This window comes from Paraburkholderia tropica, from assembly GCF_900109265.1.
Classification (GTDB): Bacteria; Pseudomonadota; Gammaproteobacteria; order Burkholderiales; family Burkholderiaceae; genus Paraburkholderia; species Paraburkholderia tropica.
Genome location: NZ_FNZM01000012.1, coordinates 57,672 through 114,355, shown reverse-complemented (window position 1 = coordinate 114,355; position 56,684 = coordinate 57,672). Strand labels below are relative to the sequence as shown.

General features: G+C 66.2%; 52 protein-coding genes and 1 pseudogene (1 of these 53 only partly in view). 30 read left to right on the top strand and 23 right to left on the bottom strand.

The genetic code is table 11. From position 1 onward, the window contains the following. Window positions 1-112: 112 nt before the first annotated feature. Window positions 113-754, bottom strand: coding sequence for a LysE family translocator (locus tag BMY06_RS20985; RefSeq protein WP_074984960.1), 642 nt, complete (start codon window positions 752-754; stop codon window positions 113-115). A gap of 441 nt (window positions 755-1,195) precedes the next feature. Here BMY06_RS20985 and BMY06_RS20980 point away from each other — a divergent pair, with 441 nt between their 5' ends. Continuing rightward, window positions 1,196-1,411, top strand: a complete 216-nt coding sequence (locus BMY06_RS20980; protein ID WP_065059118.1) for a hypothetical protein — start codon at window positions 1,196-1,198, stop codon at window positions 1,409-1,411. Between the two features lie 166 nt (window positions 1,412-1,577). Here BMY06_RS20980 and BMY06_RS20975 read toward each other — a convergent pair whose 3' ends face one another. Continuing rightward, on the bottom strand, window positions 1,578-1,985 hold the full coding sequence (locus tag BMY06_RS20975) for a hypothetical protein (RefSeq protein ID WP_074984959.1): 408 nt from the start codon (window positions 1,983-1,985) through the stop codon (window positions 1,578-1,580). A gap of 153 nt (window positions 1,986-2,138) precedes the next feature. Further along, the gene (locus BMY06_RS20970; RefSeq protein ID WP_074984957.1) at window positions 2,139-3,041 is read right to left on the bottom strand and encodes an aldo/keto reductase family oxidoreductase; all 903 of its coding nucleotides are present in this window, start codon (window positions 3,039-3,041) and stop codon (window positions 2,139-2,141) included. Between the two features lie 177 nt (window positions 3,042-3,218). Between BMY06_RS20970 and BMY06_RS20965 the strand changes: the two genes are divergently transcribed. Then, on the top strand, window positions 3,219-4,175 hold the full coding sequence (locus BMY06_RS20965) for a LysR family transcriptional regulator (protein ID WP_074984956.1): 957 nt from the start codon (window positions 3,219-3,221) through the stop codon (window positions 4,173-4,175). Between the two features lie 55 nt (window positions 4,176-4,230). Here the strand turns inward: BMY06_RS20965 and BMY06_RS20960 are convergent, their stop codons facing one another. Continuing rightward, window positions 4,231-4,734: a GAF domain-containing protein gene (locus tag BMY06_RS20960; protein WP_065059121.1), complete on the bottom strand. Its 504-nt coding sequence runs from the start codon at window positions 4,732-4,734 to the stop codon at window positions 4,231-4,233. Window positions 4,735-4,837: 103 nt separating this feature from the next. Between BMY06_RS20960 and BMY06_RS39945 the strand changes: the two genes are divergently transcribed. Beyond that, entirely contained in the window at window positions 4,838-5,326 is a 489-nt protein-coding gene (locus BMY06_RS39945; RefSeq protein ID WP_176087197.1) for a serine hydrolase, read from the top strand. A 257-nt stretch (window positions 5,327-5,583) separates the two neighbouring features. Here the strand turns inward: BMY06_RS39945 and BMY06_RS20950 are convergent, their stop codons facing one another. Next, the gene (locus tag BMY06_RS20950) at window positions 5,584-5,883 is read right to left on the bottom strand and encodes a hypothetical protein (protein WP_074984952.1); all 300 of its coding nucleotides are present in this window, start codon (window positions 5,881-5,883) and stop codon (window positions 5,584-5,586) included. 182 nt (window positions 5,884-6,065) lie between these two features. Here BMY06_RS20950 and BMY06_RS20945 point away from each other — a divergent pair, with 182 nt between their 5' ends. From BMY06_RS20945 to BMY06_RS20935, 3 genes are all read left to right on the top strand, one after another. After that, a complete protein-coding gene (locus tag BMY06_RS20945) occupies window positions 6,066-6,722 on the top strand; it encodes an HAD family hydrolase (RefSeq protein ID WP_074984951.1) in 657 nt (218 codons plus the stop codon). Window positions 6,723-6,844: 122 nt separating this feature from the next. Then, window positions 6,845-7,771: a LysR family transcriptional regulator gene (locus BMY06_RS20940; protein WP_080180474.1), complete on the top strand. Its 927-nt coding sequence runs from the start codon at window positions 6,845-6,847 to the stop codon at window positions 7,769-7,771. Window positions 7,772-7,847: 76 nt separating this feature from the next. Next, complete coding sequence (locus BMY06_RS20935) at window positions 7,848-8,570, top strand: DUF4410 domain-containing protein (RefSeq protein WP_080180475.1); 723 nt, start codon at window positions 7,848-7,850, stop codon at window positions 8,568-8,570. Between the two features lie 32 nt (window positions 8,571-8,602). On the opposite strand, the gene BMY06_RS20930 is transcribed toward BMY06_RS20935, so the two are convergent. The 4 genes from BMY06_RS20930 to BMY06_RS20915 all read right to left on the bottom strand — a co-directional run bounded on the left by BMY06_RS20930 (window position 8,603) and on the right by BMY06_RS20915 (window position 11,622). Next, a complete protein-coding gene (locus BMY06_RS20930) occupies window positions 8,603-9,307 on the bottom strand; it encodes a glutathione S-transferase N-terminal domain-containing protein (RefSeq protein ID WP_074984947.1) in 705 nt (234 codons plus the stop codon). A gap of 137 nt (window positions 9,308-9,444) precedes the next feature. Next, window positions 9,445-9,768 carry a cupin domain-containing protein gene (locus BMY06_RS20925; protein ID WP_065059127.1) on the bottom strand — a complete coding sequence of 108 codons (324 nt, stop codon included), beginning with the start codon at window positions 9,766-9,768 and terminating at the stop codon, window positions 9,445-9,447. A 56-nt stretch (window positions 9,769-9,824) separates the two neighbouring features. Beyond that, window positions 9,825-10,595 (bottom strand): bestrophin-like domain, encoded by a 771-nt coding sequence (locus BMY06_RS20920; protein ID WP_074984946.1) that lies wholly within the window; start codon window positions 10,593-10,595, stop codon window positions 9,825-9,827. 79 nt (window positions 10,596-10,674) lie between these two features. Beyond that, window positions 10,675-11,622 carry a LysR family transcriptional regulator gene (locus tag BMY06_RS20915; protein ID WP_074984944.1) on the bottom strand — a complete coding sequence of 316 codons (948 nt, stop codon included), beginning with the start codon at window positions 11,620-11,622 and terminating at the stop codon, window positions 10,675-10,677. Between the two features lie 138 nt (window positions 11,623-11,760). Between BMY06_RS20915 and speB the strand changes: the two genes are divergently transcribed. The 11 genes from speB (at window position 11,761) to BMY06_RS20865 (ending at window position 22,891) form a co-directional block, all read left to right on the top strand. Further along, complete coding sequence (speB, locus tag BMY06_RS20910) at window positions 11,761-12,726, top strand: agmatinase (protein WP_065059130.1); 966 nt, start codon at window positions 11,761-11,763, stop codon at window positions 12,724-12,726. A gap of 65 nt (window positions 12,727-12,791) precedes the next feature. After that, window positions 12,792-13,247 carry a nuclear transport factor 2 family protein gene (locus tag BMY06_RS20905; protein WP_065059131.1) on the top strand — a complete coding sequence of 152 codons (456 nt, stop codon included), beginning with the start codon at window positions 12,792-12,794 and terminating at the stop codon, window positions 13,245-13,247. Beyond that, window positions 13,244-14,734, top strand: coding sequence for an aldehyde dehydrogenase family protein (locus BMY06_RS20900; RefSeq protein WP_074984942.1), 1,491 nt, complete (start codon window positions 13,244-13,246; stop codon window positions 14,732-14,734). The genes BMY06_RS20905 and BMY06_RS20900 overlap by 4 nt, the downstream gene beginning before the upstream one ends. Window positions 14,735-14,866: 132 nt before the next feature. Continuing rightward, entirely contained in the window at window positions 14,867-16,330 is a 1,464-nt protein-coding gene (locus BMY06_RS20895; protein ID WP_065059168.1) for a purine-cytosine permease family protein, read from the top strand. Between the two features lie 381 nt (window positions 16,331-16,711). Next, complete coding sequence (locus BMY06_RS20890) at window positions 16,712-17,857, top strand: filamentous hemagglutinin N-terminal domain-containing protein (protein WP_074984941.1); 1,146 nt, start codon at window positions 16,712-16,714, stop codon at window positions 17,855-17,857. A gap of 49 nt (window positions 17,858-17,906) precedes the next feature. Next, on the top strand, window positions 17,907-18,746 hold the full coding sequence (locus BMY06_RS20885; RefSeq protein ID WP_124263190.1) for a hypothetical protein: 840 nt from the start codon (window positions 17,907-17,909) through the stop codon (window positions 18,744-18,746). Further along, the gene (locus tag BMY06_RS40655; RefSeq protein WP_390971074.1) at window positions 18,685-18,993 is read left to right on the top strand and encodes an endonuclease toxin domain-containing protein; all 309 of its coding nucleotides are present in this window, start codon (window positions 18,685-18,687) and stop codon (window positions 18,991-18,993) included. Before BMY06_RS20885 ends, BMY06_RS40655 begins: the two co-directional genes overlap by 62 nt. An 18-nt stretch (window positions 18,994-19,011) precedes the next feature. Then, on the top strand, window positions 19,012-19,443 hold the full coding sequence (locus BMY06_RS38825) for a hypothetical protein (RefSeq protein ID WP_074984938.1): 432 nt from the start codon (window positions 19,012-19,014) through the stop codon (window positions 19,441-19,443). 3 nt (window positions 19,444-19,446) lie between these two features. After that, the gene (locus tag BMY06_RS20875; RefSeq protein ID WP_313903838.1) at window positions 19,447-20,004 is read left to right on the top strand and encodes a hypothetical protein; all 558 of its coding nucleotides are present in this window, start codon (window positions 19,447-19,449) and stop codon (window positions 20,002-20,004) included. Between the two features lie 98 nt (window positions 20,005-20,102). Continuing rightward, complete coding sequence (locus tag BMY06_RS20870; RefSeq protein WP_080180488.1) at window positions 20,103-22,202, top strand: two-partner secretion domain-containing protein; 2,100 nt, start codon at window positions 20,103-20,105, stop codon at window positions 22,200-22,202. Beyond that, window positions 22,199-22,891, top strand: a complete 693-nt coding sequence (locus BMY06_RS20865; protein ID WP_074984934.1) for a foldase protein PrsA — start codon at window positions 22,199-22,201, stop codon at window positions 22,889-22,891. Before BMY06_RS20870 ends, BMY06_RS20865 begins: the two co-directional genes overlap by 4 nt. A gap of 112 nt (window positions 22,892-23,003) precedes the next feature. Here the strand turns inward: BMY06_RS20865 and BMY06_RS20860 are convergent, their stop codons facing one another. Next, entirely contained in the window at window positions 23,004-23,717 is a 714-nt protein-coding gene (locus BMY06_RS20860; protein ID WP_074984932.1) for a dienelactone hydrolase family protein, read from the bottom strand. A 208-nt stretch (window positions 23,718-23,925) separates the two neighbouring features. After that, complete coding sequence (locus BMY06_RS20855) at window positions 23,926-24,345, bottom strand: secondary thiamine-phosphate synthase enzyme YjbQ (protein WP_065063463.1); 420 nt, start codon at window positions 24,343-24,345, stop codon at window positions 23,926-23,928. A gap of 192 nt (window positions 24,346-24,537) precedes the next feature. On the opposite strand from BMY06_RS20855, the gene nfsB reads away from it, so the two are divergent. Both nfsB and BMY06_RS20845 read left to right on the top strand, forming a co-directional pair. Then, window positions 24,538-25,191, top strand: a complete 654-nt coding sequence (gene nfsB / locus BMY06_RS20850) for an oxygen-insensitive NAD(P)H nitroreductase (RefSeq protein WP_065063464.1) — start codon at window positions 24,538-24,540, stop codon at window positions 25,189-25,191. A gap of 115 nt (window positions 25,192-25,306) precedes the next feature. Then, window positions 25,307-25,762 carry a PACE efflux transporter gene (locus BMY06_RS20845; protein WP_065063466.1) on the top strand — a complete coding sequence of 152 codons (456 nt, stop codon included), beginning with the start codon at window positions 25,307-25,309 and terminating at the stop codon, window positions 25,760-25,762. Window positions 25,763-25,787: 25 nt separating this feature from the next. Here the strand turns inward: BMY06_RS20845 and BMY06_RS20840 are convergent, their stop codons facing one another. From BMY06_RS20840 to BMY06_RS20820, 5 genes are all read right to left on the bottom strand, one after another. Further along, window positions 25,788-26,990: a BamA/TamA family outer membrane protein gene (locus BMY06_RS20840; RefSeq protein WP_074984930.1), complete on the bottom strand. Its 1,203-nt coding sequence runs from the start codon at window positions 26,988-26,990 to the stop codon at window positions 25,788-25,790. A gap of 301 nt (window positions 26,991-27,291) precedes the next feature. Next, entirely contained in the window at window positions 27,292-28,854 is a 1,563-nt protein-coding gene (locus BMY06_RS20835) for an efflux transporter outer membrane subunit (protein WP_074984928.1), read from the bottom strand. Then, window positions 28,851-32,165, bottom strand: a complete 3,315-nt coding sequence (locus tag BMY06_RS20830; protein ID WP_065063472.1) for an efflux RND transporter permease subunit — start codon at window positions 32,163-32,165, stop codon at window positions 28,851-28,853. The genes BMY06_RS20835 and BMY06_RS20830 overlap by 4 nt, the downstream gene beginning before the upstream one ends. Continuing rightward, window positions 32,162-35,365, bottom strand: coding sequence for an efflux RND transporter permease subunit (locus BMY06_RS20825; RefSeq protein WP_074984927.1), 3,204 nt, complete (start codon window positions 35,363-35,365; stop codon window positions 32,162-32,164). Before BMY06_RS20825 ends, BMY06_RS20830 begins: the two co-directional genes overlap by 4 nt. Window positions 35,366-35,383: 18 nt before the next feature. Then, complete coding sequence (locus tag BMY06_RS20820) at window positions 35,384-36,712, bottom strand: efflux RND transporter periplasmic adaptor subunit (protein WP_080180477.1); 1,329 nt, start codon at window positions 36,710-36,712, stop codon at window positions 35,384-35,386. A 642-nt stretch (window positions 36,713-37,354) separates the two neighbouring features. On the opposite strand from BMY06_RS20820, the gene BMY06_RS20815 reads away from it, so the two are divergent. From BMY06_RS20815 to BMY06_RS20805, 3 genes and pseudogenes are all read left to right on the top strand, one after another. Then, complete coding sequence (locus BMY06_RS20815) at window positions 37,355-37,732, top strand: DUF4148 domain-containing protein (RefSeq protein WP_074984926.1); 378 nt, start codon at window positions 37,355-37,357, stop codon at window positions 37,730-37,732. Window positions 37,733-37,884: 152 nt separating this feature from the next. Further along, entirely contained in the window at window positions 37,885-39,048 is a 1,164-nt protein-coding gene (locus BMY06_RS20810) for an MFS transporter (RefSeq protein ID WP_065063477.1), read from the top strand. A 90-nt stretch (window positions 39,049-39,138) separates the two neighbouring features. Next, window positions 39,139-40,539 (top strand): annotated as a pseudogene (locus BMY06_RS20805) (amidase family protein). A gap of 39 nt (window positions 40,540-40,578) precedes the next feature. Here BMY06_RS20805 and BMY06_RS20800 read toward each other — a convergent pair. From BMY06_RS20800 to bdcA, 4 genes are all read right to left on the bottom strand, one after another. Then, window positions 40,579-41,421, bottom strand: coding sequence for an AraC family transcriptional regulator (locus BMY06_RS20800; RefSeq protein ID WP_065063481.1), 843 nt, complete (start codon window positions 41,419-41,421; stop codon window positions 40,579-40,581). A 237-nt stretch (window positions 41,422-41,658) separates the two neighbouring features. Beyond that, a complete protein-coding gene (locus tag BMY06_RS20795; protein WP_173816847.1) occupies window positions 41,659-42,066 on the bottom strand; it encodes a VOC family protein in 408 nt (135 codons plus the stop codon). Between the two features lie 179 nt (window positions 42,067-42,245). Then, window positions 42,246-43,382 carry a serine hydrolase domain-containing protein gene (locus tag BMY06_RS20790; RefSeq protein WP_074984918.1) on the bottom strand — a complete coding sequence of 379 codons (1,137 nt, stop codon included), beginning with the start codon at window positions 43,380-43,382 and terminating at the stop codon, window positions 42,246-42,248. 90 nt (window positions 43,383-43,472) lie between these two features. Then, entirely contained in the window at window positions 43,473-44,186 is a 714-nt protein-coding gene (bdcA, locus tag BMY06_RS20785) for an SDR family oxidoreductase (protein WP_065063484.1), read from the bottom strand. Window positions 44,187-44,350: 164 nt separating this feature from the next. Here bdcA and BMY06_RS20780 point away from each other — a divergent pair, with 164 nt between their 5' ends. From BMY06_RS20780 to BMY06_RS20760, 5 genes are all read left to right on the top strand, one after another. After that, window positions 44,351-44,860, top strand: a complete 510-nt coding sequence (locus tag BMY06_RS20780) for a TetR/AcrR family transcriptional regulator (protein WP_080180478.1) — start codon at window positions 44,351-44,353, stop codon at window positions 44,858-44,860. A gap of 515 nt (window positions 44,861-45,375) precedes the next feature. Next, window positions 45,376-46,473 carry an aromatic ring-hydroxylating oxygenase subunit alpha gene (locus BMY06_RS20775; protein WP_065063488.1) on the top strand — a complete coding sequence of 366 codons (1,098 nt, stop codon included), beginning with the start codon at window positions 45,376-45,378 and terminating at the stop codon, window positions 46,471-46,473. Between the two features lie 99 nt (window positions 46,474-46,572). Further along, the gene (locus BMY06_RS20770) at window positions 46,573-47,841 is read left to right on the top strand and encodes an AAA family ATPase (protein ID WP_074985155.1); all 1,269 of its coding nucleotides are present in this window, start codon (window positions 46,573-46,575) and stop codon (window positions 47,839-47,841) included. A 12-nt stretch (window positions 47,842-47,853) separates the two neighbouring features. Then, a complete protein-coding gene (locus BMY06_RS20765; RefSeq protein WP_074984915.1) occupies window positions 47,854-49,647 on the top strand; it encodes a cobaltochelatase CobT-related protein in 1,794 nt (597 codons plus the stop codon). Between the two features lie 160 nt (window positions 49,648-49,807). Then, a complete protein-coding gene (locus tag BMY06_RS20760) occupies window positions 49,808-51,073 on the top strand; it encodes a J domain-containing protein (protein ID WP_074984913.1) in 1,266 nt (421 codons plus the stop codon). A gap of 14 nt (window positions 51,074-51,087) precedes the next feature. On the opposite strand, the gene BMY06_RS20755 is transcribed toward BMY06_RS20760, so the two are convergent. Then, window positions 51,088-51,507 carry a MarR family transcriptional regulator gene (locus tag BMY06_RS20755; protein WP_080180489.1) on the bottom strand — a complete coding sequence of 140 codons (420 nt, stop codon included), beginning with the start codon at window positions 51,505-51,507 and terminating at the stop codon, window positions 51,088-51,090. A 252-nt stretch (window positions 51,508-51,759) separates the two neighbouring features. On the opposite strand from BMY06_RS20755, the gene badH reads away from it, so the two are divergent. Genes badH through aliB form a run of 3 tightly spaced genes read left to right on the top strand, consistent with a single transcriptional unit; the run spans window position 51,760 to window position 54,568 of the window. After that, complete coding sequence (gene badH, locus BMY06_RS20750) at window positions 51,760-52,527, top strand: 2-hydroxycyclohexanecarboxyl-CoA dehydrogenase (protein WP_074984910.1); 768 nt, start codon at window positions 51,760-51,762, stop codon at window positions 52,525-52,527. A gap of 51 nt (window positions 52,528-52,578) precedes the next feature. Next, window positions 52,579-53,361, top strand: coding sequence for a 2-ketocyclohexanecarboxyl-CoA hydrolase (gene badI, locus BMY06_RS20745; protein WP_074984908.1), 783 nt, complete (start codon window positions 52,579-52,581; stop codon window positions 53,359-53,361). A gap of 55 nt (window positions 53,362-53,416) precedes the next feature. Beyond that, window positions 53,417-54,568, top strand: a complete 1,152-nt coding sequence (gene aliB, locus BMY06_RS20740) for a cyclohexanecarboxyl-CoA dehydrogenase (RefSeq protein ID WP_074984906.1) — start codon at window positions 53,417-53,419, stop codon at window positions 54,566-54,568. Between the two features lie 12 nt (window positions 54,569-54,580). Here the strand turns inward: aliB and BMY06_RS20735 are convergent, their stop codons facing one another. Continuing rightward, window positions 54,581-56,194 carry an inorganic phosphate transporter gene (locus tag BMY06_RS20735; protein ID WP_065063575.1) on the bottom strand — a complete coding sequence of 538 codons (1,614 nt, stop codon included), beginning with the start codon at window positions 56,192-56,194 and terminating at the stop codon, window positions 54,581-54,583. Window positions 56,195-56,462: 268 nt separating this feature from the next. After that, window positions 56,463-56,684, bottom strand: the 3' portion of a protein-coding gene (locus BMY06_RS20730; protein WP_065063504.1) for a porin. It continues 957 nt past the right edge of the window; the window shows 222 of its 1,179 coding nt (coding positions 958-1,179); its start codon lies beyond the right edge, outside the window; the stop codon is at window positions 56,463-56,465.

The window sequence follows — 56,684 nt, the reverse complement described above, 5'->3', positions numbered from 1 at the left end:
GCGGAGATTTTGCGCTTTTCCACAGCACCTGCGGAGCCGCATGGCGCCGTGTGGGACGAACTTCGATTCGCGGAAAGGAGCGGTTTTCCGCTCCGTTTCCGCTTCAGCCGAATTACTGCCGCATCAACGCCATCATCGCGCCGAAGCCGACGAATACGCCGCCCGTCACGCGATTGAACGCCTTCGCCACGCGGCGGCTCTTGAGCGTCGCGCCAATGCGCGTGCCGAAGCCCGCGTACACGAGATACCAGCTCACTTCGCAGACCGCGAAGGTCGCCACCAGCACGCCGAACTGCGGCAGCGTCGGGCGGCTTGCGTCGATGAACTGCGGCAGCAGCGCGGCGGCGAACAGGATCGCCTTCGGATTGCTGCTGGCAACGAGGAAGCCATTGCGGAACAGCGTGGCGGGCGAGCGCGCCGGGCGGGCGGCGAGCGTCTCTGCTTCAGCGTTGCTGGCGGCGTGTTCTTCGACGGGCGCGCCCCAGGCCTTCACGCCCAGGTACACGAGATAGGCCGCGCCGATGAAGCGCAGCACGTTGAACATCGTCGGCCAAGCCTGCAGGAACACCCCGAGCCCGGCGGCGGAGACCGCGAGCATCAGCACGAGCGCGGACAGGCAGCCGCCCATGGTCGCGCTCGTGCGGCGCAGGCCGTACTGGGCGCCGTGCGACATGATCAGCAGCATGTTGGGACCGGGGATGTCACAGACGACGAAGACCGTGGCGAGGAAAAGCCACCAGGTATGCAGGTTCATTGCGACGGCGGACGTAAGAAAAAAGTAGGCGAAACGTCGATTATGCCAGTGCGCGCACGTCCGCAGCGACCGGTCTCTGGCCGGCATCTGGCCAGTCATGGACCGATTCCGGGGCCGCAAAAGAAAAAAGCCCGCGATGAAGGCGGGCTTGAACCACGTCGATAGAGACATGGAGGAGACGAATCCAGTATAGGCAGGGCTTTGGCGAGGATCAATATTTGTCTGCGGATTCAACCGTTAACCATTGTTAAACAAGGAGATTTATGATTGCTCTGCCAGTCGGTCGCGCCCAGAATGCATCAACGCCGATGCTCGGCGAGCGTGGTGAGCGCAATGGGAGAAAGGTGCGGCGGCAACGGTGTCTGTGCGGCCCGCATCTCGACAGGCAGGCAGCAGGGATGGACAGCAGTGATCGGAAATCGGGCAAACCGGAGGGGTCAAATGGGCATTCTGGACAAGTTGGGTGAAGTGGCTGGCGCGGTGGCCGCGGTGGAAGCGGCCGAGAAAGTCGATCCGAACGCGGGCTTTTTGACGAAGGCGGCCGCCGCGGTCGCGGGCTTCGAAGGCGCGGGGGCGCTCGAGAACATGGTCGAAAAGAAGGAAGATGAAAAGCAGGCCGACGACGGCGACGCGGCCGCCACGGATTCGCAAACCTGAGCCGGCGCAGGCGAAGTTTCCGCCTTGATGCATCGGTGATGCGCCGTGATTCACGGCAGCCGGGAGTGACAAGCGCTCATGCACCGCGGTCTTCGGGCCGCGGTTTTTTTATGCGTAATCGATGCGTCAACGTTGCGTCATCTTCGATCGACCGGATTAGCGGCGCTCACTGCTTCACGAAAACAAAATCGCAATGCCGCGTGGTGGTGCGCTGGCCGCTGCCCGAAGCCGCGTCGAAATGCGCGCTCACTTCGTACGTGTACGGCGTGCGCGGCTGCGGATGACCGACCGCATACGCGGGCGCATTCGTGAGTCCATTCGCCATGAGCGTGGAGGAACCGTCGGGCTCGATCTTGCCGTCGAGCGTGAGCCAGCCGCCTCCGTCCTTCAAGCCATGTTCGCCATGCAGCACGCCCTGCACCACGGTGGCGGGGAATTGCCAGGTATAACTCAATGTATTGTCAGGCGCGGTCGGGCAATTGAGCGTGACGTTCCACGCGCCGTCGAAGGGACCCGCGGCCTGGGCGTCGAGTCCGTAACCGAGTGAAACCGCGCAGGCGCCCAGTATCGCCATACAGCTTGCCGTCCTCGATCTGATGCGCAGCGTGTTCATCGCCGCTTCTCCGGTTTCGCGCCGTCATCGCGCCAAACCGTGTCTCACGCAAGGCGCATTCCCGCGTGCACGCTCACGCGGGTCGCCTTGATTCATCCGATCAGCCCTGGCGATTCACGCAGACGGGTTGCCGATCGCATCGAGTTTCGCGAGCACGTCCGCGCTCAGTTCGAGATCCTGCGCGCGCAGGTTTTCGCGCAGATGCGCACGCGACGACGTACCCGGAATCAGCAGAATATTGGGCGAACGGTGCAGCAGCCAGGCGAGCGCGACGCTCATCGGCGTGGCGTCGAGTGATCGCGCGAGGGTCGAGAGCGCCGTCGACTGGATCGGCGTGAAACCGCCGAGCGGAAAGAACGGCACCCACGCGATGCCGCGCGCGGCGAGCGCGTCGACGAGGGCGTCGTCGGCGCGATTGACGAGGTTGTAGTGGTTCTGCACGCAGGCGATGGGCGCGATGCGCTCGGCGTCGGCGACCTGTTTCGCGGTCGCGTTCGACAGGCCGATATGACGCACGAGGCCGCGCTCGCGCAGGCGCGCGAGCCTTTCCATCTGCGGTTCGACCGGGCCTTCGGCGGGCTTGTGCACGTCGCCCATGATGCGCAGGTTCACGACGTCGATCGCATCGAGCGCCAGATTGCGCAGATTGTCGTGCACGGCGCGCTCGATGTCGTCGGGATCGTGCGCGGGCAGCCAGCCGCCCTGGTCGTCGCGCACGGCGCCGACCTTGGTGACGATCGTGAGGCCGGCGGGATACGGATGCAGCGCCTCGCGGATGATCTGGTTCGTCACGTGCGGGCCATAGAAGTCGCTCGTGTCGATGTGGTTCACGCCGCGTTCCAGCGCCTCGCGCAGCACCGCGACGGCCTCCGCGCGGTCCTTGGGCGGCCCGAACACGCCGGGGCCGGCGAGCTGCATGGCGCCGTAGCCCATGCGGTTGACCGTGCGGCCGGCGAATTCGAAGGTGCGGCTCGGGGTGGTCTGCTGGCTGGTCTGCGGGGTGGTCGGCTGGGTCATGGCGTTCTCCTGGAAAAGGGATGGCGCCAGTATGGACTGAGTCGCGTTGGTGGATAATCCCGTCAGATCCGCACGGGTTGTGCAAAATTTTGCACAATGGCGCATGGGCGCCCCCATCAAACTGTCTGCGCCGAATTCCGCTTTTCTCGACCCGATTCGTCCCGATTCGACCTCATCATGACGCGCGAAACCCGACCGCAAGGCCATCCGGCCCTCGAAATGAACGATCTGGCCGCCTTCGTCGCCGTGGCGCGCGCGGGCGGTTTCCGCGACGCCGCGCGCGCCGGCGGCGTCTCGCCGTCGAGTCTGAGCACGGCGGTGCGGCGGCTCGAAACCCGGCTGGGTCTGCGGCTGCTGAACCGCACGACGCGCAGCGTCGCGCCGACCGAGGCGGGGCAAAGTCTGCTCGACACCATCACGCCGCTGTTCGCCGAGATGAAGGCCGCGCTCGACGTGCTCAACGGCTATCGCGACCGGCCCGCGGGCGTGCTGCGGGTGAACGTGCCGGCCAACGTCGCGCGCAGCGTGCTGCCGCCGATTCTCGCGGGCTTCGCGCGCGCCTATCCCGAGATTCGCGTGGAAGTAGTGGTGGAAGACGGTTTCGTCGACGTGTTGCAGGCGGGCTGCCACGCGGGCATTCGCTACGACGAGCGGCTCGAACAGGACATGATCGCGATTCCGATCGGGCCGTCCGTGCAGCGCTTCGCCACGGGTGCGTCGCCGGATTATCTGGCGGCGCGCGGCGTGCCCGCGCATCCGCGCGATCTGCTCGACCACGCCTGTCTGCGCGTGCAGTTTTCGGGCGGGGCGATGGCGATCTGGGAGTATCAGCGCGACGGCGAGACGGTGCGTCTCGATCCGCCGGGGCCGCTGGTGGTGAAGCCCGCGGCGGCGCTCGATCTGGCGATCGAAATGGCGCTGCGCGGGGCGGGCGTGGTCGCGATGTTCGAGGACATGCTCAAGCCGCATTTCGCGAGCGGCGCGCTGGTGCCGCTGCTCGAGGACTGGTGGCCGCAGTTTTCCGGGCCGTTTCTCTACTACCCGGGGCGGCGGCATCCGCCCGCGCCGCTGCGCGCTTTCGTCGACTTTCTGAAGTCGGGCGCCGAGGCAGGCGCAAATACTTCGTCATCCTGATGAGATATCCGCGCGGGTAAACGCGTGGGGAAAACGCGCGAGAAAAGCGCAGCGTTTAGCGCGCGGCGCGCGTCCAGCCGAATTCGATGAACACGCGGCACAGTTCGGCCATGCCCTTGGCGTCTTCGTCGTCGAAACGCGCGAGGTGCGGGCTGTCCACGTCCCACACGCCGATCAGCGTGCCGTCCGCCGCCACGAGCGGCACCACGATTTCCGATTGCGAAGCCGAATCGCAGGCGATGTGGCCCGCGAACGCGTGCACGTCGGGCACGAGCTGGGTCTCGCGCGTCTGCGCCGCCGTGCCGCACACGCCCTTGCCGAGCGGAATGCGCACGCAGGCGGGCTTGCCCTGGAACGGGCCGACCACGAGTTCCTTGCCGTCGAAGAAGTAGAAACCGGCCCAGTTCAGCCCGTCGAGCGAGTGGTAGACCAGCGACGAGAAGTTCGCCGCGTTCGCGATCGCGTCGGTTTCGCCTTCGATCAGCGCGCGCGCCTGGGCGGCGAGCGTGGCGTAGAGCGCGGGTTTGTCGGCGGGAAGGGAGTCGGTGAGCGAAAACATGGTGTGTCGAGCCTGGTGAATCTGGGGTGAATCCGGGAATGAAGCGGCGCACAGCGCGCCTGCGAGGGCGCCAGTTTAGGCCAGATCGGGGGTTTTTGCTCGATTGGGCCCGATTGTCGGGGGCGGCGGTGGGGCCTTTGTGACCTTGCCGTGGGCGTTACCGCGCGCGGTCGTGCGATCGGTGCGGGCGATTCTGCTCGGCGATGTGCTGCGCCAGCCGTCGCGCGAGCAACACGAGCGCTGGATGGTCGCGAGTCCGCCGGGGCGCAACCGCATTCGCGCGGCACTGCCCGCGGACTGGCTGGCGGGCGATCGTCCCGGCACCAGTGTGGAGGCGCAGACCAACGACTACGCGATCGTGCGTCCGCCGGGCCGCGCGCCGCCGCTGGTCGCGGCGCATTGCGAAGCGCCGGGGCTGGACATGCCGCATCGCGGGGCGGCGCGGCTTGAGGCGCGAGGTGAACGAGCGTGGATAACACGGCGACACCGCCCGCAATCAGACGACTGCGTGCGCTTCGAGCGTTTCCGCGAGATGGTGAGCGAACGCGCGCACGCGTGCGCTCATATCGTGTCGCGACGGATAAGACGATAAAGAGGCCGGTTTCCGCAGCCGCTTCGCCGCCTGTTTTCACTTCGATCAGCGTGTCTCGCGCGACGTCGTCCTCGCACAGATGCGACGGCAACGCGGCCACGCCCGCGCCGCGCAGCGCGAGTTGCCTGAGCAGTGCGAAGCTGTTCGCCCGTGCGGCACGACGGTTTCTTTCGCGCGATGGCGGCGTTGCCGGTGCCGCACGCACTCGCCGCCGTGCGGCGCGTGTGCGCGCAATACCGCCAGGAGATCGTCGGGCTTTAAGGCTTTTCGGCGCGCGTCTGGCGCGCGTTCGCGCGACCCGCCTCGTCGGCGATATCGAGCGCCTTGCGTTCGCGGCGCTCCTCGTTGCCGCGCCGCGCACGCATGCGCTGACGCGAGAGCACGCTGATGATCTCGCCCGTGCTGGCGTTGGCGGGAATCTCGTTGCGGATGACGTTGGGCACCATCGGCAACCCCTGACGCTGCCGGCGCAGCGCCTGCGAAATCGCGCGGCGGCAGTCGTCGCCGTGGCAATCCCACTCGTCGCGCAGCTCTCCGCAGTATCGGCATTTGTCCATCGGTTCAGTTTACCCGGAATCGGCGCGCGCTTTCGGGGCGCGACCACGTGACCCCGCCACGTAACCACGCGACTACGCGCAGGCAAGCGCTGCGTGCGCCCGCCGACGCAGCGCAGCAATCGGCGCACGCGCGCGCCCGGCGCGGCGCTATCATCGGCGATGACTCGAAGCGGGAGCGGCCCATGGCAACGAAAACGTCGGCGACAGCGACGACGGCGCAAAGCGGCAACATCGGCACGGTCCTGTTCGACATGGAAGGCGTGCTTTCGCACTACGACCGCGACGCGCGCGCGGCACATCTCGCGGCGCTCACCGGCACGGCGCCCGACGCGGTGCGCGCCGCGATCTGGGATTCCGGCCTCGAAGCGCGCGCCGATGCCGGCGAACTCGCGCCCGACGCCTATCTGCGCGCGCTCGGCGAACTGCTCGGCTGCGCAATGGACCGCGCGACCTGGCTGGCGTCGCGGCGCGCGTCGATCACGCCCAACGACGCCACGCTCGCGCTCGCCGCGCGCGCGGGCGAGCGCTGCCGCATCGCCGTTCTGACGAACAACGGCAGTCTCGTCACCGATCACCTCGACGCACTGAATCCGCCCGTCGCGCGTCTGTTCGGCGGGCGCGTCTATGGCTCGGCGCAATTCGGCGCGGTCAAACCCGCCGCGCGGACCTACCTCGGCTGCGTCGAGCATCTTGGCGCGCTGCCGCACGAAACCCTCTTCATCGACGATAGCGACGCGAACGTGCAAGGCGCGCTCGACGCGGGGCTGCACGCCTGTTTGTTCGTCGATACCGGCACGCTCGAGCACGACCTGCGCCGCTTCGGCGTGTTGCACGACTGAAAGCAGGCACGAACGCCTGCGCAAGCGCAGCTTCAGGGTGGATCCGGCTTGAGCCGGGTGCGTTTCGCGACTACGCTCGGACATTCAAAAAACGCATTCTCACCGATGGGAGCTTGCAAGGCATGCATGACCTGAGTGTCCGGCGTTTGAGCCACGTGGTGGCGCTCGCGGAGGAGCGCAGCTTCGCGCGCGCGGCCGAGCGCGTGCATCTGAGCCAGCCCGCGCTGAGCCGCAGCATCCAGGCGATCGAAGAGGAACTCGGACTACGCCTGTTCGACCGCGCGGTGCGCGGCGTGGCGGTCACGCAGGCGGGCAAGGCGGTGGTGGAGCGCGCGCGGCGCGTGCTGTTCGAGGCCAGTTGCCTGACGCGCGACGTCGAACTGCTCAAGTCGCACGAAGCGGGCGAGGTGCGCATGGGCCTCGGGCCGTATCCGACGATGGTGCTCATGCCCGACCTGCTGGTGGCGCTGTCGCGCCGTCATCCGGCGGTCGAGATGAAAGTGTCGGTGAATCAGGGCATGCAGATGGTCGAGATGCTGCTGGCCGAACAGCTCGACTTTCTCGTCACCGACCGGCGCGTGCTGCCCGACAATCCCGCGCTCGCCATCAAGTCGCTCAAGCGGCACGACGGCGGCTGGTTCGCGCGCGCCGGGCATCCGCTCACGCGCCGCGGCGCGGTGAGCACGGCGGTGCTGCGCGACTTTCCGCTGGTGTCGGTGCCGCTGCCGCCGTTCATGCGCGCGGCCGTGCATCGGCTCATGAAGATCCGCTCGCACGAGTCGATTGGCGTGCAGCTCGAATGCAACGATCTGCAGGTGCTCAAGTCCTTCGTCGAGCAGACCGACGCCTTGCTGTTCGGCACGGTGTCGTCGGTGCGGCGCGAGCTGGCGGCGGGCACGATCGAGCGCATCGAGGTGGCCGATTCGCCGCGCATGGGGCTCGATATCGCGCTCGTGGTGCTGGCCGAGCGCACAATGTCGCCGGCGGGCGAGGTGGCCGTCACGCTCGCTCAGGAACTGCTCGCGGACGCGCAGAAAACGAACGTCTGACGCCGGCCGGCACGCAGAAGGAAACCGCCGCACGCCGCGACTATGATGGACGCATCGTCCATCGCCGGAGTGTCCGATGAGCCTGTCCGCACGGCGTTCTACCTGGCGTTCTGTGCTCGCCGCGCTGTGGTTCGGCGCGAGCGTGGTTGACTCGCAAACTCCCGCTTACGCGCAAACTCCGGCGACTGCCGAAGCGGTGCAGTCCGCCGTCCCCGCGACCGCGCCGCTCGTCTACGTAAGCGATTTCGAACTCGACGCCTCCAGCGTCACGACCGATCAGAATCCCGTCGATCAGGCGCGGCGTCTCGCGGGCGGTTTGCTGCCGCGGCCTTTGCCGCGTCTGCGCGGCGAGGATCCGCAGGCGAAAGCGCGCGACATCGTCGAGGAGATGGCGTCGACGCTGGTCGCCGACCTGCGCCGCGCCGGTGTCGATGCGCGCCGACTCGCGGCGGGCGCGCCCATGCCCGCACAAGGCTGGCTCGTGCGCGGCGTGTTCCTGCAGGTGGACGAGGGCGACCGCTTGCGGCGCGCGATGGTGGGCTTCGGTTCGGGCGCGAGCGAGGTTCAGCTGGCGGTGGCCGTCGACGATCTGGCGACGCACGCGCCCGCGCCGCTCTATCAGGTGATCGACGCGCAGTCGAGCCACAAGACGCCGGGCGCGGGGGCGGCCATCGCGCTCAATCCCTACGTGGCCGCCGCGAAGTTCGTGATCGCGCGCGGCGATCAGCGCCTGACCGTGGAGCGCGCGGCGGGACAGGTCGCCGATACCGTGGTGGCGCGCGTGAAAGCCGCGCCCTGAGTCATGCCGCGACGCCGCAGAAAAAGCCGCGTTCACACGCGCTTCGGAATCTCCAGCCCGCGCTGCACCGCAGGACGCGCGACGAATGCATCGAGCACGCGCTTGACGTTGCTGAACGAGTCGAAGCCCACCAGATCGCCCGCTTCGTAGAAGCCGACCAGATTGCGCACCCACGGGAACGTGGCGATATCGGCGATCGAGTAGTCGTCGCCCATGATCCACGTGCGGGCCGCGAGGTGCTGGTCGAGCACATTGAGCAGACGTTTCGACTCGGCGACGTAGCGGTCGCGCGGACGCTTGTCCTCGTACTCCTTGCCCGCGAACTTGTGGAAGAAGCCGAGCTGGCCGAACATCGGGCCGATGCCGCCCATCTGGAACATCACCCACTGGATCGCTTCGTAGCGCGCCGCGCCCGAGCGGGCGAGGAGCTGGCCGGCCTTGTCGGCGAGATAGATGAGGATGGCGCCCGATTCGAACAGCGGCAGCGGCGCGCCGTCCGGACCGTTCGGGTCGAGAATCGCGGGAATCTTGTTGTTCGGATTCAGCGAGAGAAACGCGGGCGACAGTTGATCGTTGGCGTCGAAGCGCACGAGATGCGGCTCGTACGGCAGGCCCAGTTCTTCCAGCATGATCGAGACCTTCACGCCGTTGGGCGTGGGCAGCGAATAGAGCTGGATGCGCTCGGGATGCTGCGCCGGCCATTTTTCGGAGATCGGGAAGGTCGAAAGTGCGTTCATGCTTTTCCTCTGAGTGGTCTTGTCGTGTCGATCGGTCTGGCCGTGCGACGAAGGCCGCCTAGTGTAGAAGAATTACGGCAAGCGCGTTGGGCGTGTCCTGATTCTTGCTCGATCCTTGCCGTTGCGCGTGACGGCGTTCACACGCTGCCTTCCTTCTCGATCACGAGAATGCGCGCCGCGCCGCGCGGATGCGCCACGTGTTCGCAGCCCACCTGCGCATAAAACACGTCGCCGGTTTCGAGCACGGCCACGTGTTCCGACACGCCGGTTTCGCTGCGTTCCCGGTAGTGCATGTCGACAGTGCCGTCGAGCACTGCGAACACTTCCTCGCCGTCGTTCACATGCCATTTGTACGGCTGGTCGGTCCAGTGCAGACGCACGGTCGTGCCGTTCAGATTCGCGATATCGAGCGCGCCCCAGGCGCGCTCGGCGGTAAAGCTCTTGCTGCGGATGATCTTCATGAGGGAGCACGAAAACAAGGGATAAAACGCGGCGCGCGATGCTGGATGCTGCGCGTTTAATGTTGCGCCGGCAACGACTGCTGAAAGCTGATCAGATTGAGCGGAGCAACGCGGATGAGGCCGCCGCGCGGGCTGTCGATATCGGCGATCAGGGTCAGCGACAGCGAGACCGTGATGGGCAGCACGAACAGCAGAATGCGCTTGCCGCTCCTGCCGCGTGCGCCATAGCCCTGCATCAGATTGCTGAACAGCGCGATGATGATCATCAGTATCCATGCCGCCACGGGAATGCGGTTGATCCACGCGGCCTGCGTATAGCCCTGGGTGTTGATGACGTCGTTCATGCCCGCCACCACGAGCGCCGTGACCGGATTCGGCTGCGCCGCCGCCGCGTCGCGCACGCCGTTCCAGAGCTGCGTTTGCAGATCGGCGGTCGTGCGGTTGATTCGCGCGAGGGCGTGGCTTTCGTGCGTGGTGTAGTAGAGCACGCGCGTCTCGGTGTACTTCGCGAGCAGCGCTTTGAGGTTCGCCGCGCCCGCGCCGCCGATCAGATCCGCGCGCAGATATTCCGTGCCGATCGCGTTCGCTTCTTCCTCCTCCAGATTCTTGCGCTGGTCGTAGCGGCCCACCGCCATCGAGAGCGTGAAGCCGATCAGCAGCGCGAGCAGCGTGAGCGTGGCGCCTTGCACGACGTTGTAGTTTTCGCGCGCCTCCTCGGAGAGCGGGAAGCGGCGGTCGAGCACGACCGCGCCGAGCGCGGCGGCCAGCGGCAGGCAGACAATCAAGGTGACGAAGAGATACGCGGGATGCTGAAGGTATTGCGTCATGGTGGCTCCGAGTGGCGTGAGTCGAAGGCGCGTGAACGGCAATAAACGTTGGCAGGCAAGGCGGCTGGGTGGAGCGATTCTACGCGTTTGCCGGGTCTTCGCGCTCGACCTCGTTCAGATGCACGGCGCGCAGATCCTCGATGAATGCGCGCTGAATGTCGCCCGCGTTCGTCATGCGCCGCGTGACCATATGGAAGGTCACGTCGTAGCGCAGCGCCGAGGGATTCACGGCGCGCAGCAGGCCGCCGTCGACATAAGGCTTGGCGAAATGCACCGGCAGATAGCCGAGATGATGGCCCGAGAGGATCAGCAACGCGACGGCTTCCATGTTGTCGGCGATGGCGGTCACATTGCGCTCGTGCGTGGAATGCTGCGCCTCCGGCAGCGGATAGCTGCGCCACGCCCACTCGCACGCGGCGGCTTCGGCGGCGCCCACGTCGCCCGGTTGGTCAGCGTGGGCGGCGCGCCCGAACAGCGCGTGGCGCGCGCCGCAATACGCGTACTGGCGCTCGATGAACAGCGAGGTGTAGTCGAGGCTCGGCACGCGGTGCCAGAAATAGCCGATCGCGATATCGACCTTGCCGTTGAGCACCTGCTCCTCCAGTTCGCCCGGCGAGCGGATCTGGATGTTGAAGCGCACGGCCTGGTCGCGCTGGCGAAAGCGCGCGATGGCGTCGCTGATGCGCGCGTTCTGGCTGAACGGCGTGTGGCCGATCAGGCCGAGATTGAGTTCGCCGACGAGCTGGCGGTCCATATTGGCGGCTTCGGCGCAGAACGTATTGGTGGCCATCAGCAGCCGCCGCGCCGACATCGCGAAACGCTCGCCCTTGGCCGTGAGTTTGAAGCCGCCGCGCCCGCGCTCGCAGAGCCGGAAGCCGAGCCGCGTTTCCAGCGAAGCGAGCTGCGTGCTGATCGTCGATTGCCCGACGTTGAGCGCGGCCTGCGCGGCCGTCAGCCCGCGCGCGTCGACCACGGCGAGAAAAACGCGGATCAGCCGCAGGTCGAAGTCGGTCAGGTTGGCCAGCATGCTTCAATCCTCACATTGATGCGAATCGATGTAAACATCATCAGGCCGTCATTTTATCCGTATTTTTTTCCCTCTAGCATTGCCAGCATTGGGTTTCATCCCACTGCTCCTATCGATGTTTTCAGGGTTTATACGGATATGAACGACTCGCAACACACCCCGCTGAACCAGCCGCTTTCCGGTAACGCCATGCCGCGCTTCGGCGGCATCGCCTCGATGATGCGTCTGCCGATCGCCGACACGAGCGCGGGACTCGACGCCTGTTTCGTCGGCGTGCCGTTCGATCTGGGCACCTCGAACCGCAACGGCGCGCGCCTCGGCCCGCGCCAGATCCGCGCCGAGTCGGTGCTGCTGCGGCCCTATAACATGGCGACGCGCGCCGCGCCGTTCGACTCGCTGCAGGTGGCCGATATCGGCGACGTGGCGATCAATCCGTTCGACATCCACAAGGCGATCGCCGATATCGAAACGGCCTACGACGGCATCATCGCCGGCGGCTGCAAGCCGGTCACGCTGGGCGGCGACCACACGATCGCGCTGCCGATCCTGCGCGCGATGCACAAGAAGTACGGCAAGGTCGGCGTGGTCCACGTGGACGCGCATGCCGACGTCAACGACACCATGTACGGCGAGAAAATCGCCCACGGCACGCCGTTTCGGCGCGCGGTGGAAGAGGGCCTGCTCGATTGCGACCGCGTGGTGCAGATCGGTCTGCGCGGCACCGGCTATCATGCCGACGATTTCGACTGGTGCCGCGATCAGGGCTTTCGCGTGGTGCAGGCCGAGGCGTGCTGGAACCGCTCGCTCGAGACGCTGATGAAGGAGGTGCGCGAGCAGATGGGCAACGGTCCCGTCTATCTGAGCTTCGATATCGACGGCCTCGATCCCGCGTTCGCGCCAGGCACGGGCACGCCGGAGATCGGCGGACTCACGGTGCCGCAAGGTCTGGAAATCATTCGCGGTTTGCGCGGCCTGAATCTGGTGGGCGCGGATCTGGTGGAAGTCTCGCCGCCGTACGACCCGCAAGGCACCACGGCGCTGCTGGCCGCGAATCTCGCCTTCGAAATGCTGTGCGTGCTGCCCGGCGTGGCGTATCGCGCCTGAGCGATGTCGATTGATACGGCATCCGAAATGATTCAAAGATGACGCCAGTTCCCCGGAGAGCAAGCATGAGCGAGACCCCGACTTCAACCGAGACCGCCGTTCTGGCCGCCGCCGATGCGCTGATCGCATCGTTTGCGCGCCACGACCGCGACGCCTATTTCGCGGCCTTCGCGCCGCACGCCAGTTTCGTATTTCATCACGTGAGCGAAGCGCTGCCGACGCGCGCGGCCTACGAGGCGCTGTGGCGTCAGTGGGAACGCGACGACGGCTTCGCCGTGCTCGGCTGCGAGTCGAGCGGGCGCGCCGTGCAGTGTCTCGGCGACGTGGCGATCTTCACGCACAACGTGCGCACGCAGGTGAGCACGCACGCGGGCCGCGAGACTTTGGTCGAGCGCGAGACCATCGTGTTCGCGCGCGATGGCGCCGACTGGATCGCCGTGCACGAGCATCTGTCGCCGCACGCCTGCGTGGCCGTGCAGCACGACGTGAACGAAGCGAACGCGCTGGAGGCGTCCGCATGAAGCGCGAGACCGTAGTCGCGGCCGTGGAGCCGGGCGTATTCGTCGATGGCGAATGGCGGCATGGCGAAGGCGCGCCGCTCGAGCTGATCGATCCGTGCAGCGGGCAACCGGTTGCGCGCGTGTCGGCCGCGAGCGCCGCCGACGTGGACGCCGCCGTCGCCGCTGCCGCGCGCGCCTTGCTCGGCTGGCGCAAGACGCCCGTGACCGTGCGCGGCGAGCTGCTCGAACGCATCGCGCAAGGCATCGAAGCGCGCAGCGTCGAACTGATCGACCTGCAGATGCAGTGCAACGGCAAGCCGCGTTTCGAAGCGCAGCTCGATGTGAGCGACGCGGCGGCCACGTTCCATTACTACGCGCAGTTGTGTCGCGATGGCGGCGTGGCCACCACATCGACGGTCGCGTTGCCCGACCCGGGTTTCGACGCCGAAGTGCGCCACGAAGCCGTGGGCGTCTGCGCGCTGATCGTGCCGTGGAATTTCCCGCTCGTGACAGCCGCGTGGAAGCTCGCGCCCGCGCTGGCGGCGGGCTGCACGGTCGTCATCAAGCCGTCCGAACTCACGCCGCTCGCCGAACGCGCGCTGGCCGACATCGTCGCGTCGGCGGGCGTGCCCGCGGGCGTGGTGAATCTGGTCGCCGGCGCGCGCGAGGTGGGCGCGCATCTGGCCGCGCATCGCGGCGTCGCGAAGGTCTCGTTCACGGGCAGCACCGCCGCCGGGCAAGCCGTGATGCGCGCCGCCGCCGAGCGCATGCAGCGCGTCTCGCTCGAACTGGGCGGCAAGTCGGCGCTGATCGTATTCGACGACGCCGATCTCGACGAAGCCGTCGAACTCGCTTTCAACGGCGCGTTCTTCAACGCGGGGCAGATGTGTTCGGCGACCTCGCGCGTGCTGGTGGCGCGAGCGCTGCACGACGCGTTCGTCGAGCGGCTCGTGGCGCTCGCGCGCGACGCGGTCGTCGGTGCGCCCGACGCCGCCGACGCGCGCGTGGGACCGCTGATCAGCGCGGCGCAGCGCGAGCGCGTGCTCGGCCTGCTCGCGCGCGGCAAGGACGAAGGCGCGCGCGTGCTGTGCGGCGGTGCGCTCGCGCGTCCAGGCTTCTTCGTCGCGCCGACGGTCTGCGCGAACGTCGCGCCCGACAACGTGCTCTGGCGCGAGGAAATCTTCGGCCCGGTCGCACTGGTGCGTGCGTTCGATACCGAATACGAGGCGATTGCGCTCGCCAACGACAGCGACTACGGACTCGTCGCCACGGTCGTGACCGCCGACGCCGAACGTGCCGCGCGTGTCGCCGACGCCTGCGAGTCGGGCGTCGTCTGGGTGAACGCGCCGCAAGTGATCTTCCCGCAGACCGGCTGGGGCGGGCGCAAGCTCAGCGGCATCGGCCGCGAACTCGGACCCTGGGGCGTGCGCGCCTATCAGGAAATCAAGCATGTCATTCGCGCGCGTCCGGCTGGCGCGCCGCCATTGTCGCCGTCGCTGCAACCGTAATAACGAACCCGCCGTCAACGCCATCGCTCGCGCGCGTCGCGCGCGCGGGCAGGCGCACCCCACAGGAACAGACAGATGAACACTGACAACGTCAACGGTTGGGCGGCCGACGGGGCCGAACCGCCACGCAGCATGGAAGCGCCCGGCGCCGCCGTGCCCTCGAAATGGCGCAAGATCGAAGTGCGTTCGATCGACTACGTGCCCGCGCACGAACGCCACGGCAGCGTGGCGGGACAAGGGCCGTTCTGGTTTCTCGGCAACTTCCAGTTCTTCACGATCGCCATCGGCTTCGTGGGTCCGAGCATGGGACTGTCGCTCGGCTACACGATCCTGTCGGGCGTGCTCGGCATTCTGTTCGGCACGCTGTTCATGGCGTTTCACGCGTCGCAGGGCGCGCATCTCGGCCTGCCGCAGATGATCCAGTCGCGCGCGCAGTTCGGCTATCGCGGCGTGGTGTTGATCCTGATCGCCACGCTGTTCACGTTTATCGGCTTCAACGTGGTCGATACCGTGCTGATGGCGAGCGGCGTGAAGGGCATCTTCGGCTGGTCGCCGACGCTCGTCACCATCGTCACAGCGCTGATCGCGCTGGCGCTGGCGATCTACGGTCACGACTGGCTGCATCGCGTGTTCAAGTGGCTGCTGGTCGCGAGCCTGCCGCTCTATGTGCTGCTGACGCTGTGGATCCTGTTCGGCGCGGTCGGCGTGAAGCCCGGCATCGTGCACGCGGGCGGCTTCTCGCTCGTTGCATTCGCCGCGCAGTTCGCGGCCAGCGCGAGCTACAACATCACCTATGCGCCGTATGTGTCCGATTACTCGCGCTATCTGCCGCGCGATACGAAACCGCGCGCGATTATCGCGGCGGTGTTCGTCGGGGCATCGGCGTCGGCGATCTGGCTGATCGCGCTGGGTGCGTGGCTCGCCACGCGTCTGGGCGCCTCGGACGGTCTCGTCGCGCTCTACGATGCGGGCAACGCGATGTTCCGCGGCTTCGGCGTGCTGATCTCGCTGGCGTCGGTGGGCGCGATGGTCGCGACGATGGGCCTGAACGCCTATAGCGCGATGCTCACGGTGGTCACGGCGGTCGATTCGTTCAAGCCCGTGAAGCCGACGCAAACCGTGCGCGTGGTGACGGTGCTCGCGCTCGGTCTTGTCTGGGTGGTGATTTCGCTGTCGCTGTCGGGGAACGCCATCGATATTCTGTTCGCGGCGCTCACGATCATGCTGTATCTGCTCGTGCCCTGGACGGCGGTGAATCTGGTCGATTACTTCTTCGTGCGCCGCGGCCATTACGCGATCACGCAACTCTTCACGCCGCGCGGGCTGTATGGCGCGTGGGGCGCGCGCGGGCTGATCGCCTACGCGGTGGGTTTTGCCGCGACGGTGCCGTTCTTCGTGCTGCCGGGGATTTATACGGGGCCGCTCGCGGCGCGCATCGGCGGTGTGGATGTGGCGTGGGCGGTGGGACTTGCGGTGTCGGCGCTCGTGTATCTCGCGCTGGCCCGCTCGATCGACGCGCAGGGCGAGCGCAAGGCTGTCGCGCAGAGCGAGCGGGAGATTGCGGAGCTCGATCAGGCGATGACGCGGAGGAGTTGAATCGAATTGAAGCGGTAAAACGAGCGCGGCGCACGGTTTTTTACGTGCGCCGCGCTCGTTTTGTGGTGTCGGTTTGTCCTTGTAGAACGGTGTGGCGTGGAGAGTCGAAATGCGGAAATTCATCGCCGGAGGCAGCGAAGTCGACGTGATATGACGTGCCACAGGGTCACGAAGTGACTGTGACAATTCTTGACGAATGTGCTTGTAAGGCGGTGTTAGATTCGCGCTCCAAATCGATCTGCGTGGATTTCAACGAGCATGAAAGCCGAAGCACGACTCAGGAGATAGCTGGCCCCGCAGCATGTTGCGCGTGATGCGCGACGCTTGACAGGCGCGGCCGGAACAAGCGAAAGCTTGCGCGAGACAAGACGTCCGATATGGATGCGGGCGACCGCCGCGATCATGACGGTGGTGATGTACTTCACGCCTGCGATGCTGCTGGCGGATCAGGCTGCGCACGCCGCGCCGCCGATCGTCGATCCACGCGCGCCGGTCCAGTTTCAGCCAACGATAACGCAGACGGGCGCGGGCGTGCCCGCCGTCAACATCACGGCGCCCAATGCGGCGGGTCTGAGCGTTAATCAGTATTCCTCATTCGGTGTCGACGCGGGCACCGGCCTCGTACTGAACAACAGCCTCGTCTCCGGCACGCCGCTGCTCGGCGGCGCGCTTGACGCGAACCCGAACCTCGCGGGTCGCACGGCAACGACGATCCTCAATCAGGTGACGTCGACTGCTCCAGCGATCCTCGCCGGGCCGCTTGAAGTGTTTGGCTCTCCGGCGAGCGTGATCGTCGCAGCGCCGAATGGCGTGAGCGTCAGCGGCCTGTCGTTGACCAACGCGCCAGGGTTCGTCCTGACCACGGGCGTGCCGCAGTTCATTACCGGCCCGGGTGGTGCGGCGACGAGCTTCGCGAACGCGGGCGCCGTCGCGTTCGCCGTGTCATCGGGCAACGTCAGTATCAACGGAGCGCCGGGCTCGACGGGGGCGAACGGCCCCGGCGCGGGCATCGAAGGCACGGTCGGCAACATCGATCTGATCGGGCAGTCGGTCAGCCTCAACGCGCCGCTCTACGCAAACCAGGCCGTTCACGTCATCACCGGCAACCAGACCGTTACGCCGACGTCGGGTTCAGGCTCCGCGTACGGCACGTCGAACGTCGTCGCGGGGCAGCCCGGCGCGGTGGCCGTCGACGCGAGCGCGTTCGGATCGATTACCGCAGGGCAGGTGTTCATCGTCTCGACCGCGGCAGGCCAGGGCGTCAACCTGCAAGGCCCGCTCGCCGCGACGGCGGGCAACGTCAGCGTCAACGCGGCGGGCGATATCGTCGTCGGCAAGACCTTCGGCAGCGAGAACGTTAGACAACCCGGCGCTGCTGCTCAGTCTCGCGCTCGCATCGACGAACATTGTCACGGGCAGTCTGACCGGCGGCGAGAACGGTTTCTGCTGCGACTACTCGGGATGGCCGGTCTCGCTCACGCTCGCGGACATCCTTTCGCCCACGGGCGCGGCAAACCCGATTCCTGATCCGGTCGTCGGGCTCCTGCTTGGCTCGGCTGTGCCGACCGCGCCGCCCGTGGCGACCTCGGGGACGGTGACGTTCGTCCAGGTCAAGGTCATGGACCAGCTTGCCGGGACGTCCAGAACGTTATGGTTTGTCGAGACGCCGGAGAACGCGGGCAAGGCCATCGCGCGCGTGACCGTCGCGCTGCCCACGGTCACGGAGACGACCACGACGACGGGGGGCGCGCCCGGCGCGTCGGGCTCGGTCATCGCCGCGGGGCATGACCTGAACCTGAACGCCGATACCCTGCTGAACTCGGGCGGCACGGTCAGCGCCGGGAACGACGCGAATATCCACGTCCAGACGCTCGACAACAGCGGCTCGACCTACCGTTCGACTGTCACCGATTCGGTCGATCTCGCCTCGCTCAACGCGTTCCTCTCGGCGATGCCGTCGACGCTTGGCGTATGGGGCAACTACAACGGCCCGACCGCCATCGGCCCGTACACCATCGGCGCGTGGATCAACACGTCGGGCATCAAGCTCGCAGCGCCCGGAACGGTCACGCCGCTCTCGACCTCGTCGTCGGTCTCGGTGCAGGGTGGCGCGGGGCAGATCGTCGCCGGTCATGACGTCAATCTCTCGGGCGGCGATCTGACGAACGCCGGATCGATTGCCGCGACGAACAACGTCAACATCACGTCGAACAGCTTCACGAACCAGGGCACCAACGTCGGCACGATGACGACGACGGCGGGCTGCGCGGCAGGTTACAGCGCGGGCTGCGCGACGCTCTCGACCACAAACCCGAACTCGGAAAATTGGACAGAACCTCCCGCAGAATTTCCCCGTGATCGACAGATTCGAAAATGGCGTCGCGACGAGCATCAAAAGTCTAGACGTGAATGCTAGTTCATACCAAAGTACAGCTACGCTAACCCGGACATTGAACAGATATATCGATAACGTGGCTGCGTACAATGGAACAGGCCCGGGTGGTTGGGCTGGTGCGAATGTTGATGCAAGTCAGATTACCGCTAGAGGACTTGATCTTGTAATACCGAATTCGGGGTCAATCGCACAGCAACAGGTAATAAAGCAAGCTGTTGAGTACGGGCTATCGAAGGGCGTAAAAGTCAATGTGATCATACATCCTTGATTTCTAGAGGAAGAGAAATTGAAAGCTGCTTACGCTATTTTGCGAAACGGGAAAATTTTCCTGCAAAGCTATTCCAAGGCAACCACGGGGCTATGGATTGCAACTGGCCCCGTCCATGTTGTTGGAGGGGATTGTGAAGCGGATCTGAGCGAGAGAATCCGAGGAGTCTTGGCAGGTTCGGAGGTGGATGTACCTCATCCTAGTCAAAGTGAGTGGAAATTAATTCAGGCGCCAATGCTTCAAGCTGTGGGCGTAAAGAGTTGGGCGACGCTTGGAAAGGGGGCGAAATCGGTCGGATTGGAGTGCGAGTCGGAACTGGTGAGAATGGTGCCAACATCAGATTACTGGAACAAAGGCGGGAGGGCGCTCAAAGATCAAACGATTGAGTGCGAGTTGTCCAGTGCTGAACTCGGCCATAAATTAGTCACGGCGTTTGAGGCTTGCAGTTGAGTAATGCTTGTGAACGTATCGAGAGCGGCTGGCTTCCAGAAAACGATTCTCGCTAAAGTGATGAGAAAAATCGGATTTGATGGTGGGCATTCGATGTATGAACTAGGGCCAGCCCCTGATGTGTCACTGTTCTTCCATTGTTTGAGACGGTATGCAGAAGAGGATCATCCAACGCAGGACTGGAGCGTGCTCACCGATCGTCTGTATCGGCGTTACCTTCGCGCGGAAGAACTGGAGCCTGCATTGAAGTTGATGGCCCAGGCGCGAGAGATCTTTGCGCAAAAACCGGCAAAGACGTCGATAGAATGGGACGCTGCAATGCTCGCAGATCCGGAAAGGAGCCGCTTGAATCCCGATCAGCCCTCATTGGCCGATGTGTTCAGTAGTTACTTCGACCGTTTCGCGGACGCCTGCGCGTCTGCGAAATCATTCGTCGATGCCTTTAACATCTATCAGCCGGTCCGAACAGTGATCACCGACCTCGCTGGTTTTGCGCGCGACAAGAACAAGCCCCTCGAAGAATACGACGCGCTAGAGGGAGCGCCTATGTGGCTGCGATAGGAGGCGACGCCGTTTAGCGTTCGCCCATATCGATCCGAGGCGGTCGGTCAATCAGATTTTTCTGAAAATTATTTAGCACTACGACGTAAAGAATGGCGATGAGTAAAACAATCAGATCAAATCGCGCACGGGGTGCGTACGCGACAACGCTCGGCGGTGTCCTCGCGCTCGCCGTCGCGGGCGCATACGCCGCAGGGATTACCCCCGACGGCGCCACCTCGACAAACGTCTCGACCGCCGCCAACGGCCGCCAGACCGTCTCCATCGCGCCCGCCGTCGGCGGCGTATCGAGCAACACGTATCGCACGTTCAACGTGTCGAACGCTGGCGCGGATCTTCAGAACACGGGCGTCAACGCGCGAACCATCGTCAACCAGGTGACGAGTACGAACCCGTCGCTCATTCAGGGCGCGGTGAGCGTGCTCGGGCCGCGCGCGAACGTCATCCTCGCGAACCCGAACGGCGTGACGGTCGACGGCGGGTCGTTCGTGAACGCCGGGCACGTCGTCCTCTCGACCGGGCAGGTCAGCTTTAGCGACATCACGCTCGCGCCCGGCCAGATCCAGCGCAACGTCATCCTGACCACGAACGGCGGCGCGATCACCATCGGCCCGGGTGGCCTCTCCGGCACGCTCATCAACCTCGACCTCGTCTCGAAGCAGCTTGCGGTCAACGGTCCGGTTGCGAACGCCTATACGAGTTCGACGGGCGGTATCCGCGCGCTGACCGGCAGCAGTACGACCACCTGGGATACGAGCCTTTCCCCGTCTGATAACGGGCATGACTGGCTCGTCGGGCTCGTCTCGCCCGGCGCGCAGGGACCGGCTTACGCGGTCGATATCACCGAGGCGGGCGGCTTGACGGCAGGGCGCGTACAGATCGTCATCACCGATCAGGGAGCGGGCGTGCGCAGCGCGGGCGCGATCAACGCGACGGCGGGCGATGCGCTTGTTCAGGCCAACGGCGACGTCACGACCTTGGGCGGCTCGATAACCGCCGCGCACGACGCGACGATTGCGACGCCCGGCGCGGTCTCGCTGCACGATACGCCCGTCGTCGCGGGTCACGACGTCGGCCTCAACGCGGGGACGAGTATCGCGGTACAGGGCGGCGCCCTCCAGGCGGGCAACGATGCGAGCCTCGGCGCGCAGGGCGGCGCGATGACGTTGCAGGATACGCGCGTGACGGCGGGAGAGGACATGTCGCTCGCCGCGACAGGTCCGCTTTCGGCGACGGGTACGGAAGTGCTGGCAGGGCGCGACGCCGTCGTCCAGGCGTCGGATATCACGCTCGCGGCAGACGCGACGCGCGCGACCTCGATCAGCGCAAACCGCAATACGACGCTTCTGAGTATTGGCGATAGCGGCGAACTCTCGGCAACGAACAGCACAGTCGAGGCGGGGACCGACGTCACCATGACGGCGACCGGCACGCTCGCGCTCGACGGGGCGCAGGTTCAGGCGGCCAACGATTTCGCCATCACGTCGGGCGGCGCGTTCTCGATGGTCGGTGCTCAGGTCGGCGCGAACCACGACGGCGCAATCAGCGCGGCGGATATCACGGTCTCCGACGCCGGCTCGGGCCCGTCAACCCTGCGCGCGAACCATGCTCTCGCGCTCGCGAGCGGCGGAGCGATCACGAACACGGGCAGCACGATTCAGGCGGGACTCGCGCAGGCGGACGGCACGCACTCGGGCGGCGATCTTACGCTTTCCGCGCTCGGCAGCATCACGAGCGTTTCCGACGCGACGAACCTCGCGGTGCTGTTCTCCGCGAACGGCCAGGCGGTGCTTTCCGCGCAGGGCGATATCGTCAACGATAACGCGCGCATCATCGCGAACGGCGCGGTCTCGCTCTCGGCGCAGGGCGACGTCAGGAACGTGATCGACCACGCGGGAGGCGTCAACGGCGGCGCGCCGCTCGCCTACCTCTACACCGGGGGGCGCTTCCTGTTCTTCAGGCACCAGACGGGGGGTTACGACGTCGATTACGGGACGGTCACGCAGCCCGCGCAGATGGCCTATATCGCGTCGAGCAACGGGTCGGTTTCGATCTCGGGGCGCAACGTCACGAACGCGGCCCGCTCGCGCACGCAAGCGATTCCCCGGCACCCACCGCGCTACCTGCTGGCGCTGTCGCCGTGGTCAACGGGGTGGCCGTCCCCACCTCGCTACTGGACGATGCCGTTCGCCGGGTGAGCGCGAACGGCGCGCAGCAGCCCGATACGCCGCAGCTGCGCCAGATGCTGACCAGCGGACTGATCGCGCGTGAAGTGTTGCGCCAGGGCGCGGAGCAAGCGCATTACGACCAGAAGCCCGAGGTGAAGCAGGCGCCGGCGCAGGCGAAGATCGACACCGAGGTGAGGCTCTATCTCGCGGACCACGTGCATCCCGACGCGGTGACGGACGCGCAGGTTCGCTCGCGCTACGACGCGCTCGTCGCGTCGCTCGGCAAGGACGAATTCAAGGCGCGCATCATCACCGTTGGCGACGAGGCGACGGCCCGGAAGGTGCTCGCGCAGGTCAAGGCAGGTGAGCCGTTCGACGCACTGGCGAAAGCGTATAGCGTGGCGGCGACCGGGGCGCAAGGCGGTGAAATGCCGTGGACGAGTTTTCCGGTGCCGGCGGCGGAGGGCAAGACTCAGGGACTTCCGCTGCCGATCGCGCGCACAATCGCGCAATTGCCAGCAGGCGGGATCACACCGCAGCCGGTCCAGATCGGTAACGCATGGGTGATCGTGAAGCTGGATGCAAAGCGTCCGACGCAGATTCCGCCGTTCGAGCAGGTGAAGGACACGGTGAAGGCGCAACTCGAGGTGCTGGCGCTGCAGAAAGCAGCGGCGGCTTTCACCGCAGCGCAGATTCGCGGCGCGACGATCCAGCAGTGAGGTGAGTCGCGTCCCGTGTCTTTGTGGGACCATCGCGCGGCGCACGTTCGAAAACGTGCGCCGCGCTTTTTCATGCTTTGAGCCTAAGGCCAGCGGCTACACGCCGCCGCGCTCAGCCCTGCTTCCAGAGCGTGCGGCCCCAGAACGTCAGCGTGCGGTCCCACGCCTGTTGCGACCAGACCGAATCGAATTGCGTGTGCGCGATGCGGCCCGGGCCGACGGCCTCTTCGTTCGCGAACGCGTGATAGGCGAGGTAGCGATGGAACTCGACGTTCACGCCGCCGTCCTTGAGCTTCTTTTCCAGTTCGTCGACGGTCTCGATCTTGAAGAAGCCGTCCTGCGTGCCCCAGTGGCCGAGCACCGGCGCCGTGATCTTGCTCGCGTCGAGGTACTCGAGCGGGGGGAAGCCGTACCACGTCACCACGCCCGCGAGATCGGGAATCTGGTTGGCGGCCAGCAGCGTGAGCGCGCCGCCCATGCAGTAGCCGGTCACGCCGATGCGGTCGGTCAGCGTGCGCAGGTGGTCGACCGCGCCGCGGATGTCCTGCGAGGCGGCGTCGCCGAAATCGAGGCCCGTCATCAGGTGATGGGCTTCTTCTTCCTCGACCGTGCTCTTGCCGCGATAGAGGTCGGGCACGAGCGCGTAGTAACCGGCTTGCGCGAGACGGTCGGCCACGCCGCGAATCTGGCCGTTCAAGCCCCACCATTCCTGGATCACGACGATGGCGGGCGCGCCCTCCGTTTTGGCGGGCGTGGCCAGGTAGCCTTGCAGCGCTTTGCCGTCGGGGCGGTTGAAGGAAATCATGGAGCCGGTGGTCTTTGTCATAAGGCGTTCCTTGAGGGTTCGGTGAATCGGTGCGAAAGCGTTTAGACATTTCCGAAGGCTTTCGGATGCGATAGCGGCGAACAAAAGCCGGTGTCGAAAAAGCGCAAGCCGTAGCATAGCGTCTGCGCGCGTGCTTTGCTCGGCGGCATCGGCGCGAAGTCGATGCCGGCGCGACAAGGTTCGCTAACGGCGGGTGTCCGGCGTGCGTCTATTCACCGATCAGGTGCAGCACGACATCGCGCGTCGAGGCGTGGCGCCGATGCTCGAACAGATAAATCCCCTGCCACGTGCCGAGCACCGGACCGCCGAACTCGACGGGAATCGACAACTGCGTCTGCGTGAGCGCGGTGCGCAGATGCGCGGGCATGTCGTCGGGGCCTTCGGTGTCGTGCTCGTAGCGCTGCGGGTCCTCGGGCGCGATCGCGTCGAAATAGCGTTCGAGATCGCGGCGCACCGAGGGATCGGCGTTCTCCTGGATCAGCAGCGAAGCCGAGGTATGGCGGCAGAACAGCGTCAGCAAACCCGTGCCGATGCCGGTTTCGCGGACGAATTCGCGCACCTGCGCGGTGAAATCGACGAGCCCGCGCGAGCGCGCGTGCACGTGCAGATGATGGATGGCCTGGCGCATGGGTTTCTCCGGTAAGGCGCGATGCGTAAGCGGGGCGGGCGAAGCGAGCAGGCGGGGCGAGCAGGCAGAGCGAGGTCGCCGCAACAGGTCCGATGGCCGCCCGCACGGCCTTCGCCGCATGCTGGTAGGATACCGGCCTTGCCGCCGCGCTGGCGGCCGACGTCAGACCTCGCATCGATTCAGGAGAATGTTTTGAACCTCACCCGCTTCGCCAAGTCTCGCCACTCGACCAAGTCTTTCGATCCCGCCCGCAAGATCCCGGCCGCGGTCATCGACGAATTGAAGGAGCTGATCCGCTTCAGCCCGTCGTCGGTGAACTCGCAGCCCTGGCATTTCGTGGTGGCCGAAAGCGACGCGGCCCGCGCGCGCGTGGCGAAGTCCATGCAGCCCGGCTACGCGTACAACGAGCCGAAGGTGCTGAAGGCTTCGCACGTGCTCGTGCTGTGCGTGCGCAAGGACATGGACGAGGCGCATCTGAACGCCGTGCTCGCGCAGGAAGAGGCCGATGGCCGCTTCGCGAGCGCCGAAGCGAAGACGGGGCAGGCGAACACGCGCAATTTCTACGTGAACCTGCATCGCGAGCGCAACGATCTGCCGTCGTGGATGGAAAAGCAGGCGTATCTGGCGCTGGGTTCGGTGCTGATCGGCGCGTCGACGCTCGAAATCGACGCCTGCCCGATGGAAGGTTTCGACGCCGCTGCGCTCGACGCGGAACTCGGTCTGGCCGATCAGGGCCTGACGTCGCTCGTCGTGATCAGCCTCGGCTACCGCAGCGCCGACGACTTCAACGCGAAGCTGCCGAAGTCGCGTCTCACGGCGCAAGCCGTGTTCACGGACCTCGCGTAAGGCCCACGGCGCGCATGCCGTGAAAACGGGAGGCGGCGCGGATGCTGGTACCATCGCCGCTTCCGGTTTTCACTTTCGGTTTCCAGGCAAAATATCGCGCGGGAGCGCTCACGGCATGCAGGGAATCAAACGCAGGATCGTCTACGTCGCGCTGTTCGAGGGGATCGCGATCCTCATCACCAGCACGAGCTTCGCCTCGCTGTCGGGCAGCGGCATGGACCGCGCGGGCGCGGCGGCGATTTTCTCGTCGCTGATTGCGGTGATCTGGAACGTCGTGTTCAACACGTTGTTCGAGCGCTGGGAAGCGCGCCAGACGAAGCGCGGGCGCAGCGTCGCGCGGCGCATCGCGCATGCCGTGGGTTTCGAAGGCGGCCTGATCCTGTTTCTCGTGCCGATGATCGCGCTCACGCTGCGCGTGCCGCTCGGCGAGGCGTTCGTGATGGACGTCGGCCTCGCGGTGTTCTTCCTCGTCTATGCCTACGTCTTCAATCTGATCTTCGATCGCGTGTTCGGTTTGCCTGCCTCGGCGCTGCCGCTGGAGCCGCGCGCGGAATCGGAACCTTGCGCGTGATCCGGCGCGCACTTGAGTACGCGACTCAGCGCCACGCGCTGCCCACCTGAATATAGAACGCGTTCTGCCCGTTGCCGTGCGCCACGTCGATACCCATCGACAAACCGAGCTTGCGCGCGATCAGATAACGGAAGCCGGTGCCGAAGCCGAAAGCCGTGGGCGCGTCGCCGAACGCATGCAGCTTGCCCCAGGCCTTGCCCGCGCCGCCGAAGCCCAGCAGCGCCCAGCGCGGCGTGACGTTCCAGCGTAGTTCCAGCTCGCCCGTGACCTGATTGCGATCCTGGAATCGGGCGTCGGATACGCCGCGCAAACTCACGTAGGGCTGCGCGAAAAACGGGATGTCGCCCTGCGAGAAGCCGCTGTCCACGCGCAGTCCCAGAATCCAGCGCGGCGTCAGTTCGATCCAGTGATACGCCTTCACCGATTGCATGTCGAACGCGTTCGAACTGCCGAAGCCGCCGCGCGCGAAATCGGCTTCGAATTCCGCGTAGGTGCCGTGGCTCGGATAGAACATGTTGTCGCGCGTGTCGTAATCGACCACGATGCCGCCTTTGCCCACGCGTACGTCGCGCTCGAAATGGTGGAGGCCGTCGGGCAGCAGGGGGCCGAAGCGTGTGGCCGAATCGAAGAACGTATAGCGCGGCCCGACGTACCACGGGCTATTGGCAATCCTGAATAAAATCTGCTGCACCACGGTGACGCCGCTTAACTGGTACGCGTTGGCGTTGCCTTGCGGACCGTAGTAATTCAAATGCAGATTGACCTTGCCGAGCACGCCGAGATAGCGGATGTGGTCGTCGTCCCAGCTGTGGAAGTGCATGAGGCCCGCGCCCCAGCTATGCGTGCCGGTGAAGAAACCGCCCACGCCGGTGATGTTGGGCGGTGACATTGTCGGTTTGGCGTCGGCGCTGTTCGATGCTGAGCCGGCATTGTCGCTTGCCTCGCGTTTGGGGGCGCTGAAGTACAGCAGCCCAAGTCCGAAGCCGTAGCCCACGGCCGGTTCGGTGATGATGGTCGGTACCGGCAACACGCCCTTGTGATTGAGCAGCAAGTCGCTGAGGTCGAACGCGCCGTCTTGCGTGTCGCGAAACCGTGCGAACCCCGTGGGGTGCGCTGCGGTTGTCCTGTTAGCGTCGTCCGCGTTGGGTGGGGATTCGGCGTGGGCCGTCACGGCGAGTGCGAGCAGCGCGCACAGCATGGCGAGGTTCGAGTGCCGGTGGCGTGTCATCGTGGCGAAATCTCCCGCATCGGCATCGTGCCGATGCTGTGGTGCAGGCGATGATCGACGGGGGGCGCGGCGGCGCGCGTGAGCACGAGCCAAGCGCACGAGCAAGCGCACCAAGGCACAAAGCCGACGATGCGCGCCCGACAATTCAGCATAGCGCAGCCGATCTCACGATCGGTTGCGCTCGCAGGGGGTGAAGAGGGGGATGAGAAGGGCTGCATCAAAGCGCATGCACGAACGGCATGCGCGGCACATCAAGGCGCGGCAAGTTCAACGAAAATGCGCGCGCGACCGCGCCCGAGTCTTACGGATTCGGCGCGGCCGCCGCCACGCCGCTCGCCTGCACAGGCGCCGCCGCACCGGCGCTCGCGCTGATGGCCGGATTCGCGTTGCCGTCGACGCGATCCGGATGACGCGCATCGTGCATCTGGCCGTTCCAGCCGCCGCCCAGGTCGCCGATCAGCGCGGCGGCGTCGAGCAGGCGGCTCTGCTGCACGGTCAGCGCGCTTTGTTGCGTGCTCAATTGCGTGGCCTGCGCGGTCACGACCGTCGTGTAATCGACCGTGCCAGCCTCGTACTCGTTCTGCGCGATCTGCGTGGCGCGCGTGGCGTCACGCACGGCCGATTCGAGCACCGCGCTTTGCTGCGCGAGAATCCGCAGGCCCGAAAGATCGTTTTCGACGTCCTGGAACGCCGTCAGCACGGTGCCGCGATAGTTCGCCACCGAGGCGTCGTAGCTCGCGCGCGCGGCGTCCACGTCGGCGCTGCGCAGGCCGCCGTCGAAGATCGTTTCGGTCGCGCTCGCGCCGAGCGACCACACATAGTTGCTGATGTGCAGCAGACCCGACAGCGGCGATTGCGTGAAGCCGTCGAGCGCCGAGAGCGAAATGCTCGGGTAGTACGCCGCCACGGCCACGCCGATGGCCGCGTTTGCCGACGCCATCTGACGTTCCGCGGTCGCGACATCGGGGCGGCGTTGCAGGATGGTCGACGGCACGCCCGCCGGGATTTCCGGCAGGATCGGCAGGCGCTCGCTATGCGGGATCGTCACGTCTTCCGGATTGCGGCCTACCAGCACCGCGATCGCGTGCTCGTACTGCGCGCGCGAAACGCCCAGCGCGATCAGGCTCGCCTGCGCGTTTTCCAGTTGCGTGCGCGCCGTGAGCAGATCGGACGGCGCGACGGTGCCCGCCGCATCCTGATCGCTCACCACGCGCAGCGAGTCCTTGTACGCGGCGACCGTCGCCGTGAGCAGGTCGATGTCGGCGTCGGTGATGCGCAGGTCGATCACGGCGTTCGCGAGCGCGATCTGTTCCGAAAGCTGCGCGTTGGCGAGCGTGGCTTCGCTCGCCTGGGCCGTGGCCGACTGCTCCTCGATCTGGCGGCGCACCTCGCCCCAGAGGTCGGGCGCCCAGCTTGCGTTTGCTTCGAGCGAGCCCGCGTTGACGATGCGGGCGGCGCTGCCGGTCGTGGTGGTCGTCGAGGCGCGCTCGCGCGTGGCCGAACCGGTCACGCCCAGCGTCGGAAAGAGGCCCGCGCGCGCCACGCGCACTTCGGCGAGCGCTTCCTGATAGTTCGCGTAGCTCTGCCGCACGGTCTGGTTCGACACGGTGACGAGCGGTTCGAGTTCGTCGAGCAGCGGATCGTGGAACGCGGTCCACCAGTCGCCCTTCGGCGCTTCGGCGGCGCTCGGCTCGGCCTGGGTCCAGCCCGGCAGCTCCTTCCATTGAGCCGGCACCGACACCTGCGGGCGATGATAGTCGGGGCCGACCATGCAGCCGCTCAGCGCGAACGCGAGGCCGGCGGCGAGCGCGAGCGGCAGCGTACGCCGCGTGCGGTGAATCAGAGTGAAGTCAGTCGTTTTCATGATGCGCTCTCATCGGCCTGGCGATTCCAGGGCAGACGTGCGGCCCAGCGTGCGAGTCGCGCGCGCAGGCGGTCGAGGAACAGATAAATCACAGGAGTGGTGTACAGGGTGAAGACCTGCGAGAGGAGCAGGCCGCCCATCACGGTCACGCCGAGCGGCTGGCGCAGCGACGCGCCCTGGCCGATGCCGACCGCGAGCGGCACCGCGCCCAGCACCGCGGCGAAGGTCGTCATCATGATCGGGCGCAGGCGCACCACGGCGGCGTCGTGAATCGCGCTGCGCGCATCCATGCCCAGATTGCGCTGATTCTGGATCGCGACGTCCACCATCATGATCCCATTCTTCTTGACGATACCGATCAGCAGAATGATGCCGATCATCGCGATCACCGAGAACGGCGTGCCGAAGATCAGCATCGCGAGAATCGCGCCGATCCCGGCAGAAGGCAGCGTCGAGAGAATCGTGAGCGGGTGGATGGTGTTCTCGTAGAGTACGCCCAGCACGATATACACGACGACCAGCGCCGCGAGGATCAGCAGCGGCACGGTGCCCATCGACTGCGCGTACGCCTGGGCCGCGCCCGCGAATTCGCCGTGAATCGCGGCGGGCATGCCGATATCGCGCTCGGCCTGCTCGATGATCTTGCCCGCTTCGGACAGCGAGCCGCCCGTCGGCAGATTGAACGAGATCGTGCCCGCGACCTGGCCGCTCTGGTGGTTCACCTGAGTCGCGGTGTGGCTCACGCTCCAGTTCATCATCGCGGTCACCGGCACCATGGTTTCGGCGGCCGTGCTGTCCGCGCTGCCGCTCGAACTGCCGCCCTTGCTGTTGGCGATCGAGTTGTTCTGCTGGTTCGCCACGGCGTCGGCGTTGAGGGCGTTGGTGCTGCTGCTCGACGTGCTCGTGCTGGTGATCGCGCTATACGCGGTCACGCCCGACACCGTGCTGCTCGACATCTGCGTGGACGCCGAGCCGCTCGCGTTACCCGCCGCCGTGCTCAGATAGATGCGATCGAACGATTGCGGATACTGCCAGTATTCCGGCGCCACTTCCATCACCACGAAGTACTGGTTGATGGGGTTGTAGATGGTCGAGACCGTGCGCTGGCCAAAGGCGTCGTACAGCACGCTGTCGACCTGGTTCGGATCGAAGCCGTAGCGTTTCGCGGTCTGCCGGTTCACGGTCACATAGGTCTGCAGCCCGTTTTGCTGCAGGTCCGAATTCACGTCCATGATAGCGCCGCGATGCTTGTTCAGCTCGGTCACGAGCTTGGGCACCCATTTGAACAGCGCGTCGGCATCATCGCTCGTGAGCGTGTACTGATACTCCGCCGCCGACTGCCGTCCGCCGATCTGCAGATCCTGCTGCGCCTGCAGGAACAGGCGTGCGCCCGATACGCCGTTGAGCTTGGGCCGCAACCGGTTCACGACTTCGCTGGCCGAGAGCTTGCGCTGCGCGAGCGGCTTCAGTTCGATGAAGACGTTGGCCGTGTTGAGCGCGCGCCCGCCCGTGAAGCCCGCCACCGACGCCACCGCCGGATCCTGCTGCACGATCTCCTGCAGTTGCGCGAGCTTCTTTTCCATCGCCGTGAACGAGATGCTCTGGTCGGCGATGATCTGCCCGATCAGAATGCCCGTGTCCTGCTCGGGAAAGAAGGTGCCCGAGAGCAGGCGCGCGAGAAACACGTTGCCGACCAGCAGCGCGAACAGCAGGAAGATCACGAGCTTCGCGTGATCGAGCGCGACGTTGAGCGAGTGCGAATAGAACTGCTTGAAGCGCTCGAACTGCGCGTCGATCCATTTCGCGGCGCGCGACGGCTCCTTGTGCACCTGCTCGCGTTTGAGCACGTAGGCGCACATCGCGGGCGTGACCGTGAGCGAGACGATCAGCGAGATGAGGATCGCGATCGAGAGCGTCATCGCGAATTCGTGGAACAGCAGGCCGACGATGCCCGGCATCAGCAGGATCGGCAGGAACACGGCGATCAGCGAGAGGCTCATCGAGAGCACCGTGAAGCCCACTTCGGCCGAGCCGCGCAACGCGGCCTCTTTCGGATCGAGCCCGGCCTCGATATGGCGCACGATGTTTTCGAGCACCACCACGGCGTCGTCGACCACGAAGCCGGTGCCGATGGTGAGCGCCATCAGCGAGAGCGAGTCGATGCTGTAGCCGAGCAGGTACATCGGGCCGAAAGTGCCGATGATCGAGAGCGGCAGCGCCACGGCCGGAATCAGCGTGGCGCGCGGCGAGAGCAGGAACACGAACACCACGCCGATCACCAGCAGCACGGCGATGAAGAGCGTGCGCTCGGTGTCGGCGACCGAGGCGCGCACCGACTCCGAGCGGTCCACCGCCACGTTCACCTTGATGGTGGCGGGCAGGGCGGCCTCGATGTTGGGCAGGCGCGCCTGGATCTGCTGCACCGTCTTCACGACGTTGCTGCCCGGCATCGGATAGACGATCACGAGCACCGCCGACTTGCCGTTGTAGAGGCCGGCGTTGCGGATGTTTTCGTTCGAGTCGCGCACGGTGCCCACGTCGCGCAGATACACGGGCGCGCCGTCGCGATAGGCGATCACCACGTCGCGGAACGGCGCGGCATTGCTGATCTGGTCGTTCGAGGTGACGACGAAACGCTGGTCGCCCTGGTCGAGGTGGCCTTTCGCGCTGTTCGCGTTGGCCGCGCCGATCGCCGCGCGCACGTCTTCGAGGCCGATGCCGTAGCTATTGAGCTTGCCCGGCTGCAACTCCACGCGCACCGAGGGCAGCGCGCCGCCGCCCAGCGTGATCTGGCCCACGCCGTCCACCTGCGAAAGCTGCTGCATGATGACCGAGTCGGCGGAATCGTAGAGCTGCGCTTTCGTGAGCGTGTCGGAGGTGAGCGCGAGCACCATGATCGGCGCGCTCGCGGGGTTGTACTGCCGGTAAGTGGGATTGCTGCGCAGCGTGGTGGGCAGGTCCGCTCGCGCGGCCTGGATGGCCGCTTCCACGTCGCGCGCGGCGCCGTTGATGTCGCGGTTCAGGCCGAACACGACCACGATCAGCGACGAGCCCACGTTGTTGATCGACGTGAGCTGGCTGACGTCGGCGATCGTGCCGAGCCGCCGTTCGAGCGGTTCGGCCACGGTGGACGCCATGGTTTCCGGGCTCGCGCCCGCCATGTTCGCCTGCACCACGATCACCGGATAGGCGATGTTGGGCAGCGGCGCGACGGGCAAACGGAAGAACGCGAGCGTGCCGGCGAGCAGGATCGCGATCGCGAGCAGCGAGGTCGCGACCGGTCTGCGGATAAAAAGCGCCGAAAGATTCACGGTGTCGCCTCGGGCGCGGGCGGCGGGTTGTTGCCACTGCCGCCGTTGTTGCCGCCGCTGTTTCCACCGCCGCCGTTGTCGCCAGGCGCGTTGCTGTCCGCGTCGCCGCTTTCATCGCGGTTGCGCTTGCGGCCGAAACGCTCCGCGAGACGATCGAACATCAGATAGATCACGGGCGTGGTGAACAGCGTGAGCAACTGCGAAACCGTCAGGCCGCCGATGATCGCGAGCCCGAGCGGGCGGCGCAGTTCCGAACCCGTGCCGGTGCCGAGCAGCATCGGCAGCGCGCCGAGCATGGCCGCGAGCGTGGTCATCAGGATCGGGCGGAAGCGCAGCAGCGAGGCCTCGAAAATCGCCTCGCGCGGCGGCTTGCCGTGCACGCGTTCGGCTTCGAGCGCGAAGTCCACCATCATGATGGCGTTCTTCTTGACGATGCCGATCAGCAGCACGATGCCGATGATGCCGATCACGTCGAGGTCCTTGCCCGCGATCATCAGCGCGAGCAGCGCGCCGATGCCCGCCGAAGGCAGCGTCGAGAGAATCGTCACCGGATGCACGTAGCTCTCGTAGAGCACGCCCAGCACGATATACACGGCCACAATGGCGGCGATCAGCAGATAGACCTCGCTCGACAGCGAGTCCTCGAAGGCCTGCGCCGCGCCCTGGAACGACGAGGTGATCGACGGCGGCAGCTTCACGGCGGCTTCGGCCTTGCGGATGTCGCGCACGGCGGAAGAGAGCGACGCGCCGTCGGCGAGATTGAACGAGATCGTCACCGAGGGGAATTGCGCGAGGTGGCTGATCATCAGCGGCGAACGCGTGATGCTGATGGTCGCGATGCCCTTGAGCGGCACCTGGCCCGTGCTCGCGGTCTGGCTCGGCAGATAGATGTCGCCGATCGAATCGACCGTCGGCAGCGACTCCGGCTTCGCGACCAGAATCACGCGGTACTGGTCCGACTGCTGGAAGATGGTCGAGACGATGCGCTGGCCCAGCGCGTCGTAAAGCGCATTGTCGATGGTCGCCGCCGTGATGCCGTAACGCGCCGCGAGCTGGCGGTTCACCTGCACGTTCACGGAGAGACCGTCGGTGTTCAGGTCGCTCGTGACGTCGGCGATCGACGGAATCTGCTTCATGCGCGCGACGAGGTCGGGCACGTACTGCCCGAACGCTTCCTGGCTCGGGCCGCGCAGCACGAAGTTGTACTGGCTGCGCGAGACCGTCGTGTCGAGCGTCAGATCCTGCTCGGGCTGCACATAGAGGCGAATGCCCGGCACCTTCGCCACCGACTGCTGGATGCGCCGGCCGATTTCCTCGGCGGTTTCCGAGCGGTCGTCGTGCGACTTCAGGTTGATCAGGAAGCGGCCGTTGTTCAGCGTGTTATTGATGCCGTCGATGCCCACGTAAGACGTGAGCGAGACCACGTCGGGGTCCTTGAGGATCTGCTCGGCCAGTTCGCTCTGGCGGCGCACCATCGCCGAATACGACACCGAATTGTCTGCCACGCTGATCGCCTGGAGCACGCCCACGTCCTGCACCGGGAAGAGGCCCTTCGGGATCACCACATAGAGCAGGCCGGTGATGGCGACGGTGAGCACGGCCACGATCAGCGTGAGGATCTGATGGTCGAGCACCCAGCGCAGGCCGCGCTCGTAGGCGGCGAGCGTCTTGTCGAACAGCCCTTCGCTGATGCGCTCGAAGCGGCTCGGATGGCGTTCGGCCTGGGGCCGCAGAATGCGCGCGCACATCATCGGCACCACGGTCAGCGAGACCACGGCGGACAGCACGATGGTCACCGCGAGGGTGACCGCGAATTCGCTGAAGAGACGCCCGATCACGCCGCCCATGAACAGCAGCGGAATCAGCACGGCGATCAGCGAAATGGTCAGCGAGAGAATCGTGAAGCCGATCTGTCCCGCGCCTTTTAGCGCGGCCTGCAAGGGCTTTTCGCCTTCTTCGAGGTAACGCACGATGTTTTCGATCATCACGATGGAATCGTCGACGACGAAACCGGTGGCGATGATGAGCGCCATCAGCGAGAGATTGTCGATCGAATAGCCGAGCTCGTACATGATCGCGAGCGTGCCGATCAGCGAGACCGGCACCGAAATGCTCGGAATGATCGTGGCGGGCAGATTGCGCAGGAACACGAAAATCACGGCGACCACGAGCGCCACCGCGAGCACGAGTTCGAACGCGGCGTCGTGCACCGAGGACTGGATCACGCCGACGCTGTTCGACACCACCGTGACCTTCATGCCGGCCGGCAGCGTCGCTTCGAGCAGCGGCAGCTGGCGCATGATCTGGTTGACCGTGGCGATCACGTTCGCGCCCGGCTGGCGCTGCACGTTCAGCACGATGGCGGGCTGCTTGTTGTACCAGGCGCCGCGCTCCACATCCTGCGCGGCCGTGGACACGCGCGCCACGTCCTTCATGTAGACCGGCGCGCCGTTCTGGTACGCGATGACCGTGTCTTCGTAATCTTTCGGATCGGAAATCTGGTCGTTCGAATTGATCGTGTAGTCGAGCTCGGGGCCGTCGAAGTTGCCCTTCGGCGCGCTCACGTTCACGTTGGCGAGCAGCGTGCGCAGATCGTCGAGATTCAGGCCGTAACCGGCGAGCTTCTGCGGATCGGCTTCCACGCGCACGGCCGGAACGTTGCCGCCCGCCGTGCTCACGAGACCCACGCCCGGCACTTCGGAAATCTTGGTCGCGAGGCGGTTGTTGGCCGCGTCCTGCAACTGCGTGAGCGACATCGAATTCGACGTGACCGCGAGCGTGAGGATCGGCTGGTCGGCGGGATTGACCTTGGCGTAGGTCGGCGGCGCGGGCAGGCCGCTCGGCAGATAGCTGTTGGCCGCGTTGATGGCCTGCTGCACGTTCTGCTCGGCGACGTCGAGATTGAGCGAGAGGTCGAATTGCAGCGTGATGACCGAGGCGCCCTCGGAGCTGTACGAGACCATCTGCTGCAAGCCCGGAATCTCGCCGAGCTGCACTTCCAGCGGCGCGGTGACGGTGGTGGCCATCACGGTCGGGCTCGCGCCGGGGTAGAAAGTCTGCACCTGAATGGTCGGATAGTCGACCGCGGGCAGCGATGAGACCGGCAGGAACTTCATCGCCACGAGGCCGACCAGCACCAGCGCGATCATCAGCAACGATGTCGCGACGGGCCGCAGGATGAAAAGACGCGAAATATTCATCGGGGCGGGACGGGTTGCTTAGGACGCTTGCGAAGCGGAATCCGCCGTGGCCGCGCTGGCGGCCGGGGCGTCCGACGCTGCGGTCGTGGCATGCGCATGCGCGTGCGAGGCGTTGCCCATGCGCGCCGCTTTGGCGCCGCTTGCTGCACTGGCCGGGCGCGCGCCCGCGGGCTGGATCTTCGCGCCGTCGTTGAGGCGGTCGAGACCGTCGGTGACCACGCGCTGACCCGCGCTCAGGCCCGAGACGATCACCGTATGCTGGCCGTCGCCCGGCCCGATCGTGACCTTGTGAACCGACACGGTGTTGTTGTCGTTGACGAGATACACGTAGTCGCCGGGCGCGCCCGACTGCACCGCGGGCGTGGGCACGAGCACGGCGTTCTGCATCGTGTCGACCAGCAGCTTCACGTTGACGAACTCGTTCGGGAACAGCGCCTCGTCGTCGTTCGGGACGCTCGCGCGCAACGTGACCGTGCCGGTGGCCGTGGCCATCTGGTTGCTGATCGCGTAGAGCGTGCCGGTGGCGAGTTCCTTGGTGTTGTCGGCGCTATAGATGGTGACCGGCAGCTTCGCGCCCGCGTTCGTGCGTTGCAGCACGTCGGACAGCGCGTTTTGCGGCACCGTGAACTGCACCGTGGTGGGTTTCATCGTCGTGATGACGGCGATGCCCGTGGAGCTGGACGCCGTCACGTAATTGCCCGGATCGACGAGACGCAGGCCGACGCGGCCCGACACCGGCGCGGTGATGTGGCAATAGATCAGGTCGAGCTCGTACTGCTTGATGGTGGCGAGGTCCGACTTCACGGCGGCTTCGTCCTGCGCGACGAGGAACTTCTGGTCGGCGTAGGTCTGCTCGGCGATCGACTTCTTCTCGTTGAGCAACGTGTAGCGCGCGAGGTCGGAGCGGGCCTGGGCGAGCGAGGCCTGATCCTTGGCGAGCGTGGCCTGGGCCTGCTCCTTGTTGATCTCGTATTGGCGCGGGTCGATCTGCGCGAGGAACTGGCCTTTGACCACGTCCTGACCTTCGCGATACCCGACTTCCGTGAGATAGCCGCTCAACTGCGGCAGCACCGTGACGGTGGCCACGGGCGTGACCGTGCCGAGCGCGTTGAGCGTGACGGGCATTGCGCCGAGCGCGGCGGGCGCGACCGTGACGACCTGCGCCGCCGCGCCGCGTTCGGGCTTCTTGCGGTGCAGCACGTGCAGCACCACGAGCACGATCAGCACGAGGATGACGAGCGCCAGAATCCAGACGCCGCGACGTTTGCGCGCGGGCGGCGGAGTCTGCTGCGAAGGCGGCGAAGGCGGCGTTTGCGGGGCGGTGGGGCGGTTCGGCGTATCGCTCATGCCAGTCTCCCGGTCGATGCGGCGTCGCTGTCGATCCCGCAATCAGCGCGATGGTCTTCGTGTGCGGCACGCGCGTTGACGCGCTTGCAGGGGCCATGTGCGGGACACGGCGTTTTTCCCGCTTCGGAAACGTGCCGTTCGACGTCGATTCGCATACGCATTCTCGTGTTTGTTGTGGGCCGCCCGTGGCTGCGCATCACGCAGCGAAAGGCGAGACTCGCAGTCTAACCAACTCGCGCGCTAATTTCGAAACGTTAGTTTTTTGAAAGGTTTTGCCTTGTTACAAGGGCTCGTTTTCGTCATGCGCCGTTACGAACGCAAGCTGGGCGACGGCGTTCGTACGCATCGACAAGCGGGCGTGCCACGGCGTAACGCACGCGAACGGCGTTTGCTTGCAATCGGCTTTCGATGCAGGTGGCGATACGGCAAGTGAAGCGTTATCGCTTCATCCATAGCGCGGCGGGGGGCTTTTAAACGTGCGGTATGTATCGCAATGTATCGGGACGCAGATACGACATACACGCTTGCAAATTGGCACGCGCGCGGAAACAAGCCAGATACATCGCGGCGTTCAAATAACTCCTGTGCACGGTTGATCCCTCATCCACTGCATCCCACCTACTCAATGCCAGGAGAAACACCATGAAGCTCGTTCAATCGCTCGTCGTCGCCGCTCTCGTTGCCGTGCCCGCGCTCTCGTTCGCGCAGTCCGGCGTCCAGAACGCGCCGGTCACCCGCGCCGAGGTCAAGGCCGAACTCGTGCAGCTTCAGCAAGCCGGCTACAACCCGGCCAGCGACAACACCCAATACCCGGCGAACCTGCAAGCCGCATTGGCGCGCGTGAGCGCGGCGAACGGCGAGACGGCTTCAGCTTCAGCGTCGTCGGCATCGTCGTATGGCGGCGTGACGCAGGGCGCATCGGCGGCGGGCAGTCGCGCACCGCGCGTGCAACTGAATGCGCCGGTGAACGGCCCCGACGCGGACGTCCCCGGCCTCGGCCCCATCTACGCGCACTCGTAATGCGCACGTAATGCACACGCATCGCCCGTGCATCGCCTTGCACCCGACACGCGCGCGGCCGGCCCGCGCGCAGCCCTGATACGCTGCCGACCATCCGCCTCATATCCGCCTCATTCACTGGCCGATCACCGCCACCGACCGGGAACCCGACCGTGCGCCCCATTCATGCCGCAATCCTGCTCATTGGCGTGCTGCTTGCCTCAGGCGGCTATGGCGCGACGTTTCTGTTCTCGATGCACGTGCGCGCGATCGGCGGCACCGACTTCGACACCGGCGTGGCGCTCGCGGGCGCAGCGCTCGGCACGTTCGCGGGCGTCTCGCTGACCGGCTGGGTTGCGCAGCACGTCGGCGCGGCGCGCATGGCCGCGCTCGCGGCGCTTTGCGTGGGCGCGGGCGTGGTGGGCTTCGCGCTCATGGCGCATGCGAGCGGCATCGACGCGCTGCCCGGTTTTCTCGTCGGCCTTGGCTGGGGCGCGTTCTGTCTCGCCGCGCCGATGGCGCTCGCCGAACGCACCAGCGACGCCGACCGCAGCCTCTGGTTCCTGCGCTTCGCCACCTTCCAGATGGCGGGCGTGGGCGGCTGCCCGGCGCTCGCCGCCTTCGCGATGCGCTTCTGGCGCATGCCGCTCGAAGGCGTGCTGTACGCGATCGGCGCGTTGTGCCTGATCGGCGCGCTCACGCTCGAAATCTTCGGCCGCCTCGCGCGCGTGCAGCCCGCACAGGAGCGCTGGCTGCGCAGCATCGGCGCGATTGCGCGCACGCGCGCCGTGTATCCGATCGTCATCATCGCGTTGGGCGGCTGTGTGTTTTCCGGCCTGATGACGTTCCAGATGTCGCTCGTGCAAGGCACGCAGGCCAAGGCGAGCACGTTCTTCAGCCTCTACACGATCACGGTGATCGCCACGCGCTGGCTGCTCGCGCGGCTCGTCGTGCGCATGCGCGCGGCCACGGCGACCAAGGTGCTGCTCGCGATGATGGTGCTCGGCAGCGCTGCGATGTTCGCGGTGCCGTACCACGCGGGTTTCCAGGCGCTGGCGGCGGTGCTGCTCGGCACGGGCTACGGCCTTGCCTATCCGATCGTGCAGGTGCAGGCCATCGACGACGCCGCTGCCGCGCACCGGCGCGCCGCGCTCACCTGGTTCGTGGCGGCGTATTTCATCGGCGCGTTCGGCTTTCCGTCGCTCGGCGGCTGGGTGCTGGTGCACAGCGGCAAGGGCGCGCTGCTCGCGCTGATCGCGGGCTGCGGACTCGCGGCGCTCGCGCTGGCGATCCTGCGCGACCGGCGGCGCGGCGGATCGCTTTCGGCGAGTGCTTGACTGTGATGAACCCGGGCGATTTCCCTCATCGACATCGCGAATTTTCTACCCGACGCAACATCCCATCACCCCAGAAGAACCGGAGGAAACGTGACTGAACTTTGGCGACTATCGGCAACGGAACTGGCGCGGCGCATTCGAACCCGCGAAGTGTCGGCCCGCGAGGCCGCGACCGATGCGCTCGCGCGGCTCGACGCCGTCAACCCGCGCATCAACGCGGTGGTCGCGCACGACCCGGCGCGGGTCTACGAGCAGGCCGACCGCGTAGACGCGGCCATTGCGCGCGGCGAAGATCCGGGCCCGCTCGCGGGCGTGCCGGTCACCACCAAGATCAACGTCGATCAGGCGGGCTTCGCCACCACCAACGGCACGGTGCTGCAAAAAGACCTGATCGCGCCGGCCAACAGCCCGGCCGTCGACAACCTCGTGCGCGCGGGCGCGGTGCTGCTCGGCCGCACCAATTCGCCGACCTTCGCGCTGCGCTGGTTCACGAGCAATCAGGTGCACGGCGCGACGCGCAATCCGCGCAACGCGTCGCTCACGCCGGGCGGATCGAGCGGCGGCGCGGCGGCGGCGGTCACGGCGGGCATCGGCCAGATCGCGCTGGGCACCGACATCGGCGGCTCGGTGCGCTATCCGGCCTACGCGTGCGGCGTGCACGGGCTGCGGCCGAGCCTCGGACGCATTCCGGCGTTCAACGCCTCGTCGCCGGAACGGCCGATCGGCGCGCAACTGATGTCGGGCGCGGGACCGATGGCGCGCAGCATCGACGACGTGAGCCTCGCGTTCACGGCGCTGGCGCAGCCCGACATGCGCGATCCGTGGTGGGTGCCCGCGCCGTTCAAGGGACCGGACGCGCCGCTGCGCGCGACGATCTGTCTGCGCCCCGGCGGCATGACGATCGCGAAGGAAGTGGAAGACGCGCTGCTCGACGCCGGACGCCGTCTCGCGGATGCGGGCTGGACCGTCGAGCAGATCGACGACACACCGTCGATGCGCGATGCCGCCGAAGTGCAGGAGCGCCTGTGGCTCGGCGACGGCTATCCGGCGCTGGTCGATGCGGTGCTGCGCGATGGCGATCCCGGCGCGCGCGCCGTGGTGGAGGGCGTGCGCGCGAAGGTCGCGGCGATGCCAGAGGACGTGGTCAGCAAGTCGCTGGTGCGCCGCACCACGCTCGCGCGCCAGTGGCGATTGTTCTTCGCCGGGCATCCGGTGCTGCTGCTGCCGGTGTCGGGCGAGCTGCCGTTCGCGGACGGGCTCGATCTGCAAGGGCCGGAGGGATTCTAGCGCGTGTGGGATGCGCAATTGACGCTGCGCGCGTTGCCGGCGGTGGGCTTGCCGGGGCTGGTCGTGTCGACGGGGATGGTGAACGACGTGCCGGTGGGCGTGCAAATCGTCGCCGGGCATTATCGCGAGGACCTGTGCCTGCTGGCGGGCAAGGCCATCGAGGCGCGCGGCGCGCCGCCTTCGCCGATTGATCCTGCGGCGTAAGCGCGTGGTATAGGCGCGTGGTATAGGCAGTGAGCGTCGCTAGCGTTCGTCGGCCGGTGTTTTCGAGTCGACGGACGCGGAGGCCGACGCTCCGAGCGCCAGCGTGTCCTCCGGCCGATACTCGCTCGGCGGGACGCCCAGCTCGCGGCGGAACATGTCGCTGAAACTGCTGGGCAAAAAGCCGAGCAGGCGCGCTACGGCGCTCACCGACTGGCCTTCCGCGAGCCGCGACACCGCGATGGCGAGTTGCACCTGCCGCCGCCATTGCGCGAAACCCACGCCCAGCTCGCGCGTGAAGAGGCGCGCGAGCGTGCGCACGCTCGCGCCCACCGACGCCGCATGTTGCTCGAACGGGATCTCGTTCGATGGATTGTCGATCACCGCGCGGCACAGCATCGCGAGGCGGCGATCGGCGCTGCCCGAGCTATCGGGCAAGGGAATGCGCAGCGTCGAGCGGCGCGCGTGGGCCAGTTCCATTCCCGCGAGACGCGACGCGGCGGCACGCCAGGCGTCGTCGCGATCGTGCTCGCGTTCGGCGAGATTCTTGATCAGTTCGCGCAGCAGGCCGTCGACTTCGAACACCTCGCAGCGCGTGCTCAGATGCGGGATGTCGTGCTCGTGCAGATACAGATTGCGCATCTCGACCGCGCTCATCATATGGATCGCGTGCGGCGTGCCGGGGGGCAACCAGACCGCGCGCTGCGGCGGCACCACCAGCGCTTCGCGGCCCGCTTCGACCCACATCACGCCGGAGACGGCATACAGCACCTGCGCCCACGTGTGCGAATGCGGCTCGATCTGCAGGCCACGCGGATAATGGCGCGCGAGCGAGCGGGTGTGGCCGGGGGCGTCGTCGAGGGTGGGTGGGGTGGCTTGAGGCATGGGGGACGTGCGTCTTGCGTGCGTTCGTGCGTTAGTGCGTTCGTGCGTTTGGTACGTGGCAGGCGATAGCGCCGATGCAATACGCTAGCACGGGACGCGGCCTTTAGCGCGTTCGGGCACACAGGAAACGGCGGCGCGGTGCTCGACCTTGCCGCCGTTTTTTATTCTGGCTTTGCGATAACGATATGTATAGCTGATTAATTGTCAATCGATCCGCTATCGCGCAGGCATGAATACTCAATTATCAAACGTCCCCTGATACTCCGGCGCTGCATCTTTACGCGTATTCAATTCGAACATCACGCCGCCCGGCGCGCGGCAAAAGAAGCGCGAGCCGCGCCCGTTATTGAACACCTCGGTTTCCATCTGCACGCCTTCGGCCTTGAATCGGGCATAAAGCTGTTGCAGGTCTTCGACGTTGGGCAGCTCGAAGCCGACATGAAAATTCCCCGGCCAAACCGGCGTTTCGCTGCTCGAGTGGTCGATCACCACGTCATAACCGGGGCGTTTAAGAATGTACGACTGCTCCCACGATCCGGCGATCGTGAAGCCCAGATAGCGTTCGAAGAAGCGCGCGGTGGCGGCGGTATCGGAAGAAGGGAAGCTCAGATGGTTGAGCTTCATGATGTGCGTGACGTCGGTCATTGCGGGTCTCTTTGCGGTGGCGACGGCCCCATGCCGTGTTCGCCCGAGGAGTTCAGAATATAAGCAAATGCTCGCATTCGATACTCGCATTGAGCGCACGTCTCACTGGCATCGAAACGCCGGCAAAACAAGAGGTATTCGCGGTTATGACGTGAACACGGCGAGTGAAAAGCTCGCGTTCACGGCACCGTTTTCGAGGGCGCGGCGGCTTCGATCAGCGTCATCAGATGCGCGCGCGCCGGTTCGCTCACGTGTTTCGACGTCTGTTTCGGATCGACGCGGCTCACCACCACGAGATCGAGCGACGGCACCACGATCGCGTACTGGCCGAGATGGCCGTCGGCCCAATAGCTCGCGATCTGCGGGGCGCTGGCGGTGTTTCCGGCGGTATCGACGGCATCGGCGGGCGTGCTCGTCCACCACATATAGCCGTAGCCACCCCACGGCGTGTTCGAGCCGGGCCGCGTCGATGCCTCGACCCAGGCGGCGGGGACGATCTGCCGGCCGTTCCAGCGTCCGTCGTTGAGATAGAGCCAGGCGAAGCGCGCGAGGTCGCGTGTGCTCATGTCGATCGGGTAGGCGGGATAGCGCGTGTCCGGTTCGCCGGACGCGTATCGGCCATCGGACGGCGCATAGTCCTGCATGCCGATCGGGCGGGCGATTTCATCCGCGAAGGCCGTGAAAATATCGTGGCCCGATTGCTGCCGGTAAATCCCGCCCAGCGCATTGAAATCCCAGTTGTTGTAGCACCAGAACGCGCCGGGCGCGTGGCTGCCGCGCGGCGGCTTGATGCGTTGCATCCACGGCGTTTCGTACGTGGTGGCGTGATAAACGCCCGAACGCGCTTCGAGCAGTTCGCGCACGGTGGCCTGGCGTTCCGTGGGCGTGAGCGCGGGCGCGTTGTCGTCGATGCCGAGTTGCGCGAGCGTGGCGTCGAGATCTATCTGGTGCTGCGCGACGGCGATGCCGATCAGCGCGCTCAGCAAGCTCTTGCGCACCGAGTAGAGCGGCGTTTTCGCCTGCGTGTCGCCCCATTCGTCCACGACCGCGCCGTGCTGGACGATCATCAGCGAAGTGGCGCCGACGCGACGCGCGTAGGCATCGGCGTCGGCGAGGCGGGCGGGAGACCAGCCGAGGCTGGCGGGATCGGCGTGACGCCATTGCGCGGCAGGAAAACGCGGCGCGTTCGTGGCGATACAGGTGGTGTCGTTGGCCGACTCGCTGGAAGTGGCGGGCGTCGTCGCGTGCTGCTGTGTCGTGCAGGCGAGCGGCAGCGCGGCCAGCGCCAGCCACACAAGCGGTTTGAAAGTGTTCAAGCCGGACGCTCCTGGGGAAACGATCCGGCCATCATAGTGCGCTTTCGCGGCGGCGCGCCGATGACGCGCGCCGTTCAGGCACAGCCGCACTCAGGCGCCGAAGCCGCCGTCGATCGTATGCAGCGCGCCGGTGATGCCGCTCGCATGCGGACCCGCGAGATAGCCGACGAGGCTCGCCACGTCCTCGGCCGTGCCGTGACGCTTGAGCGCCATGACGCTGTGCATCATGCTCGCCATCGGGCCTTCGGCGGGGTTCATGTCGGTGTCGGTCGGGCCCGGCTGGACCACGTTCACGGTGATGCCGCGCGCGCCGAAATCGCGTGCGAGTCCGCGCGCCATGCCTTGCAGCGCCGACTTGGTCATGCCGTAGGCCGTGAGTCCCTCGAACGGGATGCGGTCGCCGTTGACCGAGCCGATCGCGACGATGCGGCCGCCGTCGTGCATCAAGCGGGCCGCTTCGACGCTAGCGTGATACGCGCCGCGCACATTCACGTCGAGCATGCGATCGACGGCGTCGGCGTCGATCGTCAGCGGATCGCCCACCACGAGCAGCCCGGCGTTGTACACGAAGACGTCGAGCGGTCCCGCTGCCTTCACGGCGGCGATCAGCGCGTCGCGGTCGGCCGCGTCGGCATGGACGGCGCTCGCGCCGGTTTCCTTCGCCAGCGATTCGGCGGCTTCGCGCGAACCGGCGTAGGTGAAGCGCACCTGCGCGCCGCCTTCGGCGAAGAGCTTGACGATGGCCTTGCCGATGCCGCGGCTGCCGCCGACGACCAGAACCGATTTGCCTGAGAACTGCGTCATGATGGATGACCTCCTTGAATTAAAGTAGTGACCACTATATATTTCAGGTTCGGGTAAGGCAAGGAATTTTTATAGTGGTCACTAATTTAAATTCAGGACGCAAGCCAGGTCGTGGCCGGCCGCGGGTTTTCGACCCGGAGGCTGCGCTGGAAATCGGCGAGCGGATGTTTCACGAACACGGCTACGACGCTGTGGGGCTGGCCGCGCTCACGGAGGAGCTGGGCATCAAGGCGCCGAGCTTTTACGCGGCGTTCGGCAGCAAGGCGGCCTTCTTCGAGCGCGTGATGGAACGTTACGCGCAAACGGCGTTGCCCGCCGCCGATCTGCTCGCGCCGGGCCGCCCGCCCGCCGATGCACTCGCGGATCTGCTCGAGCGCGCGGCGCGCACCTACGCGAAGGACCCGCGCCGACGCGGCTGTCTGGTGCTCGAAGCGGCGCGCGGCGCGGGCGACACCGAAAGCGCGGTACTCGCGCGCCGGGTCGCGCAGGAACGCCGCGACGAGATTCGCGCCTACGTGGCCGCGACGCGCCCCGAGGCCGCCGACGCCGTGACCGATTACGTCGCCAGCGTGATGTCGGGTCTTTCGGGCAGCGCGCGCGAAGGCATGAGCGAGGCGCGTCTCGCCGCCGTGGCGCGCGCGGCGGCGGGCGGCCTGCACGCGCTGCTCGGCTGAGCGTTTCGGCGTTCTGGCGTCGATAAAACAGCGCTGGCGGTGAGCGTGCATCGTCGCGTCATTTAATCAGTCGAGCTGATTATTTTGGCGATCCCGACCGCGCTCGCGGACCGGGTTGTCCTCCTTGTGTCCCACCGGGCAAGAAAATTGCTACCTCAACGGCTTCGGGCGCGGCCGCCGTAGCCGCATCCGTTCAAACCCCGTACACCGATTCCAAACATGTCCGGTACTATGGAGCCAGTTGCCTGTCTTGCGCCGCCGCACCGCAGCATCGCCGTGCGGGCGGCCCGGGCAGGGCAGTCCAGGTTCCGATGTGCAGGTGCAGTGAAGCCGGCCCATTGAAGTCGTTGCAGAATTCAGCTGCAGTGAAGCGACGTCGATGAAGCCGGGTCAGTGAAGGCGATTCGTGCGTTTTCGGCCCATCCGTACTGATCAGTCCGTCGCCAACGGCCCCTGGCCATCGGTAGCCATCGGTCGATCGGGCGGAAGACGCGAACCCCAAGGAGACATCCCGCATGTCCGCAGTGCAGTCCCAAGACAACCTGGCGAGCGAGGCATCCGTGCGCGATCTGCGCCGGGTCCCCATTCATCCCGACTTCTGGTACCCCCTCGCGTGGTCCAAAGAGGTCAAGCGCGGCAAGGCGCACGGCGTGCATTTCGCCGGCGAGCCCATCGTTCTCGCGCGCACCGAATCGGGGCGCGTGTTCGCGCTCGAAGACCGCTGCGCCCATCGACAGGTGCCCTTGCACGCGGGCGTGGTCGAAGGCGAGGGCATTCGCTGCGGCTATCACGGCTGGACCTACGACTGCAGCGGCCAGTGCGTCGACATTCCGTACCTCGGCCGCGAGCGCCTGCCCAACGGCGTGCGCGCGTATCCGTGCCGCGAGGCGCACGGCATGATCTTCGTGTTTCCCGGCGACGCCACGCTGGCCGAGCAGACGCCGTTTCCCGAGATGCCCTCGGTCACCGACAAGGCGTACAAGACGCGCCGTTTCGGGCGTCCCGTCAAGTGCCATTACTCGTTCATGCACGAGAACCTGATGGACATGAACCATCAGTTTCTGCACCGCCGCCAGATGGGCCAGATGCGCGCGCGTTCGCTCGGCCGCCGCCGCGGCGAGAACTGGATCGAAGTCGATTACACCTTCATGCGCGAGGCGGGCAAGCAGCCCGCGGGCGAGGCGCTGGTGTTCGGGTCGAGCAAGCGCAGCGAAGACCAGAGCGACAGCAGCGTCATGACGATCCGCACCGGTTATCCGTATCAGACCTTGCAGATCCGTTCGAGCGAAGACTCGCTGGTGATGGACCTGTGGATCGTCTACGTGCCGCTCGACGCGCAGCAGCGCACCAATCGCACCTTCGGCATGCTGTCGATCCGCAAGCCGAAGGTGTCGTTGCTGCTCGACGCCGCGTGGCCGCTGCTGGTGTGGTTCACGGAGCGCATCTTCAAGGAAGACCGCGCGATCGTCGAACTGGAGCAGGCCGCGCACGACAATCAGGGCGCCGACTGGAATCACGAGGTGTTTCCGGTCATCAACGAGTTGCGCGACGTGCTGCGCAATTGTGGCGCACGCACGGTCATTCCGATTCGCGCGGTGGAAGATCTCGCCTGAACGGGCGGCGCTCCGCGTAACGCGTTTCGTGCCGTGAACGAGGTCCAGCGGGTAAGATATTCCGCTGGACCTTTTTTGCGCGCCGCGCCTTTCACGCCGATGAACGCCACGCCACTCGCCGTGCCCGACAACAGCCCCGAAGGCGTCTACACGCGCGGCGCGAAGGCCGCGCGCGAATGGTGGCGCGTCTCGCTGTCCGAGCGCGCGAACATGTTTCGCATCGAGCATGGTCATGGCGAGGACGGTGCGGGTCAGGTGGATATCGACACCGTCGTCGACCTCGACAATCTCGAAGCGAAACTGCTGAAGTGGCGGCGCGAAGGTTTCGTTTCCGCCGCCGATCACGAAGACGAGGCGCGCGCCGCACAAGTGGGCAGCGCGTTCGCGGCGGATCTGCAACGCGCCGCACAGGCGGCCCGCGAGGCGCGCGAAGCCGCGCGCTCACTGAGTTCGGCGCAACGTACCGTGCGCATCGGCAACGTGGATATGCCGGTTTCGACCGATTCGAGCGATGCGAATGCCGCGCTCGTGCCGCGCATCAACGACGCGTATCTCTTCACGCCGCGCGCGGACGACATCGCGCTCGATATCGTCGAAAACCGCCGCGTGATGCTGATCGGTCATACCGGTTCGGGCAAGACCAGTTTCGTCGAGCAGGTGGCGGCGCGCACGGGCCACGGCGTGCTGCGCGTGAACATGAACGGCCAGACTACCGTCGGCGACTTCGTCGGTTTCTGGACCGTGAAAGGCGGCGAAACCCTGTGGGTCGACGGCGTGCTGCCCGTGGCGATGCGCGCGGGCTACTGGCTGATCATCGACGAACTCGATTTCGCCGAGCCGTCGATTCTCGCGGTGCTCACGGCCGTGCTCGAACCGGGCGGGAAGCTGCTGCTCAAGGAGCGCGGCAACGAGATCGTCACGCCGCATCCGTCGTTCCGGCTGTTCGGCACGGCGAACGCGGCAGGCGCGATGAGTGCGTACCGGCATCTCTATCAAGGCGCGAATCTGCTCAACGAAGCCTTTCTCGACCGCTGGCGCGTGTATCTGTTCGATTATCTTTCGAACGATGAGGAAGCCAAAGTATTACTGCGGACCTTGCCCGCGCTCACGCCCGCGCTGGCGCACACGCTCGCGGCCATTGCCGCCGACTGCCGCGCCGCCTTCGCGCGCGAGGATCTGGCGAGCGCGTTTTCCACGCGGCGTCTGCTCGACTGGGCCGAACTGATGCTGCGAACCGGCGACGCCGAGCGCGCCGCCGCGCCCGCGATCTACTCGAAGGTGAGCGCCGAAGACGCCGCGTTGATCCGCAGCATCATCCGCCATCACGCGATCTTCGATGCCGCGCCCGACGGGCAACCCGCAGCCTGAACGCGGCGCGCCATGCAGACCGCCCAGATCGACGAACTCGAAGCGCGCCTCGGCAAGCTCGCGCGCGTGCTGACGGGCGAGCCGCGCGTGACGGTGTCGATGGGGGCGGGCGGCCCGCGCGTGGAGCGCGAGCGTTTCGTGCTGCCGACGCATCAGTCGACGAATGATCCCGCTGCGGGAGCCACGCACGACGAAGACCTGCTGCTCGGCTATCTCGATCTGCTGGCGGCGCGCTGGCGTCATAGCGCGATCAGGCGGCTCGACCTCGCCGAAGCGGGCGTGACGGGCCGCATCGCGCAAGCGGTCGAGGACCGCCGCGTGCTCGCGCGCCTGCTCGCCGATTATCCGGGCGCGCGCCGTTACGTCGAGCGCTGGCGCGCGCAGTCCGCGAAGGAAGCGGCGCAGCGCTGGCAGACGCTCGCGTGGCGAGAACGGCTCGTGTGGGCGATCGAGCGTACGCTCTGGAACGAACCGCCGACGCTAAGCGGTCCCGACGCCGATACGCTCGCCGCCGCGCTGCGCGTGCTCGAAGGCGCGGGCGGCGCGTTCGAGACGGCGCGCGCGAGCGCTTCGACCGCGCAAAGCGTGCAGGCCGCACGCGCCATCGTGGCGGGCGTGCGCTCGCTCGCCTCGGCCGGCGCGAACAACATGATGCAGACGGCCGGTCCCGATCAGACCGTCGACGAAACGGCGCTCGCGCGCGAACTCGACGGCTTCGGCGAGCACGACGATCTCGCGTTCGCGCTCGATCTCGACGGCGCCGATCCCGCGCGGCAAGCCGATACGCAGACGCCCGGCCAGACCGGCGAGGCGCGCAACGAGGCCGTGTCCGCGCCCGGCGCGGCGCTGTCCGAAGCGGATGCCGCCGCCTCGCCGCGCGCCATCGACGCGGCATCGGCGCCCGGCAAACCGTCGCGCTCGATCCCGCTCACCACGGCGTTCGACGTGATCACCGACCTCACCGGCAGCGGCGACGCCACCGCCTGGCGCAAGCTGCGCGCGCTGGCCCGCGCGGAAACCGGTGCGCTGAAAACGCATCTCGAACGCACGCTCAAAGCCGACGAACTCACGCACTGGAAGCGCGAGCAGGAGCGCGGCGAGATCGACCGCGCGGCGTTGGCGCGGCTCGCCGTCTCGCGCGGCTATCGCACGCCGTTTCGCGTGAGCACGCGCGCGAGCGGGCGCGACGCGGCCGTGACGCTGCTGCTCGATCTCAGCGGATCGATGGCGGGGCGCAAGATCGAACTCGCGCGCCTATGCGCGGCGGCGCTCGCCGACGCGCTCGCGCAACTCGATTTCGAGGCCGAAGTGCTGGGCTACAGCTCGATCGACTCGCCGGCGATGCGCGCGCACTACGAGCGCGAACGCGCGGCGCACGCCGATCTGCGCGGCTATAACCGCTTCGTGGAACGGCTCGATCTGCGCGTGTTCAAGCGCTTCGATGCGCGCGACCTGAGCGGGCTCGCGCGCATCGAATGCGGCCACGAGAATCCCGATGGCGAGGCGCTCAGTTGGGCCGCCACGCGGCTCATGGCGCGCAAGGCGCGGCGGCGTCTGCTGTTCGTGCTCTCGGACGGCTCGCCTTCCACGAGCGACGGCGATCCCGCCGTGCTGCGCCGCGATCTGCATGCGCGCGTGGCCGAGGTGCGCGGGCAGGGCATCGAACTCGTCGGCATCGGCATTCAGGACGACGCGGTGGAAGCGTTTTATCCGCATTCGGTGGTGGTGCGCAAACTGCACGAATTACCCGCCGTGGCCTTCGCCACCCTGAGCCGCATGCTCGCGCGGCGCACGCGAGAAGCCTGACGACCCCGAACCCTGTGCCACCGCTGTTGCGTGCGCGCCGCGCTTTTCTTGCGATGCGGCAAAGCGTGTTTTAACCTTGTGCGTCTCGCCGGTCGTCTGCGGCTGCTTTCGGGCGGTTCGTGATTCGACTGAACAAACCCCTTGAAACAAGGCTTCGGACATGCCCGCTCCCCATCCGAGGACCCGCGAAGATTACGACCGCCTCTATTACCGGCTCGAACTCGAGCCCGGCGCGAGCGCGGCCGACATCAAGCACAACTATCGCCAGCTCGCGCAGATTTTCCATCCCGACAAGTGGCGTCATCCCACGGCGGCCTCGCTGCATTGGGCCGACGAGCAGTTCAAGAAGATCAAGGAAGCGCGCGAAGTGCTCGAAGGCTACTGGCTCGCGCATCACGAGGCGCCCGCGAGCCGTACGGCGCTCGGCGAGTCGCAGCTCGCGGATGCGCGCGGCCAGATGCGCGATCTGCAATTGCGGCGCGAACGTCTGCGTGGCGAAATCGACGCGATGCAAAGCGAGCAGGCACGCGGCGTCGCTGAACTCACGCGCATGCAGGCCGAGCGCGAACGGCTCGCGAGCGAGCTGATTCAGTTGCGTGACGAAGTGTCGAGAGCGCGGATGCGCGAGGCCGCGCGGCGCGATATGGAGCGCATGCAGGAACGCACGCAGCAACGCACGCGCGAGCAAGCCGCCGAGGCGCAGGCGCAGCGCGAGCGCGATGAGGCGGCGTTTGCCGCGCAGGCGGCGTCGGAGGCGGCCTCGCACGCCACGCGCGACGCCGCGATGACCGCCGGTCCGTGGCCGCCCGCGAAGCATGCGGTGCGCGACGCGTGCTTTGGGCGTCTCGACGATCCGTCGCGCGGCTGGCTGATCACGCTGAGCGGCATCGTCGTGGCGATGATCGTGCTGTTCGTCGTGGCGCACCGGATCGTGTTCAGCGTGTTCGACGCGACGGGCGGCTGGCGCTGGCTCGGCGACACGTTGCAAGCCGTGTTGATTGCGGCGGGCGTGGTTTTCGCGGGCGGTTTTGCTTGGGCGCAGCGTCACTTCTATCGTGCGGATCGCGCTGGACGCGCGCACGCCGTCGCGCTGCCCGCGCCCGAAACGTGGCGGCGCGTGAACGCGGCGCTGCGCGGCACGGGCCGTTATGGCGCGACCTGGCAGATCGAATCGTGCACGCTATCGCCGGGCGATTCCGGTTTCGATCTGCGCGCGGTCCTCACTTATTCGACGAAAGCAGTCGCCGATTCACAGGCGCATCAGACGCTGCGCGTTCACTGCCGCGCGCAGCAAACCGATGCGCAAGAGACGCGTCTCGCATGGGGTTTCACCGTCGAGGCGCCGACGTGGTGGCTCGTGCCGGCCGCGAAGATCGTGCGCGATCTGCGTCGGCGCGTGGAAGCGGAGCTTGCGGCGCGCGTTTGATTTACCCGGTTGATTCAATCTTCCTCGACCGCGCCGCGCCGCGCGTCGATCTGCTTCATGTTGTCGAGCAGCTTGAGCAGATAGTGCAGCGTGTGCGTCATGTCGTCGACGGAAAAATTCCCCAGCACTTCCTCGTAATACGCCTGAATCTTGGGCGTGGCCTCGTTCAGCCAGAGCTTGCGGCCCGATTCGCTCATGCGCACCCGGCGCGAGCGGCGGTCCTGCGCGTCGGGCGTCGCGCTCAGATGCCCGTCGCGCTCCATGCGGCTCAGCAGCCCTGAGAGATTCTGGCGGCTTACCAGCAGATAACGCGCGAGTTCCCCCACGCTCATGCCGTCGCGTGCTTCTTCGCGCGAGAGTGCGCCCAGCACCGCCCATTGCTGCGTGGTCAGCCCTTCCTCTTCCACCGCTCGCGTGCCCGTTTTATGCAACATATTGGCGGATTGATAAAGACGAAAGAACAGCCGGTTCGCCAGTTCGAAGCGCGTCGCGTCCTCCGATTGAACGGTATTTTCCGGGGTATTTTTCGTTGATGACAAAGGGTTTCTCCTGATGATGCCGCGCTTGCCGATGTCGGATGGTCTGCCTAGTATACGTCAACATATTGACGTAATTGGTGCGAGCTACAAGAAGGCGCCAACGTCGACGGACTCCATGGTAACAACCTCGCCACGCAAGGAGGCGCGATGAAACGGTTCGAAGGCAAAACGGTCGTGGTCACGGGCGGCGGAGGCGGCATCGGCGGCGCGGCGTGCCGGCGTTTCGCGGCGGAGGGCGCGCGGGTGGCGGTGCTCGATCTATCGCTCGATGCCGCGCAGCAGGTGACCGCGCAGATCGTCGCGCAAGGCGGCACGGCGCTGGCGCTGCACGGCGACATCACGGTGCGCGCCGACGTGAACGACGCGATCGCGCAGATCGAGGCGAAACTCGGACCGGTCGATGTGCTCGTCAACAACGCGGGCTGGGACGTTTTCAAACCGTTCACGAAGACGACGCCGGTGGAATGGGAGCGGCTCATCGCCATCAATCTCGTCGGCGCGCTGCATCGGCACCATGCGGTGCTGCCCGGCATGGTCGAGCGCAAGCGCGGCAGCATCGTCAATATTGCTTCCGATGCGGCGCGCGTCGGTTCCTCGGGCGAAGCGGTGTACGCGGCGTGCAAGGGCGGACTCGTGGCGTTTTCGAAGACGATCGCGCGCGAACATGCACGCCACGGCATCACGGTGAACGTGGTCTGTCCGGGGCCGACCGATACCGCGCTGTTCGCCGACTACAAGGAAGGCGCGGGCAATCCGGAGAAACTGCTCGAAGCCTTTCAACGTGCGATTCCGCTCGGACGCATCGGCCAGCCCGACGATCTGCCGGGCGCCATCGCCTTTTTCGCCAGCGACGACGCGCGCTATATCACGGGCCAGGTGCTGAGCGTATCCGGCGGCCTGACCATGGCCGGCTGACACGCGAACGTGCACGCACGCGGCACGCCATCACCTCACCAGGACTCGACGATGCAATACGACGACATTCTCTACGAAGTGCGCAACGGCGCGGCATGGATCACGATCAACCGGCCCGAGAAGATGAACGCGTTTCGCGGCCGCACTTGCGACGAGCTGATTCACGCGATCAATCGGGCAGGCTATACGCGCGAGATTGGTGCGATCGTGCTTGCAGGCGCGGGCGAGAAAGCGTTCTGCACGGGCGGCGATCAATCGGCGCACGCTGGGCAATACGATGGGCGCGGCACGATCGGCTTGCCGATCGAGGAACTGCACAACGCGATTCGCGACGTGCCGAAACCCGTGATCGCGCGCGTGCAAGGCTATGCGATTGGCGGAGGCAACGTGCTCTGCACGATCTGCGATTTCACGATTGCCTCGGAAAAAGCAGTGTTTGGGCAAGTGGGGCCGAAAGTTGGTTCGGTCGATCCGGGCTTTGGTACGGCGTATCTGGCGCGCGCGGTCGGCGAGAAAAAGGCGCGCGAGATCTGGTATCTGTGTCGCCGTTATCCGGCGGCCGAAGCGCTGGCAATGGGACTCGTCAACGCGGTCGTGCCGCACGATCGGCTCGACGACGAAGTGCAAAAGTGGTGCGATGAAATCATGGAGAAGAGCCCGACGGCGATTGCCATCGCCAAGCGCTCGTTCAATATGGATACCGCGCATCAGGCGGGTATTGCGGGCATGGGCATGATGGCGCTGAAGCTCTATTACGACACCGAGGAGTCGCGCGAAGGCGTGAAGGCGTTCCAGGAAAAACGTCCTCCCGAGTTTCGCAAGTACGCGAAGTAAAGACGTTTTCAAATTAATCTGGATTCCGTAATGATGTCGTGATTCAGGAGCGCGCATGAACCCCTATATCGACGAAGATCTCGCGGCGCTCGCCGAACACGCGCAGCGTTTCGCGCAAGGGCGCGTTGCACCCGGCTTTCTGGAGCGCGACCAGACGCGCGTGCTCGATCGCGATCTGATGCGCGAGATGGGCGAGATGGGTTTTATCGCGCCCGAACTGCCCGAAGCGTTCGGCGGGCAGGGATTGGGCTGCCTCGCGGCGGGCGTGATTCACGAAGCGATCGCGGCCGCCGACCTGAGTCTTTCGTACATCAACCTGCTCGCGTCGCTGAACGGGCAGATTCTCGCGCAGTACGCGCGTCCCGAACTCGCGCGGCCGTGGCTCGAACGGCTCACGCAGGGCCGCGCGCTGCTCGCCATCGCACTGACCGAACCGCGCGGCGGTTCCGACGCGGCGAATCTGCGTCTGAAGATGGAGCGCGTGGGCGACCACTACGTGCTCAACGGCGAAAAGACCTCGATTTCCGCCGCCGATCAGGCCGACGCCGCCGTGGTGTTCGCGCGCAGCGGCCGCGTGGAAGACGGCGCGCGCGGCGTGTCCGCGCTGCTCGTGCCGATGGATCTGCCCGGCATCACGCGCAATCGTTTCGATTGCCACGGTCAGCGTGCGATCGGGCGCGGTTCGATTTTCTTCGACAACGTGCGCGTGCCCGTCGATCATCGGCTGGGCGACGAGGGCAAGGGCTTCGTGCAGGTGATGCAGGGCTTCGATTTTTCGCGCGCGTTGATCGGCTTGCAGGTGCTCGCCGTCGCGCGAGCAAGCCTCGAAGAGACATGGACTTACGTGGCGCAGCGCGAGGCGTTTGGCAAGCCGCTGGCGGCGTTTCAGGGGGTCTCGCATCCGCTGGCCGAATACGCGACGCAAGTGGAAGCGGCGCGCCTGCTGTGTCTGCAAACGCTCTGGCTCAAGGATCGCGGGCTGCCGCATACGGCCGAAGCCGCCATGTGCAAATGGTGGGCGCCGAAGCTGGCCTACGACGTGGTGCATCAGTGCCTGCTGTCGTTCGGCCACGGTGGCTACGACCGCGGACCGATGGAGCAGCGTCTGCGCGACATCCTCGGTTTCCAGATCGGCGACGGCACCGCGCAGATCATGAAGACGATCATCGCGCGCGCGAACGCAGGGCGTGGGGCGGTGCCCGCGTAGCGCGCAAGATGGTCAGAAGATCTGGCGGAACACCCAGTACAGCGCGGCGGCCAGCGCGATGGAAGCCGGCAGCGTGAGCACCCACGCCAGCGCGAGATTGCGAATGGTGCTCCATTGCAGTCCTGAGCCGTTCGCGGCCATGGTGCCCGCCACGCCCGAAGCCAGCACGTGCGTGGTGGAAACGGGCAGGCCGTAGACGTCCGCCATGCCGATGGTGAGCATGGCCACCGCTTCGGCGGACGCGCCCTGGCCATAGGTCAAGTGCTGCTTGCCGATCTTCTCGCCGACGGTCACGACAATGCGCTTCCAGCCGACCATCGTGCCGAGACCGAGCGCGATCGCCACCGCCACTTTCACCCACGTCGGGATGAATTTCGTCGCGTGGTCCATCTGCTTGCGGAAGTCGTCGAGCACGGCGGCGTCGGCGGGCGCGAACGTGGGCGCGTGGGCCTTTTCCATCAGGCGGATCGCTTCGGAGGCCACGTACATGTTGTTGCGCACGTTGTCGACGATCACTTCCGGCACCTTCGCGAGCGAACCCGAAAGGCTCACCTGGTCGCCGATGGTGTCGGTCAGCGCGCGCAGCGCGGGCAGCGTTTGCGGTTGCAACTGGCGCGTGCGCACATACTTTTCGACCTCGGCGCGCGGATCGGCGGGCGCGGCCACGAGCGCGGCGGCAGGGTCGGGCGGCGCATAGTGCGCGAGCGTGAGCGAGGCGGCGCGCGCCGACGCCACGAAGGCCTCGGTCTGCTCCGGCGTTACCGCCTTGTTGAGCGCGTAGGCGGTCGGCACCACGCCGATCAGAATCAGCATGATGAGGCCCATGCCTTTCTGGCCGTCGTTCGAACCGTGCGCGAACGACACGCCTGTGCAGGTGCAGATCAGCAGCACGCGAATCCAGAACGGCGGCGGCTTGGCCGCTTCGGGTTCGCGATAGAGGCGCGGCGCGCGCACGGCGAACTTGAGCGCGAGCAGCACCAGCGCCGAGAGCACGAAGCCCACCACCGGCGAGAACAGTAGCGCCTTGCCCACGCCCGCCGCCTGGGCCCAGTCCACGCCGCTCGTGCCGGACGGCCCGCTGATCCACTGGTTCATGATGCCCACGCCGATGATCGAGCCCACCAGCGTGTGCGAACTCGACGAAGGCAGCCCGAAATACCAGGTGCCGAGATTCCACACGATCGCCGCGATGAGGAGCGCGAACACCATCGCGAAGCCTGCGCTGCTGCCCACCTGGAGAATCAGTTCGACGGGCAGCAGTTGCAGGATGCCGAACGCGACCGCGCCGCTCGACACCAGCACGCCCAGAAAATTCCACGCGCCCGACCACGCGACGGCGACATGCGGTTCGAGCGAGTTCGTGTAGATCACGGTAGCGACCGCGTTGGCCGTATCGTGAAAGCCGTTCACGAATTCGAAGCCGAGCGCGATGAGCAGCGCGAGGCCGAGCAGCACGAAGGGCAGCGCGGAACTCTCGCGCACCGCGTGCAGGTCGAGAAACAGATGATCGAGAACGTAGAGGGTGCCGATGGCGATGATCGCGAAAAACAGGACGATCGCGAAGTGGCGGCGGCGCGGTTGCGCGCGCAAGGGGCGAGTTGCGGGAGGTAAGGGAAGGTCCGGCATGACGGTGCGCTTGAGCGAACTGGGGCAAATGAGTTCAGACTGGTTTGCCTCGCGCGCGCCGCGCCGTGAATCATCGCGCATGACAACGCGGTTTGCGAACGTCGTCAGCGCAATCGGGAGCAATCGGGAGCCGCTCGATCGAGACGGGCAAGTGTCGCATATCGACCGGAATCGCCGCGTCAGCCTGGCCGCGCGCCGATATGTCCCTGCGGCGCGACGCCCGTGGGGCGTGGCGCCGCGCGGATTCGCGTCGTATTGACGCGCCGCCTCAGAACAGGAACGCGATGCCCGCCATGCCGACGAACTGCGAGTGCGTGCTCGACGGCGTGCTGTTCTGCGAATCGCCCACGGCCGGCGTCGCGTCGACGATGTCGCCCGCGCCGTTCGCGCCCAGCGTCTGGCCGCTCGCGTGCTGATAACCCTGCAACGCGTAGAGCGAGGTGCGCTTCGAGAGGTGGTAGGTTTCCTTGAGCGACACCTGCTGATAGCG

What these genes read in the sequence shown, in the direction of transcription:
- BMY06_RS20985 (WP_074984960.1), bottom strand. Translation starts at nt 754, where the DNA reads ATGAACCTGCATACCTGGTGGCTTTTCCTCGCCACGGTCTTCGTCGTC.
- BMY06_RS20980 (WP_065059118.1), top strand. Translation starts at nt 1,196, where the DNA reads ATGGGCATTCTGGACAAGTTGGGTGAAGTGGCTGGCGCGGTGGCCGCG.
- BMY06_RS20975 (WP_074984959.1), bottom strand. Translation starts at nt 1,985, where the DNA reads ATGGCGATACTGGGCGCCTGCGCGGTTTCACTCGGTTACGGACTCGAC.
- BMY06_RS20970 (WP_074984957.1), bottom strand. Translation starts at nt 3,041, where the DNA reads ATGACCCAGCCGACCACCCCGCAGACCAGCCAGCAGACCACCCCGAGC.
- BMY06_RS20965 (WP_074984956.1), top strand. Translation starts at nt 3,219, where the DNA reads ATGACGCGCGAAACCCGACCGCAAGGCCATCCGGCCCTCGAAATGAAC.
- BMY06_RS20960 (WP_065059121.1), bottom strand. Translation starts at nt 4,734, where the DNA reads ATGTTTTCGCTCACCGACTCCCTTCCCGCCGACAAACCCGCGCTCTAC.
- BMY06_RS20950 (WP_074984952.1), bottom strand. Translation starts at nt 5,883, where the DNA reads ATGGACAAATGCCGATACTGCGGAGAGCTGCGCGACGAGTGGGATTGC.
- BMY06_RS20945 (WP_074984951.1), top strand. Translation starts at nt 6,066, where the DNA reads ATGGCAACGAAAACGTCGGCGACAGCGACGACGGCGCAAAGCGGCAAC.
- BMY06_RS20940 (WP_080180474.1), top strand. Translation starts at nt 6,845, where the DNA reads ATGCATGACCTGAGTGTCCGGCGTTTGAGCCACGTGGTGGCGCTCGCG.
- BMY06_RS20935 (WP_080180475.1), top strand. Translation starts at nt 7,848, where the DNA reads ATGAGCCTGTCCGCACGGCGTTCTACCTGGCGTTCTGTGCTCGCCGCG.
- BMY06_RS20930 (WP_074984947.1), bottom strand. Translation starts at nt 9,307, where the DNA reads ATGAACGCACTTTCGACCTTCCCGATCTCCGAAAAATGGCCGGCGCAG.
- BMY06_RS20925 (WP_065059127.1), bottom strand. Translation starts at nt 9,768, where the DNA reads ATGAAGATCATCCGCAGCAAGAGCTTTACCGCCGAGCGCGCCTGGGGC.
- BMY06_RS20920 (WP_074984946.1), bottom strand. Translation starts at nt 10,595, where the DNA reads ATGACGCAATACCTTCAGCATCCCGCGTATCTCTTCGTCACCTTGATT.
- BMY06_RS20915 (WP_074984944.1), bottom strand. Translation starts at nt 11,622, where the DNA reads ATGCTGGCCAACCTGACCGACTTCGACCTGCGGCTGATCCGCGTTTTT.
- speB (WP_065059130.1), top strand. Translation starts at nt 11,761, where the DNA reads ATGAACGACTCGCAACACACCCCGCTGAACCAGCCGCTTTCCGGTAAC.
- BMY06_RS20905 (WP_065059131.1), top strand. Translation starts at nt 12,792, where the DNA reads ATGAGCGAGACCCCGACTTCAACCGAGACCGCCGTTCTGGCCGCCGCC.
- BMY06_RS20900 (WP_074984942.1), top strand. Translation starts at nt 13,244, where the DNA reads ATGAAGCGCGAGACCGTAGTCGCGGCCGTGGAGCCGGGCGTATTCGTC.
- BMY06_RS20895 (WP_065059168.1), top strand. Translation starts at nt 14,867, where the DNA reads ATGGAAGCGCCCGGCGCCGCCGTGCCCTCGAAATGGCGCAAGATCGAA.
- BMY06_RS20890 (WP_074984941.1), top strand. Translation starts at nt 16,712, where the DNA reads ATGCGGGCGACCGCCGCGATCATGACGGTGGTGATGTACTTCACGCCT.
- BMY06_RS20875 (WP_313903838.1), top strand. Translation starts at nt 19,447, where the DNA reads ATGCTTGTGAACGTATCGAGAGCGGCTGGCTTCCAGAAAACGATTCTC.
- BMY06_RS20870 (WP_080180488.1), top strand. Translation starts at nt 20,103, where the DNA reads ATGAGTAAAACAATCAGATCAAATCGCGCACGGGGTGCGTACGCGACA.
- BMY06_RS20860 (WP_074984932.1), bottom strand. Translation starts at nt 23,717, where the DNA reads ATGACAAAGACCACCGGCTCCATGATTTCCTTCAACCGCCCCGACGGC.
- BMY06_RS20855 (WP_065063463.1), bottom strand. Translation starts at nt 24,345, where the DNA reads ATGCGCCAGGCCATCCATCATCTGCACGTGCACGCGCGCTCGCGCGGG.
- BMY06_RS20845 (WP_065063466.1), top strand. Translation starts at nt 25,307, where the DNA reads ATGCAGGGAATCAAACGCAGGATCGTCTACGTCGCGCTGTTCGAGGGG.
- BMY06_RS20840 (WP_074984930.1), bottom strand. Translation starts at nt 26,990, where the DNA reads ATGACACGCCACCGGCACTCGAACCTCGCCATGCTGTGCGCGCTGCTC.
- BMY06_RS20835 (WP_074984928.1), bottom strand. Translation starts at nt 28,854, where the DNA reads ATGAAAACGACTGACTTCACTCTGATTCACCGCACGCGGCGTACGCTG.
- BMY06_RS20825 (WP_074984927.1), bottom strand. Translation starts at nt 35,365, where the DNA reads ATGAATATTTCGCGTCTTTTCATCCTGCGGCCCGTCGCGACATCGTTG.
- BMY06_RS20820 (WP_080180477.1), bottom strand. Translation starts at nt 36,712, where the DNA reads ATGAGCGATACGCCGAACCGCCCCACCGCCCCGCAAACGCCGCCTTCG.
- BMY06_RS20815 (WP_074984926.1), top strand. Translation starts at nt 37,355, where the DNA reads ATGAAGCTCGTTCAATCGCTCGTCGTCGCCGCTCTCGTTGCCGTGCCC.
- BMY06_RS20800 (WP_065063481.1), bottom strand. Translation starts at nt 41,421, where the DNA reads ATGCCTCAAGCCACCCCACCCACCCTCGACGACGCCCCCGGCCACACC.
- BMY06_RS20795 (WP_173816847.1), bottom strand. Translation starts at nt 42,066, where the DNA reads ATGACCGACGTCACGCACATCATGAAGCTCAACCATCTGAGCTTCCCT.
- bdcA (WP_065063484.1), bottom strand. Translation starts at nt 44,186, where the DNA reads ATGACGCAGTTCTCAGGCAAATCGGTTCTGGTCGTCGGCGGCAGCCGC.
- BMY06_RS20780 (WP_080180478.1), top strand. Translation starts at nt 44,351, where the DNA reads ATGTTTCACGAACACGGCTACGACGCTGTGGGGCTGGCCGCGCTCACG.
- BMY06_RS20775 (WP_065063488.1), top strand. Translation starts at nt 45,376, where the DNA reads ATGTCCGCAGTGCAGTCCCAAGACAACCTGGCGAGCGAGGCATCCGTG.
- BMY06_RS20770 (WP_074985155.1), top strand. Translation starts at nt 46,573, where the DNA reads ATGAACGCCACGCCACTCGCCGTGCCCGACAACAGCCCCGAAGGCGTC.
- BMY06_RS20765 (WP_074984915.1), top strand. Translation starts at nt 47,854, where the DNA reads ATGCAGACCGCCCAGATCGACGAACTCGAAGCGCGCCTCGGCAAGCTC.
- BMY06_RS20760 (WP_074984913.1), top strand. Translation starts at nt 49,808, where the DNA reads ATGCCCGCTCCCCATCCGAGGACCCGCGAAGATTACGACCGCCTCTAT.
- BMY06_RS20755 (WP_080180489.1), bottom strand. Translation starts at nt 51,507, where the DNA reads ATGTTGCATAAAACGGGCACGCGAGCGGTGGAAGAGGAAGGGCTGACC.
- badH (WP_074984910.1), top strand. Translation starts at nt 51,760, where the DNA reads ATGAAACGGTTCGAAGGCAAAACGGTCGTGGTCACGGGCGGCGGAGGC.
- badI (WP_074984908.1), top strand. Translation starts at nt 52,579, where the DNA reads ATGCAATACGACGACATTCTCTACGAAGTGCGCAACGGCGCGGCATGG.
- aliB (WP_074984906.1), top strand. Translation starts at nt 53,417, where the DNA reads ATGAACCCCTATATCGACGAAGATCTCGCGGCGCTCGCCGAACACGCG.
- BMY06_RS20735 (WP_065063575.1), bottom strand. Translation starts at nt 56,194, where the DNA reads ATGCCGGACCTTCCCTTACCTCCCGCAACTCGCCCCTTGCGCGCGCAA.